The sequence below is a fragment of the Methylobacterium sp. WL1 genome, from assembly GCF_008000895.1.
Taxonomy (GTDB): domain Bacteria; phylum Pseudomonadota; class Alphaproteobacteria; order Rhizobiales; family Beijerinckiaceae; genus Methylobacterium.
Genome location: NZ_CP042823.1, coordinates 4897247 through 4950228, shown reverse-complemented (window position 1 = coordinate 4950228; position 52982 = coordinate 4897247). Strand labels below are relative to the sequence as shown.

The window sequence follows — 52982 nt, the reverse complement described above, 5'->3', positions numbered from 1 at the left end:
TCGACCGGATTGCTTCAGCAACCTTGCGACCCTGCGAGACCAGGACATCGACCTGCCGCAGCTTAGCGACGATCTCTTCAGCCGTATGCTTCTTCCGTCCCATAAAAACATCCTCCAAATGGCCCAAAGCCATACATCAGGGAGGACCACTTTTCAGGGGGCAGGCCAGATTCCGACAATTTATCTGAATTAATCTGCCTAAAATAAAATTTATTTTTGTTAATAGATCATGCGTTAGGACTCGACAACCGCTAAAGATTTTAAGGTTAATATCCACGCTTTCGTTTTTTATATGAGTAACTCGGTTTTCGAGCTGTCGAGGGCTTGTAGACGAGCGAGTGCTTGTTAGATGATGCCATAGAGGTGGTGCACTGCCCCTCGACGTCGATATCTAGTCCCGGCAGCCATCCTTTCCCGAGGACGGCCGCCGGCGCGGTTCCCGCCGCGCCAGCGACCTGACCATCAGCGTCACCCTGCTGTAACAGGAGACAGCCACATGGCTGAGACCATCTACGGCGCAGCTGCGTCTGTGTGCAACCTTGGCCGGCCCACACGTGCCGGCCGTGCGCGCCCCCATCCCGACTTCGTCGATCACCCCTTGATCACCCCAGACGTGCAGGTGCGTTTGCTCGCCGCCGTGGACGAGACCGGCGATGCCGCGCTCAGCGACCTCGCCTTCGCCATCCCGGATCACCCGCAGCCGATCTCGGCAGTGCTCGCGCTCGTCGACGCTGGCATTCTGGGCATCGACTTGGCAAGCGTCTTCGACGCCTCTTGCCGCGTCTGGCGCCTCTCCTCCCCCCAACTCTGAACCTCGCGCCGGTGCACGGTTTCTGACCGCCATCGGCCCGTCAGTGGTCCGCTGCGGTGGACCGCTGGGTCATGCGCGCGCTGTCGCCGGTCCGAGCCAGACATTCACGCCGCCCAGCCCCGTGGGCGGCAGCCGTCCCCCAAAAGCCCGCGATCGTCGCCAGACGCCTAGTCGTCGGCAGGCCGATCTCGGTGGAGGTTTCGCATGATGAACTTCGCGATGACTCACAGCGCCAAGAAAGACACCGCATCAAGTCGGGGCATTCCGGCTGCTCAACCTCAAGCCGCCGACGAGCTGATCCCGCTCGGATCGGCCTTCACATTTGCGCAGCGCCTGTCCAGGCGCTTCGACGGCGCCCGCCTGATCACGATGCTCGGTTCCGACCTCGTGGTCGGCGTTGCCCCGATCGATGAGGTCCACATTCTGTTCCAGGAAACGGCCTTGACGTCCTACGCCGCGTACATCGCCCTGTCCCGAGCGCAGGATGGCTATTGCATCGCGGTCCACGAGCCGGATGCCGAAGCGGAGCATGTGGTCGCGGGCGACGGCGATTGCGCGTCCGGCGAAGCCAAGGTCGGCGAGACCATCAAGGTACCCCGTCGCTGGCAAGAGCACCTGCGCCTGCCGCCGCTGCGGATCGAGCGGCTCTTCATCATCGGATCGACGCACAAAGCCCGCATCGGCAAGGATGCGATCCTCGCCTTGCAGGCCTTGCTCACCCGGCAGATCCAGAGGGCCGGGCACTGCAGCGTGGTCGGGGCATCTCCGCAGGAAGCGATGCTGGAGCAGACCGACCCCGGTCTCGGCGCCCGCTGGCTGGCAGATGCGCGCCAGCTCCTTGTCGGCGCAGGCTGCCTCGCTCTCGAACCTCGCGGGACCTGGCTACGGCCTGCGATCCAGATCGCTCCGCGTGAGCGAGCGGGTTCCGACCCGGATACCCCCATCGCGGTACCGCCGTTGACGGGACTGAAGCGAGGCTACCGGCTCGATGTCCCACTGCCAGTGTTCGGTCTGCCCGAAGTGCGGCGCTATACGCTCGCGTGGCGCGAGGTCCGGGCGACCGCGGTGAGCGTTCCGGGCTGTACGATCCTGGAAGCCGGGTCGACGCTCGCCGCCGAGGATGGCTCAAGTATTCAGCCGGGGGTCGCCAACAAGCGCAGGCAGCTCGTGGCGGCGGGGGCAGCCTACCTCGGGGAGGATGGTCTCCTGCATCTCAGGGTGCCGGTGGTGATCCCGTCGCTGACCAATGGCGGTCGGCTCGCCACCGCCACCAACGTACCCGGTCGCGTGTGGTCCGCCCGGTAGCGCGCAGGATCACGACCAAGGCCCCACGGGACGCGGGTTTTCCATCACCTCTTCAGTCAGCCCCTTTTCGGCACCGCACCCTCGCGTCGGTGGCCGTTGGATCGCGCCATGACCCGACTCATTTCGACGTCTCCACCGCGCGGACCGGACCATCGACCGTCGCAGCTCGCGGCGATCGGCGGCCTCGCAGCCGATGACTCGGATCCCTCGACTGCGACCGCAGCGGTGCCGGTCATGCGGCTTCAGCTCTTATCCGACCTGCATGTCGACCTCGCTGACACCGGCCGGCTGCAGCTTGTACCCGGCGCCGACCTCGTCGTAGTGGCCGGCGACACGTGCCAGGGGGCGGTCGCCGCCTTCGCCTACCTCCGCCAGCACATCCCGGCGCCGATCCCGATCGTCATGGTGATGGGCAATCACGAGTACTACGGCGCGGTCCTGCAAGACGAGCTTGCCCGCGCCCGCGCTGCCGCCCAGAGTTTCGATATCACCCTCTTGGAGAACGACGCCGTCGTGATCGGCGGCGTGCGTATTCTCGGGTGCACGCTCTGGACGAACTACCGCTTGTTCGGCGCAGGGCATCGCCCAGTCGCCATGGCGGCCGCGCGCAGGGTGATGAACGATCATCGCCGGATCGCCGGCGCACACCTGCCGGCATGGCAGCCCTTCCTGCCCGCCGATGCCGCCGACCTGCACGCGGGCTCGGTCCGGTTCATCGCCGATACCCTCGCCATGCCGCACGATGGCCCAAGCATCGTCGTGACGCACCACGCTCCGCATCCAGAAGGCATCGCACCGCGCTTCGGACGCGATCCGGTCAGCGCTGCCTTCGCCAGCGACCTCTCGGACCTCATCGCCGCGGGGGGCCCCGAGCTTTGGCTCAGCGGCCATACCCATCACCCCATCAATCTGATGATCGGGCGCACCCGCCTCGTCTCGAATCCACACGGGTACGGAGACGAGTGCAAGGCCTTCGACCCCGCCCTCGTCATCGAGATCCCGATCACCCGCAGCAAGGAGAACCGGCCATGAGCATGCATTCTGACATGGCGACGCACGCGTGTGTAGCGGCGACGATCCCGGCCTCGGGTGACGTCGACGAGATCGAGGCCACAACCCGGAGCTCGACAGCGGCCGAACGCGAAGTTGTCGCGATGACAATCGACATGCTCGTCCGCGATCTCCCGGACGAAACTGACGTCGAAGCCAAGGAGGCCGATGCTGAGGCGGACGAATCCGGCGCGGGTGACGGCGGCGTGGGCGGCCGACGCCCGGACAGGCGAGGTGTCCGCAGGTTCGAGGGCCTAGTCGACCCGACCAGCCTCTTGGCTCAGATGGCCGTCAACACCGTCTTGCCGCTGCGCGTCTTCCGGTCTTTGCGCGAAGCTAAGCCCGTGGTGGTGGTGGTTGCGGTGCCGAGCAGCAGCTGGGTCGGACCGGTCGAGGCGGTGATCGCCCGGGTCAGCGGCCATAAGGCCACCTGCATCGCCAAGGTGAACCGGCCGCGCGCCTCCCCCACGCCGGACCCCGACGTCGATGCCGCTGAGCGTATCGCCGGAGGCCGACCCGTCGTAGCGATCACGCCGGATCGCGAATGGGTCGCCCCGGTGCTACTTGCCGCGGCCGACGCGCACATCGACGTGCCGCCGCTCGATGCCGACCTCGTCAACCGAGCCATCGGCATGTGGTGTGGGCGGCGACCGCGCCGGGCGCTCGAGCCTAAGGATCTCGCCGGCCTCGACCTACCCGACGTCGCCGCCGCCCTACGGCCGGGCGCGGCTCCGGCCGATTGCGTCGCACGCATTCGCAGGGCGAGCGACGCGCGCGTTGGCCTGACTGACGGCGAGGCGGTGACGCCGCTCGACCGTCTGACTGGCTACGGCGAAGCCCACGTCTGGGCGATGCGGACTGCGGTTGACATCGCCCGGGTGCGCCGCGGCGAGATGAAGGCCCAGCTGCTGGAAGGGGCAGTACTTCACGGGCCGCCTGGGACGGGCAAGTCGACGCTTGCGCGCTCCCTCGCCCAGGAAGCGGGGGTCATCTTTGGAGAGACGAGTGTTGGCGAATGGTTCGCCAATGGCTCCGGCTTTCTGGACAGCGTGATCAAGCAGATCTCTACTTTCTGCGATCGACTCGAGATCGCGGCCAGGCAACAGGGATGTGCGGTCGGTTTCATCGACGAACTTGATGCACTACCAAATAGATCACGCCTGGATGATCGCGGATCGTCATGGTGGTTACCCGCGATCACCTTCTGTCTGCTCAGATTCGAGCAACTGCGCCGGGCGGGCGTGGTGCTGGTCGCGGCCACAAATGACATCACGCGCATCGATCCCGCCCTACTCAGACCGGGACGATTCGATCGGTCGTTCCTGATCGGTCCACCGGATGAGGCCGGCCGCCTCGGTATCCTACGCGTTCATCTCGAAACCGACCTGTTGGATGCCGATCTCTCGCCCGTCGCGCGCCTGAGCCATGGGATGACCGGCGCGATCCTGGCCGGCGCAGTGCGGGCCGCCCGGCGCCGGGCGCAGGTGGCCGGGCGCGCTATGAACCGGGACGACTTGATGGCCGAGATCGCCCCGGCCGATCCTCGCTCGGCGGAACAGCTTCGCGCCGTGGCGCTTCATGAGGCCGGTCACGCCGTCGTCGCGATCAGGCTGGGCTTTTCGGTGATCCAGGTCTCGATCGAGGCCGGGGGGCGGCACGGCGGCTCGACCGTCGTCAGCATTGCGGATCGCTCGCCAGATCGCGCCGCGATCGAGCGACAAGTGGTCGGCCTACTCGCCGGGCGTGCCGCTGATGGAATCATCGGCGACGGTGTCGATGCAGGGGCCGCCTTCGACCTTCGCGATGCGACCCGGCAGCTCTCGGCCCTGCATGGAAGTTTCGGCCTCGGTGAGACCCTGCGCGCTGTGGTCGGCCAGCAGGACGCGGCCCTGCTGTTGCGCGAGGATCCCGCGATGGCGGCGCGGGTTGAGGCCGACTTGCACCGGCTTCAACTCGCGGCAGAAGACCTCGTCCGAGCTGATCGTGTGGCGGTGCTGGCCCTCGTCGAGGTTCTGCTCGCCCGCCGGGTGATGACCGGCGCCGAGATCGCAGAGATCGCCGCCGCGCACAAGCCGCGCATCCGGGTCCGCGCCGGCCATCGCATCGTAGTGAAGTCTCAGCATCACGACGGCATCGGATCCTGACCTGCCGCACCGAATCCGTCACCACTGCGCCGTGAATTACCCGGCCGACCGTGCCGCGTCATCGACCCGATGAGGAACCCTGCAATGCCGAGAACTGACCTCGAACTTTACCTGACGCTGGAGGATGCCGTGTGCATCGAGAACGCGCTGGTCGACTTCGAACGCCTCACCGCCGGCGAGGCCCCCGACCGACATGCGCTCGCTGCCGCGCCACTGCTCACCCAGTGGCGGCGCACGATGGTCCCAGCGATCGAGCCGGCGCTGATCGGGCGGGTGAGCGATCACCCGAAGCTTGCCGGTGAACGGTATGCGGTGACCTCGCGATTGCTGTTGCTCGATCAGACCGCCGGCTGGGCCCGGACGCTGACCCGGACTTACCGGCTCGGGCATCCGGCAGACTGAGCCTTTCCTCGCCAGCCCGACCGTTCTGCCGCTCCCGTGCTGCACGGTCGCCGGCGAGCCATCACGATCATCCAATTCCGTCCGGCGCGCATCTCATAGCATCGCGATCCATGGCCAATGAAGGAGATGTTCATGTCTACAACCGTCGTGGTGTTCGATTTGGAAACGGCGCCCGATCTCGCCGCTGTCGCGCGGGTGCACGGCCTCGATCGCGGGGACGCGGACGCGGCTCGCGACAAGCTCGGCACCGGCTTCCCGAAGCTGATCTATCATTCCATCGTTTGCATCGGCGCGCTGATCGCCACTCGCGAGGATGGCGCCTACCGGGTGCGGGCACTGGGCGCTCCGCATGTCGGCGAACGATCAGAGGGCAGGCTCATCGCCGACTTCGCGGCCAAGCTCGATCAGCTGCGGCCGCAGCTCGTGTCCTTCAACGGCCACGGCTTTGACCTGCCGACGTTGCGCTACCGCGCGATGATCAACGGCGTCGCCGCACCGGGCCTGACCTGCCGCCCATATTACCGCCGCTACGACGAATCTGCTCTCGATCTTTGCGATCTTCTCGGCAATTTCGACGCCCGCGCTAAGGTAGGTCTCGACGTCCTGTGTCGCGCCCTCAACCTGCCGGGCAAGCCGGAGAGCATCGACGGTGGCCGCGTCGCCGACTTCGTCGCGGCCGGACGCCTGGCGGAGGTCGCCGCCTACTGGCCTGCCCCCTGAAAAGTGGTCCTCCCTGATGTATGGCTTTGGGCCATTTGGAGGATGTTTTTATGGGACGGAAGAAGCATACGGCTGAAGAGATCGTCGCTAAGCTGCGGCAGGTCGATGTCCTGGTCTCGCAGGGTCGCAAGGTTGCTGAAGCAATCCGGTCGATCGAGGTGACCGAGGTTACGTATTACCGTTGGCGTTCCGAGTACGGCGGTCTGAAGGGTGATCAGGTCAAGCGGCTGAAGTCCTTGGAGACGGAGAACCTGCGTCTGCGTCGGGCGATCTCGGACCTGACGCTGGAGAAGCTCATTTTGAAGGAGGCAGCTTCGGGAAACTTCTGAGCCCGGCTCGCCGCCGGGCTTGTGTCGACTACGTCGTTGCCGAGCACGGTGTGTCCGAACGCTTCGCTTGCCGTGTCCTGTCAGCATCGTTCGACGCAGCGCAAAGTCGCCGTGATGGTCGAGGACGAGGCTGCTTTGACGGCTGCTATCGTCGCCCTGGCTCTGCAGTATGGGCGCTACGGCTACCGTCGGATCACCGCGATGCTCCGGCGCGATGGCTGGACGGTGAACGTGAAGCGGGTCGAACGGATCTGGCGCCGCGAGGGCCTCAAGGTTCCCGCTCGCCAGCCGAAGCGGTCGCGCCTCTGGCTCAACGACGGCTCCTGCCTTCGCTTACGGCCCGAGCGTCCCGACCACGTCTGGTCCTACGACTTCGTCGAGCACCGCACGCACAATGGACGCAAGTACCGGATGCTGAACGTCATCGACGAGTTCACACGCGAGTGCCTGGCCATCCGCGTATCTCGTAAGCTGAAGGCATTGGACGTGATCGATGTACTCTCGGACCTGTTCAGCCTGCGCGGGGTGCCAGGGCATATCCGCTCGGACAACGGGCCGGAGTTCATCGCCAAGGCCGTTCAGGACTGGATCGCGGCGGTTGGATCAGCGACCGCCTACATCGAGCCGGGCAGTCCGTGGGAGAACGGCTATTGCGAGAGCTTCAACGCGAAGCTGCGGGATGAACTTCTCAACGGCGAGGTGTTCTACACCCTCAAAGAGGCCAGCGTCGTGATCGAGCAATGGCGGAGGCACTACAACAGCATCCGGCCACACTCCTCACTCGGCTACCAGCCACCTGCGCCCGAGGTCGTCATCTGGCCAACCGAACCGAGCGGCTCAGGGCCGCTCGCTCACCCCGCCATCGTCACGCGACCGACGATGCACTAACTTCGAACCTGGGCCACCGAATGGGGGCAGGCCAGATGACTGAATCAGCCTGTACCACAGAGCCTGCACAATCCGGAGATGATGCGCCGAAAAGACGTCGAACGGTTCTGATTGGCGCCGCCATTCCGCCGACCGGCATGTTCGAGCGGCCGATATCTTATCCATCAGCGCGACCAACGCAGCGGGATGCTCATCTGATTGGTCTTTGGCCGATGAAGGGACGCCGATGATGTGGCGACTCTCAATCCTGCTCACCGTCGCGCTGCCCATGCTGTGGGCTCGGCGTCGCCTATGGCCCTGGTGGCTGGAGGTGCTCACTCGCTGGGACCGCCGCGCTGCCGGTCATGCGGAGGCCCGTGCCGATAGGGACGCGGAGATCGCCCATCTGGAGCGCGCTGAATGCCGTCTCGGCCGAGCAATCTGCGCTGTTCGTGGATCCTGAATCAAATCGCCCATGCCGGTTCGGTTTGGGCGGCCGCCATATCGCATCATGGAGGTCGGACAGATGAGCGGCGTTCGCATCACCCGAAAGGTAGGAATTGCAGGTGAGCGTGATCACCGCGCAATCGTCAGCACCATGATGGTGAATGGCAGGCCTCAGGTCCGCCTCCGCCTCCGGGCAGGCGCCGGTGAGTCATCGAAGGCTACTGATCGGATTGAACTCACGGTGGCTGGCGCCGATGCGATGATGGCGGCGATCCGATCGGCCATTGAGGCGGCCGAGCTGGATTCAGCTTCCGACGACATCCGCCGTCCGATCACTCGTTCGCCTGGAGGCTGACGCCTGCGTCAAGCGATTCGGCAACTCTGCCCTCCTGACGCGGTTGCCCGGTGCCACCCTGAGGAAAACCGCATGTCCGAGAACAGCCACAACCAGTCGGCCAAGGCGCATAAGGCCGAAGAAGTGCAGGCGGCCGGAAGTGCAGAGGCCGGGGCCGGTCATTCCGAGGTGACCGAGGGCGGCAAGGCTGAATCGCCGACCAATAGCAAAGGGCATCCGAAGCAGGCGGCTTCCACCGCGGCTACCGACAACTCCCCGGAGGCCGGCACTTCGTCCGCCACCGCCGGCAAGGCCGAGAAGCTGGCGGCGGCTGAGGATGCGGCGATGACGAAGGAGCAGCACGGCCGCGGGCGGCGCAAGGCGGAAGAAGCCTGAGGCAGCTATCCAGGAGATGACGGCCATGGCCGATCTTGCCGCCCACGGGGCAACCTTCGCCAAGGCCGTCTCGAGTTTCGGATCGGGAGCTCCGGCGATCCTCTGCCATGACGATGCCGATGGCTTGTCCGCGGGCGCCATCCTGGTGAGAGCTTTTGAAAGGGCTGGCCGCGGCCCCACCCATGTCCGAGTGATCGGTCGTGGAGAGTCTGCTTGGTCGACGGCGATCCACGATGAGCTCGCACCGCTCGCCCCTGGTGGCATCGTGGTGACCGATCTCGGCGTGCAGGCCGGCGCCATCCTGCCCAGCGTGCCCACGATCCTGGTGGATCACCACGTGCCCCGCTCAATGCCCGGCGAAGCTGAGGCCGCGGTGATCAGCGGTCATGCGGATGCGCCGATCCCGACCTCAAGCCTGTTGGCCTATTCCTGCGCGTCCTCACTTGGGGAGGCGGACGATTTGGCTTGGCTGGCCGGGATTGGGCTCGTCGGCGATCTCGGGGAACGGGGAGCGAGTGCCGATTTCCCCGATGTGATGGCGCCTATCAAGAAGGCGCACACGGCCAAGGCCCTGCGAGAGGTGGTGAGCTTCGTCAACGCACCCCGACGCTCAGCCTCCGGCGATGCCGGTCCCGCCTTGCGGTTGCTCCTGCGGGCTGCCGGGCCCGCCGACATTTTGTCCGCCGCAGATCCGGACGCTGAGGCTCTGCATGCCGCCCGAGCCGAGGTGAAGGCCGCGCTTGATGCTGCCCGTGCGGTACCACCGCTTTTCGCCGGGCCGGTGGCGTTGATCCGAGCCGACTCGCCCTGCCAGATCCATCCGCTCGTCGCACAGTCCTGGACCCACCGCCTGCGCCGGCAGGTGGTGATCGGCGCAAACGCAGGCTTCCGATCTGGTTACGTCCATTTCGCCACGCGCAGCGCCACCGTCCCGGACCTGATCTCATTCCTGCAAGAGCGTGCACCTGAGCTCGGTGCTGATGATCAGTTCGCTCAGGGGCATCGCCGCGCCACCGGCGGCCAAGTCCGGGTGGAGACCTGGAATCGATTTGCGTCAGGCCTGGGCTTCGGCCCTGAGGCCTTGGTCTCATGAGCCAGCGCCGCGCGTTGATCGTCGGGGCGTCGCGTGGGCTTGGTCTCGGGCTCGTCAGACGGTTCCTCGAATGCGGATGGGACGTCACAGCGACGGTGCGGCGTCCATCCGAGGCGCTCGCTGAGCTCAGCGCTACCGGTCCTCTGCGGATCGAGGAAGACGTCGACATCGACGACGATGCAGCGGTGCTACGGCTTCGCACAGCGCTCGCCGAGGTGCCTGATTTCGACCTCGTGTTCGTGGTCGCCGGTGTGGCTACCCAAGCCGGCACCCCAGCCGCTTTGTTGCCCCGCGAGATCGCGACGGCAATCTTCCAGACGAACGCCCTGAGCCCGATCCGCTTTGCCGAGACGTTTCACCGGCGTGTCAGGCTTGGCGGGCTCATTGTGCTGATGACGTCGAAGCTCGGCTCGGTCTCCCTGAACCGTGGTGGCGGCTGGAGCAGCTATCGAGCGAGCAAGGCGGCGCTTAACACCCTCGCGCGCTCGTTCATGGGCCAGCACTCAGGAGCAGATTGGGGCGTGGTGTTGATGCACCCTGGCTGGGTGAAAACTGATCTCGGCGGACGGCGAGCGACGCTGGATGTCGAAACCAGCGCGCAGGGAATGGTGGAGGTACTGGAAGCCCAGCTTGGGCAGCGAGGCTGCACGTTCCTCGATTACGCAGGGCAAACTGTGCCCTGGTGACGTCTACACATGCGGAACCTATCTATCGATATCGTCGATGTGATATACGGCGTCTATCGATAGGAGCGATGCAGAAACCTTCACGGACTTGGACGCTGCCGCTGCCGTGCTCATCCGTCGCCTGACGGTAGCGGCCGGATCCTCCGCGGCATCTCAAAAGTCGCTGAGGGCACACCCTAGTCTTTGCGAAGGTTCCACAATATTGGAAACCCCAAAACGCGGCCGGTGAGATTGCGTCTGTAGGAGGTCATCGATCGGTAGGAACCAACTGGCACATAGACCACCTCGTCCAGTGCAACGCGTTGCATTTCCGCACAGACTGCCTTCCGAGCATCTACATCGGGAGCAGCAAACCAAGCGGTTCGAAGTTCCTCCAGTTTCGGAATCGACGGCCAGCCGAACCAAGCACCAACGCCGTTGGCCCTGAGCGGTTGAAGCGCGGCCGGATCAGCATTGTCGAAAGACGAGAACGTGGTCAGCAGCACGGACCAGCCCCCCTTATCAACGGGCTCGCGTGAGACGCGGCGTTGGATGACCGTACCCCAGTCGCTCAGGGCCAGATCCACATTGAAGCCGATACGGGGCAGCAGATCGGCCGCCACCTGGGTGATCGCCGAGGGCGCCAGGATGTCTGTCGGACCGATTAGCCGAACCTTCGCGCCGCTATAGCCCGCGGCTTTCAGCGCCGCCCGCGCCTTCTCGACGCTACGCGGCCCCGTGAGCACCTCCATGCCGGCATCCGTCGCCATCGGCGTTCCCGGCGTGAAGATCCCACACCGGTCGTCATAGTTGGCGGGATCATCACCGGCCACAGCTGCCATGAAGTCGCTCTGCATGATGGCCGGCAGCACCGCTCGGCGCACCTCGACATTGTCGAACGGGGGCTGCAGGTGGTTCATGCGCAGAATGGCTGGGTTGGTGAAGCGGTCGAGGCCTTCGACCACGATGTTCCGATTGCGTGCGAGCAGTTGCTGAAGCTCGGGCGGCGGTTGCTCGTACCAGTCGATCTCGCCGTTCTGCAGCGCGGCCGCCGCGGTGGCACCGTCAGCGATGATCTGCCACTCGACCCGGTCGAAGTGTGCGATTTTACCGCCGGCGGTCAGGCTCGGGGCACCGGGGGCGGGCACGTATCCGCTGTGCCGCTCGTAGACCATCAGACTGCCCGAGTTGAACTCGTCCGCCTTCCAGCGGAACGGCCCGGAGCCGGTGGCATCCGTGATCTGCTTGAACGGATCAGTCTGCGCGATCCGCTCCGGCATAATGAAGGCGGGTTGGCTGACGCTCGCTAGAGCATTCGGCAACAGCGGAAACGGCGCCTTGAGCCGAAACACGATGGTTGTATCGCCGTCGTGGCTGAGCTCGTCTGTTGCGGCCATCAAGGTCTGGCCGAAGCCGTTCCGCGCGGCCCAGCGCCTGATGCTGGCGACGCAATCGCGCGCGAGGACGGGGGTCCCGTCATGAAAGCGCAGCCCCTCGCGGAGGGCGATCGTCACTTTCCGCCCATCCTGCTCGACCCGGTAGCCGGCCGCCATCTGGGGCTGGGGCTGCAGGTCGGCATCGAGGCCGAAGAGCGTATCGTAGACGACGTAGGCGTGGTTGCGCGTCACGATCGCAGTCGTCCAGATCGGGTCGATCGACGTCACGTTCGCTTGGGGCACCATGCGGAGCACCCGCGAACCTTGGGCTCGACCGACGATCGGCGCTGCCAAGGTGGAGGCGCCCGCGGCGAGGAACGTGCGTCGCTTCATCGTCAGCCTCCGCGTGGGATGCGCAAGCTTTGCAACCATCGGACCAAAGCGAGAGGCTGGAGGCGATAAAGCTCTTCTGCGTGAGGATGCCCGACTCGGCCAGAGTCGTAAGCTTCAACAGCCGACACCGCATCAATTGGCGGAACCCGCTCCACCGATCCCGTGTGCTATCTATCGACCATGTCAATATGATATACGATGTATATCGATAGGAGCGATGCGAGATGCGTCTCCAACTGTTCAGCGACGGGGTGTTGATCGGCAGTGTGGTCCGCGGAGGGACACGCTGTGTGTACGCCTACGATTTCGAGGGCATCCCCATCGGGTCCTTCGTCGACATTGATGCTGCAGCTGCGGCGCTAGCGAATAGGCAGGTGGCAGCATGACGCCAAGACAGGCCGTCGACATCGAACGGATGCCACCTGGCGACCGTGGGCCGTTCTTGCGCAGTCTCGCAGTCCGCTACGGAGCCAGACGAGATGCCGCGCTCGCCTATGGGCCGGACTTAAGCGCAGGCCGAAAAGCTGCTCTGTCTCGCGCCGAGCGATCGCTGAGGAAAGTGCAAGCCCTCGCTCACCGGTACGGCGTCTTGCTCAATCGGGATGACATGGAGGTCGCACCGGGCGGCCTCACCGATGTCCAGAGGCGTGCCTTGGCTCACGCGCTGGCCGACCCGGTCTCGTGCGCCTTCCTCGCCAATGCCGCCCTAGCACAGGCCCAGCATGGAGGAGCCGTATGATGACGACGGTCGCCGTCCATCCGCCGTCGAATCATTTCCCAGAGAGCGGGATGGAGCGTCCGGTGATCCGGTCGGCCGATGGCTGGGGGCCGTTCGCGCCCGACCTCGAACCAGGGGAGCGCGTGGCTCGTCTGCGCATCCTACGAGCCATCGCCCACCTGTTGCTGGGCCCCCGCGGTCTCAATCTTCAGGGCTCCATCCGGGCCGCCGAGCAGCACCGCACGATGGGCCGCCTGTCCGATGTGCTCAGCGAGATCGACGCCCTGGCCGCCAAGGACCGGCGGAACGTCCTGACCAGCTATGCCGCGGTGACACGGCCGTAACCGGAGGAGCCCCATCCATGCCGGACCGGATTGTCGGCGAGATCCCGAAGAGCGCTCGCGAGAGCATCAGGGTGAGCCTGCGAGAGAAGGGCGGCACCCTTGGTTGCGATCTGCGCATGGCCACCACCATCGGCCACGGGCCAATGCGCGAGACGCCAAAGGGTATCAGGATACCGTTGGCTCGCCTCGCTGATGTGATCGAGGCACTGCAGGAAGTTCAGCGATTGGCAGGCTCGATCGATCAATAAGCCCACCGTCGCATTTAGGTTCAGATCTGGTCGCCACCCGGGAGAGGCGGGCCCGGTATCATGAGCGCCTACATCTCAACCTGGGTCCCGAGTTCGACGACCCGAGGCGGCGGAATCCGGTAGTAGTCCGGCGACCGCACAGCATTGCGGGCCATGAAGGCGTAGAGCGGCTCTTCCCATGAGCTCAGCTCTGGGCGCAGCGACGGGACTGGTTTCTCCCGCCCGATGAAGAACGAGGCGGTGTCCGGATCGACCCCGACCTCATTCCGATGCAGCCGCAGCGCCGCCATAACATCGGGTTTCTCGGCGAACCCAAAGGTCAGCCAGACCAAGCTGAAACCGGCCGGCAGCGGCTCGATCTTGACGCGCTCTGTCTCAGGGACGCGGGGAGCCCGTTCCGTCGTCACCTTCAGCATCACCACGCGCTCGTGCACCACCCCATTGTGTCGAACGTTCAGCGCAAGCGCCGCAGGGACGATCTCGGTCTGCTTCGTGAGATAGATGGCGGTGCCACGCATTCGGATCGGCGCGTCCGGCCGATCGAGGCCGGCGATGAAGTCCGTCATCGTGGCGGAGTCCTTATCCCGACGGTCGAAGGCGACAGCCCGGCCCTTTCTCCATGTGAGCATCAGCGTCAGCGCAATGCTCCCGACCAGGAGCGGAAACCAGCCCCCTGCCGGGATCTTATGGATGTTGGCTCCAACGAAGGTCAGGTCGAGCACTAGGAACAGACCGGCGACCGGGAAGACCAGGTAGGGCGGCCAGCGCCATAGACCGTAGGCGACGGTGGTGACGAGGAGCGTGGTCACCATCATGTCGCCTGCAACCGCAATGCCGTAGGCGTTGGCGAGCGCATCCGACGAGCGGAAGCCGAACACCAGGCCGAGCACCACCGCAGCGAGCAGCCAATTCAGCTGAGGCACGTACACCTGCCCAATCGACTCCTCCGACGTCTGCCGGATTTCAAGGCGAGGGATTGCGCCGAGTTGGATGGCCTGCTGCACGAGGGCGAAGGCACCCGACAGCACCGCCTGACTGGCGATTACAGTGGCCAATGTCGTGAGCCCGACGAAGGGAGCCAGCGACCAACTCGGAAACAGCAGGAAGAACGGATTGGCTGCCGCGGCGGGATCGGTGAGCACGAGTGCGCCCTGTCCGAGGTAGTTGAGCAGGAGGGCGGGCAGCACGAAGGCGAACCAGTTGATTCGAATGGCGCCGCGGCCGAAATGGCCCATGTCGGCGTAGAGCGCCTCACCGCCGGTGAGCGCTAGGAAGACCGATCCAAGAACCGCGAAGGTGACCCCCGCCCCCGCGTGACCGACGTAGGCCAGCGCGTATCGGGGATCGAAGGCGAGCAGAACACGTGGCTGCTGCAGCAGGTGGTACAGCCCGAACAGGGCCAGCGTCAGAAACCAGGCAGCCATCACTGGGCCGAACAGGAATCCGACGCTGCCGCTGCCTCGGCTCTGAATCGCGAATAGCCCGATCAGGACGACAGCGGCGATGGGCACGACATAAGGGGTGACGACCGGGGTCACGAGCTGGAGACCCTCGATTGCGCTGAGGACCGAGATCGCCGGGGTGATCATCGCGTCACCGAAGAACAGCGATGCGCCAGCCAGCCCGATGACGGCGAGGACGGGCCGCAGGTTTCCGGCGACCGGCAGCGCCAGCGACAGGAGCGCCATGGTGCCGCCCTCGCCCTGGTTGTCAGCCCGCATGACGAAGACGACGTACTTGAGGGCAACGATCAGGATGACTGCCCAGAACACCATCGAGAGTACGCCGAACACGGTCGCCTCGGTGGCGGTCTCGCCAGCAGCCTTGAGCGACTCCCGGAAGGCGTAGATCGGGCTCGTGCCGATGTCTCCGAAGACCACACCGAGTGCACCCAGGAGCAATGCGGGTCGGACGGGATGCTCAGCGGCAGCTGGTGTCGAGACAGCGCCAGCGGATGAGGTCATCGAGCTTCCTGTCAGGTGCCAGCTGCTGCGATGCCATCTCGGTCTCGATCGCCGGCGCGAGCACTATGCAGTGGGACAGCTCAATACGCGATCAGGAACGAGCAGATCCGGAGACAGCACGACAGGTCTGCGACCCGTGCGGCCGCGTCCTCTCAGCCTGGGCTGACCTGGATCCTCGTGAGCGGCGTTGCCGATGTTCAAAGGCAGCGCGAGATCGATCATGGAAGTCAGCGACATGAAGAACCCGCCGTTCTGCGTGTTCACCTACCGTGACGGCCAGCAGGTCCTTGCGGAGGATGTGGAGACCGACATCGCCGCGCGTACCCGCTTCGCTTCGGCGATCGACCTCTGCAAGACGCGGGACGATGCGCACGCCCACCGCGTCGAACTGCGTGCCGGTTCAGACCTATTGGACTCCTGGCCTCCGAGCTCGAAAGACGCCGCTTGATCCGAGACACGGTTTCACGATACGTTCTCGTGTCGCCATCGGCCTAAGCCGACGCTGCGACATGCCATAGGGCCACCCGAGACAGGGTTGGCCGCGGGCCCCTCGATCCGGATCAACCGGTGGAGCCCGCCCGCATGTCGCCCGAGACCGCAATCATACAGAAGCCCGGTCGCAAGAGCACCATCGCCACGCACCCGCAGCGTGAAGCGATCGAAGCCGCCTGTGCTGCCGGTATCAGCCTTCGCGGGGTGGCCATTCGATTCAACGTCGGAATCATGGCCATCCATCGGCATTGGAATAGCCTTGCCTCCGAATACCGAATGACGCTCTCCGCCGCGGTGTCCAATCTGGACGATACCCGATGGCGCGAAGTGGCGACCGGTCTCGAAGCCATCGCCCGTCGCCATCCCGATGCCCGAGCCGATCTCGACGCATTGGTTCAGCGCATCAGTATGCCAATTGCCGCCTCGGACATTGGAGGCCGCGCTCATGCCGCATGAAGCCATCGCCGATCGCCCGAATGCCGGAAGGGATAGGGGGCCTCGATTAAGGAATCCAATCGAGGGAGCGGCAACCGCATGGGAAGCCATTTCCCGAGACGCGATCGGAAAAAAATTCCGCGGTGAAATAGCCCTGGCCCGCGCCTTCAATCGCGATTCGATGATTCTGGTCGGAGGCTGCTGATGGCCGCGGTCGAACAGCACGTCGACGAATATGTCTTCCGCTATACGACGGAGGGCGTGGATCAGACGAAAGCGAAGGTCGATGCCCTCGGCACGTCGCTCGACAAGCTGACCACTTCGCAGGACCGGTCCGCGGCGAGCAACGACAAGGGCAGTGCTGCCAGCGACCGGGCTGCTCGGGCCACGGCCATGCGGGAGGCGGCGGCAGCAAAGGCGCAGCGGCAGCTGGACATGGAGGCCCGCGCCCTTTCGCAGGTGCAGATGGCGCAGGACGCCGCCACTGCATCAGCCGGTGGCCTTACGGCCGCGCAGGAGCGGGCGGCATCCTCGGCGGCGGCCGTGCAGAAGGCTGCCAACGATAATTCAGCCGCCCTCGGCAAACAGAGCTCCGTCTATGCTGAGGTCGGAAAGGCGGCCGCGGCACATCCGATCCTGGTGCTGGCCGCCAGCGTTGCGGCGGCGCGGGCGCTTGGAGGCCTCGCTACGTCGGCGGCCGGTTATCTCGGCACCGCGTCGGCGGCCACAGCGGCATTCGCGGAGGGCAGCACCGCGATGGGCGGCGCGGTGGCGGCTGGCGGCACGCTGGCAGCCCGTGGGCTCGCCGTAGCAGGCGAGGCGGCGACTGTCGTAGCCGGCGGCCTGGCCGCTTATGCCACGAAGGTGGAGGGCGCCACGAGCGTCGTTGGCCTCCTGGTCGGCGCGCTGAGGCTCATTCCGAACGCGCTCCTGCCGATCGCCGCTGCTTTCGCCGTTTTCCAGGTTGCCTCGGCGGTCATCGGGAAGGCCTATGACGACCTGCAGAAGCTCATTGACCTTGGTCAGAAGGCGCAGAGCCTCGACGTCGGAGCGCCTTTCCTAAAGAGCTTCGAGTCGCTCGGAAAGGTGATCGGCGCGACCACCGAGCAAATGGATCAGGCTCTGTCCAAAGCTTCAGGTTTCCTGAAAGACAGCTGGGGACAGGACAACAACAACCTGTCCAAGATGCTCAACAGCATCACCGCCACAGGGGCGGCCGGTCCCAACGGCCTGCAGTCCACCGCGCTTGCTGATACCGCCACGACCCTGGAGGAACGCCTGAAGGCCGGCCTCGCCGCGATGAAGGAGCTCGACGCCCTCGGCCTACATCTCGCCAGCATCCAGGTCGGCGAGAAGGTGCTCGGCCCCGAGACCGTCGAGCGGATGCGCATCACCGGCACTAGCGCGGAGCAGCTTTCCGCCGCGTTGCAGGCCGCTGCCGAGAAGGAGGTGTTGAAGCAGGAACAGGTCGATCGGGCGCTACAGCTCAACAAGAACATCTCCGACACCAAGCAAGCAATTGCCGACGCCTGGGCGGTCAACTTGGATTTCAGCGCGGCAGCTACGCTCCTTGACGGTATTTGGCTCAGGATCCTGCAGACTGTTTTGTCGATTGTGCAGGCGATCAACAGCGCGATTGATGGCGTGGTGGCGTTCGGTGCGACCATAACGTCGGCGGTCGGCGGCGCCTTCAGTGCGGTTGCTGGCCAGATTTCCGGTGTGCTGGCTCAGCTCGGCATCATCTCCAAGCAGGCAGAGCAGGTGAAGGAGGAAGTCGCAGGGCCGCCCGAGGCCGCTGGCCCTGCGCCTCAGAAGATCACCGGCCGCGATTTGGGCTACGTCAGCACCGTCGTCGACGGGCGCGCGCAGCAGGCGGCGAAGGGAGCCAAGCAGGCCCAACAGGCGGCTCAAGAGGCCATCTCCTCCTACGACAGCCTAATCCAGCGGACGAAAGACCGCATCGAAGAGCTCGACTTGGAGACGCGCAGCGTTGGCCTGAACAGCGACGCCGTGATCAATCTGAAGCTTGCACACGACCTGGAGCGGGCGGCGCAGAAATCCGGGACCGAAGTCACTGCTGATATGCGGGCCGAATGGGACAAGCTCGGTACGACGCTCGCAGCCAGCACGGATGCACTCGCGCACGCCAAACGGGGCATGGAGCTGACCCGAGATGCTCAGCGCGAGATGGCTGACGACTTCGCCAGCTTTGCAGATGACGTGATCCTTGGTGGCCAGAAGATCGGCGACGCCTTCGCCAGCCTGGCTAAGACCTTCGGCAGCAGCAGCCTCAAGGCGCTCCTGACCGGCCAGGGCGGGCTCTCGGGCCTGTTCGGGACTGCCGGTGAGAAAAGCGGTGATCTTGGCGGCCTGCTGGGCGGCAAGATCAGCCTCGGTGGCCTTTTTGACGGCGACAAGATCACCTCGGCCCTCGGGCTCGGGGCTGAATCCGGGATCGGCAAGGCACTCAGCGAGGCGCTCAAGCCGCAGAAGGCGGGCGGGGGCATCATGTCTTCGCAGCTCGGCCAGGGCTTTGCCGCAGTCGGTGCCGGTGCCTCGATCGGCTACTCGTCGCAGTCGCCGCTTATGGGGGCTGGCGGCGGTCTCCTGGCGGGTCTGGCCAGCGGCAACCCGATACTGGCGGTCGCTGGCGCAGGCGCCGGCGCGATCGGCAGCATTCCCTCCAGCAAGAAGGATCGGCGGCATGTCGCTCGTCAACGTCTTCGCGACCTCGCGTAGGGTCGTCGTCCTTACCGACACATCGCTGTACGATGGGACGGGCCGGATCCTCGGCTTCGAGCAGAAGACCTTTGGCATCTCGTCCTGGACTGGCGCGCTCACTTTCCGCGGCAACGCCTGGGGCATCTGTGCCGGGTTGGAATTGGCCGAGCGCTACGGCAGCTTCGACGAGTTCATGACACGCAGCCCCAGCGAGTTCGAACGTAACCACAAGGCTGCGCTCGCGGATGGGCTCCTGTCGGGGCAGACGTTGATCGAGATCCACGTCGCCGGCTGGTCGGAGCGAGAGGACCGCGCCCGCGCCTTTGTCCTACGCTCTCCCGGCGCCCCGGGGGACGAGTCCCCGCCCTATACCTGGGTCGAGATCGAAGGCGCGTGGCACGATGACTTCGACCTGATGGCGCTAAGCCGGCTGCACCGGCAGGGTGCCGAACCGGATGTCGACTGGACGCCCGAGACCTTCGAGGCGATCACGCACGGTATTCCCCTCGCGGAAGAGCAGCGCCGGAAGGGCGCCGCTGCCTGGACCGAGTTCGCTGGTATGCACGTGATCGGCGGCGAGCTGTGGCTGACGGTGGTGGACCGCGACGGCGCGCGCCTCGGCGCCATCCACGAATGGCCGGACGTTGCCGGTGAACCCATCCAGCCGGCCCCGTTCGACGAGGCCCGGTGGCCCGGGGCTGTCCCATGCGGGATCCCCTGGTCCTACGAGAAGTTCATCGCCGCGGTGAAGGCCGGCGTGATCGATGTCGAGACGTTCGAGGTCGATCACGGAAAGCTAGCGGCTTTGGAAGCTGCGCATGCCCCGTCGGCCGGCATGTCCCGGCAGCAGCGCCGCGCAGCCCAAGCGCAGGCCAAGAAGGTGCGCGCCCATGCCCGCTGAGCGCACGGTCTTGCTCGTGTTCGCCGACGCTGTCGAGCACGCCACCTTCAACCGCCTTCTGGCTGATCGACCCGAACTGCAGGCCTTCGTGCGGGGGCAGATCGAAGCCGTCATCGAGAGCTTCGTGCCGAGGCTGCACGCAGGTGCCTGGGGGCTGACGGGCGGAGAGATCGACCGGGCCATCGCGGTCACGTGCGCGGACGCGGACTGGCACAACGCCACCGCTCCGAAGGCGCAGCGCCTCGATGACGACGAGCGCCTCATGTGCCGGCTCGCCTACCAGGCCGCGTGCCGGAGCGCGCGTAACGAATTCCTCGCCGCGCTGGCCGAGCACGAGCCCGCAGCGAAGGCGCTCATCGCGCTGGCCGCCTACGGCAGAGCCGTCGCTGACGGGATGGACACCCTGCGCGCCGCCCTGCCGGTGCACGTCCTGGCGACTCCGCCAGCGCAACACCGCCGGCTTCGTCCGGAAGACTTCGGAGCGCTGCCACAAGGGCGTCGCTCTGCAAGCATGCCCTGGGCGGACCGGGTTCGGCGGGCTGCGGATCATCCGAGCCGCGGCGTCGGACGGATACACGGAACAGGCGAGCCGCCCGCAGCGGACGTCTAACGAGGCGCGCCGGCCGACGACGGCGCGTGTTAGCCCTGGTCGCTGCCCGACACGGCGGCCGGGGCTGCGTAGGAGGTGTCCGATGCTTCATGCCCTCGCTACAGCGGCGAGCATCGCCGCGGTGTTCACGCTGGGCGGCTTCGCGATCACCCGGGCGGGTCAATACGCGGGCCAGACCACCGTGATCCTGGTCGCGGTCGCTGCTGGGCTCGGGATGCTGGCATTGATCGGCGGGCTTACCCGGCTCGATGCCCAGAGGCCGGCGATCTCTCGTGCCGAGGCCCGCCCCGACTATGGGATGAGCTGGCGACCGGAAGCGCAAGCTCCGGTGGAGCGCTGAAGGCTCGGCATTGCCGCGGCGTAGCTCGGCGCGAGGTCGTAATCACCAGCGGGTAACTAGCGAGCCCAGCGCCCGAGACGCCGTTTCCACCGCTCGCCAGGTGCGAGGTTCGGCTCTGGCTTAATCTTGAGGGAGCGAAGCGCTGGCGCGAGAGCCGCCACAGCGTAATTTTCCACTGGCAGCGGCACAGCGGCTACCGAGGGCGGGGAAGCAGGCGCAGCGTCAGCCAGATCTTCGAATGACGCGCACGGGGCGGGGGCGGTCTTGCGAGGCCGGCCGCGGGGACGCTTCATTCGGATCTCATCAGCAACCGGCATCAGCTCGACTTCGATCTCGGCCGCGTCGGGTACGATGAGGCTGGGCAGGACGCGACGCTGCTCCGGGACCGATGCTGGCGGTTCGGGAGAGACGACCGTGCTGAACCACGGCGAGGCAACTGCGGGCGGGGCCGAGCGCCGAGGGATGATGGTCGCATGCCGACGATCGGTAGACTTGATCTCGACGGTGAACGAGCGCCGTGAATCTCTGCGCATATGGGTCCGAAACTGTCATGCCGATCCAAGTCGGCTGTAGCGGCCAGGCTGACCATACGACGCTTAACGAAGCGATACGGTCGCTCATGGAAGAGGCGGCGGATCGGATAGCTCGTTGAGTCCAGCTTGGGTTGGAGCGTGGGCAGCATTCGCTCGCCGCCCACGTTTGAGATCCGCCTACAGCCTGGATCGATAGGCTGTCGGCGCCGAGCACCCTCACTCGGCCGCGACGGCCGCTGAAGCTTTCTTGCGGCCCTTGGTGGGCTTCGCTGCCGGCTCCGCAGCCTTCTTCGATCGGCCGGCCTTCTTTGGCGTTTCGGTGATGGTCTCGTCGGTCTGGGCGGTCTTCGCCGCCGCCGTCCGCCGCTGCTGACCCAGCCCGAGGCTCTTGGCGAGCGCCGAGCGCTGCGCCGAGTAGCTCGCGGCCGTCGAGGGATAATCCCTCGGCAGGCCGAAGCGCTCGCGGTATTGCTCGATCGTCATGCCGTTGCCGCTGAGGTGACGCTTCAGCGTCTTATACGGCTTGCCGTCGATGAAGCTCACCAGCGCGTCGTCTCTTACGGACTTGCGGATCTGTGCAGGGGTGGGCTTCTCGACCGCAGACGCCTCCGGCGCGCCACCCTGGCCGAGCCCGGACAAAGCGGAGTAGACCCCAGAAAGCAGGGCCGGCAGTTCGACGACCGGAACGCTGTTGTTCGACACGTATGCCGCCACAATATCGGCGCTCAGTTCGATATGGTTATTTTGCGAAGTCGCTGTGTTCTCAGACATGTTGTGATCCTTTCTTGCTCAGCAACACGGACGATCCGAATCGCCCCAAAAGTCAAGCGATCGAAGCGCGGTATCTGATTGAAGGCCAGATTTGTGCAGGCATTTTCTCAATTGGCTTCCCGGAGATATGTTTTCCATTCCTAGGTTCGTTCGCTCTGCTGCGTCGGATGCTGCGTTTCTTTCAACCTTGGCGATTTACGGTTGCACGGCAGGTGCTACCGCCGATGGCTACGTCAATTCGTTTGCCAGCGCCGCTGCCTCTGCTTCGCGCCGGTCAGTTTCCCCGACGAAATTAGAATTGACATGAAGATGATCTTCGTCGGCACGCGCAGGGACTCCGCCTGATCTGCGTTTTTATCGCCAAAGCTTGTTGACGTCATAAGCATTCGCAAGTATTACATAGTCATCGTCAGCGAGGAACCAAGCAGATGACCAAGACCTTCCAGATCATCCACACCAAGCTCAACAAGATCGTCCTCACCAAGATCAGCAAGAACGAGGCTCACAAGCGGGTCGACCTTCTCAACTCCTGCGGGATCGTCCGGTACAAGGCCCGGGCGATCTGATCGGAGGGCCTTCGGGCCCTCCCCCTTCTCCGGGGGAGGGTAGCCAAGGTGATGTTAGTTCGGCAGCGACGAACGCGCGCGGCATTCAGATGTGACTGGGTCTGAGACCGTCGCTCGAGCCACGCCATCTCAGCTCGATTAGCAAACCACCCATCTTTGATTGATTGAAGCGCATCCTCACGCCCGCGGCTTCGGAGATATCTCGGGCAATGGCGATACCAAAGCCCGTACCCGGGCGGCTTTCGTCCCAGCGTTGGCCGCGACCGATGCCGGAGATCGCGGCTTCGCTCATGCCAGGGCCGTCGTCCTCGATCGTGAGCTGCAGGCCCCCACCATCTACTGCCCCAGCCACTCGGACGCGGCGGTGCGCCCATTTACGAGCATTGTCGAGCAGGTTGCCCAGCACCTCCATCAGCTCGCCCTCTTCGCCCGGATAGGCTAGCCCCTCTGGCACGGCGATGTCCCAAGCGAGCGAATCACCCTCCGGCAGCCGGCGCATGGTCGCAATCAGGCGCTCGGCCACCGGGGCGACCCGGCAAGTCCGGCGCCGCAGGTCGCCGGCTGCAGCGATCCGCGCTCGGGCGAGCGCGCGCTCGACCTGGCCAGCCATTGCCCGGGCCTGCTCGGCGATCTCCTCCGACAAGCCGGCATTGGTCGGGCCGGTCCGGCGCGCCAAGGCGTCCAGCACGGCGAGTGGCGTCTTCAGGCCGTGGGCCATGTCGGCGGCCGCGGCCCGGGCTCGGATCAGGGCGCGCTCCTGAGCGTCGAGCAGCCGGTTGAGGTCGGCTACCAGCGGCAGAACCTCGTCGGGAAAATGATCCGGCAACCGCGTCCGGGTCCCGGCATGGACCGCGCCGAGATCCTGCTGCAGCACGCGGAACGGCGCCAGCGCCCGGTGCACGAACAGCCACAGGGCGAGGGTGAGCACCCCAAATAGGGCCGCCAGCCCAGGGACCAGCAGGCGCAGGAATGTGGCCCGGCTCGCCGCCAGGTCGCGACGGTCCTCCGCCACGACCACCCGCAAGCCGGTCTCGGCACCGCGCGGGCCGATCTCCAGGGGACGGACGATGGCGATCAGCCGGCCGCCATCCGGCCCGGTGGCCTCCACGGTCGCTGGGGCGTCGCCGGTAGTGGGTCCCAGTTCCAGGCGCTTGTCCCAGAGCGAGCGCGAGCGCAGGACTTGGCTCCCAACCTCAACCTGCCAGTACAGTCCGCCATAGGGCGTGGCGAAGCGCGGGTCCGGCGGCTCCCGGGAGACGGTCGGACTCCCATCCGCGGCGAGGTTGACTCGGCCGGCGATGAGCTTGGCGGTCCGGTCGAGCTCGTCGGCGGTGCGGACGTCGAGCACCCGGTCGAGGATCACCGTTAGGCCGACGCCGGCGAGCAGTAGGGCGAGCCCGATCAGCGCCGCCGCCGCAAGCCCCAGCCGCAGTTGCAGGGAGTCGCGCCTCACGATGCGTCCGGGATGCGGTAGCCCTGGCCGCGGCGGGTCTCGATTACCCCGGACCCGAGCTTGCGACGCAGGCGGGTCAGAAGCGCTTCTAGTGCGTTGGCCTCGCGCTCGGTGCCGACGCCGTGGAGGTGGTCCAGGAGCTCGCCTGCCGGGACGACCTGTCCCTGCCGGTGCAGCAGGAAGGCTAGGAGCCGGTATTCGAGGGCCGTCAGTTCGGTCGGTCGGCCCGCGACGCTCACCGCTCGGGTGCGGGTGTCGAGTTCTACGTCTCCGGCCCGGAGCACTGGCGAGGCGTGGCCAGCCGTGCGCCGGAGGATCGCCCGTAGGCGTGCGTTCAGCTCCTCCATGCGGAACGGCTTGACCAGATAGTCGTCGGCGCCGGCGTCGATGCCCTCGACCCGTTCGCGCCAGCCATCCCGGGCCGTGAGGATCAGCACGGGCAGCGCCACCTCGGCCGCCCGCAGCCGCCGCAGCACGCCGAGCCCGTCGAGGCGCGGCAGGCCAAGATCGAGCACCATCGCATCGTAGGGCTCGGTCTCGGCGCGGAACCACGCCGCCTCGCCGTCCGCGACCACGTCGACCACGTAGCCGGCATGCTCGAGCCCGTGCTTCACGTCCGCGGCGATGCGCGGTTCGTCCTCGACCACTAGGACGCGCACGGCCTGCTCCCGCGCTCAATCATCGTCGTCTTCGTCCAGGATCTTGAGCGAGCCAGCATCGACCTTTACGGAGCGGCGCTTTCCGTCGGTGCCGAGGATGCGCAGCTTGTACAGCCACTGCCCATCGTCGCGCTTGAGATCGACCGCCACCACGTCTCCCGGCACCGCCTCGCGGGCGGCGCGCAGGATCTCGTCGAGCGGGCGGATCTCGCCCTTCTCCAGGGCGCGACGGGCGCGATCGGCATCCTCGGAGGCGTGCGCCGGCCAAGCCACGCAAGCGAACAGCATGAGCGCGGCGCGTCGGGACGGGAGCTGGATCATACGGGCTCGGGCTCGGCCATGACGGGGAGAGGTGGGGTCCGGTCGCCCGAAATCATCCCGTGACCGCACAGGCATAGCTCCGGTTGCCTGACGACAGGCTGACAAGGGCCGTCAGGGTTGCGAGGCGGCTCTCAAGCAGAAGGGGACCAGACCTCTTCCGGAGACAACCCATGTCGCTGATCCTCGGTGCCCTCCTCGCCTGCGCCGCCGGCCTCGCCGGTACCATCCTGTGCCCCGATGAGACCGGCCGCCGCTCGCGGCTGCCTTTGCTGGCGGCGTTACTCGCGGGCGGGCTCGCATGGCATACCCCCGCCCAAGCAGGCGAGACTCTACGCGGCCCAGCCAGGGTGCTCGACGGCGAGACCGTTGTGGTCGGCGTCAGCCGCATCAGCCTCTACGGCATCGTGGCGCCGGATGCCGACCAAACCTGCTCGGACACGCAGGATCGGCCCTATGCATGCGGTCGAACGGTGGCCCGAGCGCTCAAGGACCATATCGGCGGCGCTGTCATCGCCTGCGAAACACGTAGCGGTACGGCCGGGGGTACGGTCGAAGCGATTTGCCGGGTCGGTGACGAGGATCTTGGCGCCTGGATGGTCGGGCGTGGCTACGCCGTGCCAGATCGGACCCATGGGCTGGACTACACGAAGGCCGCCGAGCGGGCGTGGGGGCAGCATCTGGGTCTGTGGTCCGGGGTGTTCCAGGACCCAGCTGAGAGGCGGATCAGACCGGTCGATGTCGTCCCTGCCACATAACCCTCGTCGCCTGACGTAGTGCACTACGAGTGTTCCTGTTGCGCTGCAGCACTACAATTGCCTCTGGCGCCCGTCTCAACAGCTGGCGCCATCAGAGCCTCGGGCACCGCGGTGACACCTTTGTCCGAGGCTGAAAGCCCGCCCGATCCAGCATCGTGGCGGGCTTTCCTATGACGGTATTTGGGGTATGGTCCGCGCGATTTCCGACTCCCCCGAGTTCGAGGTCACAACCTTCGCCCGCCCGGTTCGCCGGCGCGGGCTTTTTCATGGCCGGTCACTCTTGGCCGCACGCTGAAGGCTCTCGCTCAGCAGCTCAGCTTCCGGCCTTCCGCCATTCCGACCTTCCGGTAGTGTTCCAGCCCGGACTTGATTGCTCGCCCAATGACCGCGCGGCGCACATCCGGATTGCAGCGCAGATACTCCGCCTCGTTGAAAGCGTAGTCGCCACGACCGCCTCGCGAGCCTCGGTCATTGTCCCGATCGTAATCGCGGCGATCACGGTCGCCGTAGCCTCGATCGCCATAGCCGCGATCTCCGTAGCCCCGGTCGCGGGAGCCATAGTCACCGCGATCGTAGTCGCGCCCACCATAGGGTTGTGCAAAGGCCGGAGCCACGCCGCTCAGCAGCGCCAGACCCAAGACAGTCGCTGAAATCACCTTCATTCGGTTCTCCTCCCCGTTGCGAGGCAAGAACGCTTTTCGGCGAACGGTGGTTCGATGACGCTGTCGCATGCGGGATTGCCCTCAACGTGGCCCGCCCCATGAGCAGACCGCGGTGGGGCTGAGAGGCCGAGTGCGGAGGTGCAATCTGGCAGCCGGGCGAGGCCCACTCAACTTCGCGCCGCTCGCCAGCCCGCGACCTTCGCTTCTTCCTCGCTGCAGAACATCCGCTCGCCGGAGCCGGCGTTGATCACGGTGCGCTCGTAGTCCCGGGTCCCGGGCAGGTGATAGATCTTATCGCCCTTCCGCGAGATGTTGCCCTTGATCGCGCAGGTGACCGGCGCTGGCGCCGGCGCGGCTGCCGGGGGCTTCTCCATCTCCGGCCTGGTCTCGACGCCACCCGCACGCTTGGCGCGCCGCCAGTCCGACGGTGGGTCGAAGGTGCCAGCCCAGAGCCCGCGCTTCGCAGCTCTCGCAGTCGTCTCGGCCGGGACGTAATCGCGGGAATACCGCTGGTAGGCTGTGGCGAGGCCCTGCTGGACCATCCAGGCGTTCAGATCCTCCGTGCCCTTCCTGCACACCGCAACGGTGCGCCCGTAGCGGTCCGTGTCGCGCGGCTCGCAGGAGATGGGAGCCTCGCCGATCCGGTCGGCCAGCGCCAGCGCCGCCCGCTGGCCGCAGCGATAGTCCTTGCCCGCCGAGTCCTGGCAGAGTTGAGCGCTCTCCGGCGCGTCAATGCCGAACAAGCGAATGCGGGTTCCGTGGATCACCACGGTGTCGCCGTCCGTGACAGAGGCGCGACCGGTGATGGGCTCGGCAGCCAGAGCGGGGCCGCTCAGCAGCAGGAGAGCGAGGAGGGTGTGGCGCATCCCGAAGCGATAGCCGATCCGCGGCTTCCGGCAACCGGTTCGAGAGCGCGATGCCGAGCCAAGGACGGGCGATCGAATGGCGGTGCGGATACTATGCTTCCGCAACGGGTTGCTCGTTATCGGCTGAATCGGAGAACCGTTTTGAAGAAGCTCCTTCTTGGCGCATGCGCCCTAGCCTTGTCATCTTTCGTACTCTCACAGACGACAGCGCCGGCTGATGCGCGCTCACGTCACATGAAGTCGGCCAAGCGGACGGGCATCCCCATCACGAACAACACCGGCGGGCGTGGCTCGTCGAGCTCGGCCGCTGGTGGCAATGCAGGTCAGCCTTCTCGCGGGTCACGTTCGACGGGTGGCAGCGGCGGTGGTGCCGGCAACGGTGGCGGCGGTTGAACGGCACAGGCTGCACAGTTTAGCCACCGCAGGCTTCCATCGTGGTGGCCCGCCACATGGTACGTGAACGCCAGCCTCGAACTCCGCGGTGACACCTTCGTCCGAGGCTGAGAGCCCGCCCGATCTGTCATCGCAGCGGGCTCTCCTGCGCCTGCAATGCTGATACGGTCGACTCGTTGCCTGGCGTAACGCACCGGGGGACTCCTTGACCTTCGCCGGCGCGGGCTTTTTCGTGCCGTGCCGTTCGATCAGTGTCGGGCCTTTGGGCGATCGCCGACGAAGTACCTTATGCCCACGGCCTCGATCATCGTGAGGAAAGCGGCGTGCGCTTCTGCTTCGGTCGCAAACGTGGTCTCCCACCGAACGCAGCCGGAGAGATGGACCACCTCCAGGCGCCACCGGCCTGTCTCCCCTTCGAACCGGTAGATCTCGACCTCGACCGTCTCGCCGTCGCGGGCGAACGCGCCCGACAGCGAGGAATGCTCGAATTCGCGATCGTCGTCGTCCATGCGGCCCGATCCTGTTCCCTGACCCGCCGCTAACGCAGGGTATCGTCGTGGGACAACAACATATTGGCTGGCGACGAGAGCTGGTAACCACCCGGCGCCATCCTGTCTCACGAGCCGCGTTGCGTATCGGCTCACTGAGGTGAGGCAATCGAGACCCATGCCGCCACATAGCAAGCCGCTAGCTCCCACCGCTCGAGGCGAAAAAGCTGGCCGGCTTGCAGCGAGCGAGATGATCAAGACGCTGAGCCCGGAGACAGGCAGCGTCGAGGGCGTCGTGCGCCGGCTTGAGCAGGTCGGGGTCATCGTGGCCCAGGGGCATCAGGAAGCCGGCATGCTAACTTCCGAAGTCCGGGCGTGGCACATCGGCTTCGAAGCGGGGATGCGCCTCGAACTCGGAGAGCACATGCGCCGCTTTTGATCGGCCGAGTTCCGCCCCGCCCCATGAGCAGATCGGGGCAGGGCCGAGCGTACAGGCCCATGGCCCGGTGACGTGGAAAGAAGCGGGGTTCAGCTGAGGACCTGAATCACTCAGCAGTCGGCGGCGGATACGCAGGGCCGTAGCGTTCCGCCAATTCAGCTCGCCCAGCGTCGGTGATTTGATACTCGATGCTGCCTAGGGCCATGTCGGTTCGTCCAGTCGCGTCGATCAGCTGGAGCACCTCCAGCCGCCGCAGGTAGGCGGTCACTTTGTAGAAGCGCGGCCCGTCTGCGGACAGTAGGCGGAGCTGGTACAAGCTCATGGGCGGAAGCTTGTGCATCGGCCCCTGAATGCCTGCGAATTGCCAGCCGACGGCACGGCTGGCGAACAAGCTGAACTGCCCCCTTAGAGCGTCGTTCCCAGACCGCACTCGGTTAGGGTCGAGAGAGCGGACCTATCCGCGGGACTCGGCTCAATTCAGGTTGCCGGCAATGGCGCTGAACTTCGCGCCGAGCCGCGAACCCACGAGCCTGAGCGAGCCGATGATGACGACGGCGATCAGGGCGGCGATCATGCCGTACTCGATAGCGGTGGCGCCGGTCTCGTCGCGGGCGAACCGCTGCAGCAGCCGAGGCATCACGGGGATCCTACGCCGGTCAGGGCTCACAACCCCGTGATACCGATGGCGCGTTTACGGCTTGTGAAGAACCACTATTTGGTCCCCCCCCAATCCGCTTATGAGTGCGCTTCACCATCACCGACGAAGAAGGCGACGGGTTTTCGTGGCCTGGGCGACCGAAGCGCCTGATAGCGATGGCGTTCTCCGAAGCGATCCACAGCCCTCCACCGGCATGAAGAGAGCTCAAGCCTCGCCCCGCTGAACCGCGCGGCAGGATCTGGCATGTTCCGCCTTCGTTCCAGAATGGAGGCGATGGCTTTGGGGTCTCTACGGGATGTTCTGCCGGGCCGGGTCTACGTGGACTGCTCGTCCTGCAAGCGGTCCGGTCGGTACTCGGTCGCCAGCCTCCGGGAGCGGTTCGGGCCGGATGTGTCAACGCTTGATATCCTGCGCACCCTGACGGCCTCGTGCCGCTACCAGCGCCCGCCCGGGTCACCGCCGGCTCGGAAATACGAGCACCTGTGCCTGGCCGCGATCACGCTGCCGCCGCCGGTCCGCCCCACGACCCCGGTCCCGCCGGGCGTGCCGTTCACGATCGAGGTGTGGAAGGAGACGGGCGGCTGCGTCGAGGCGCAGCTCGCGGTGATCTATCCCATCGCCATGGCGCAGGCCGCGTTCGAGGCTGCCTGCGAGCTATGGCCGAAGCACGAGGTCACGCTTCGGGATCGGTGCCGGATCGTGGCACGGCGAGAGCGGCCGGAAACGTATGACGTCGTGCAGCGAAGCGGCGCTCAGATGCGGCGGGCGGATTGAGCCTCGCTCCCGGATCTCTCCGAAGGATCCGCCACAGCTGGCCCACGGCTTGCTATGCATCCCGCGGTCCTCCCAGACCGATCCTCAGCCCCGCCGGCAGCCGCCGCGCGGGGCTTTTTCGTTTAGGGCGTGTTCTTGAGTCCGGCGAGCATCTTGGCGCCGGTTGCCAGGAAGTACTCTTTGATTGCCGGATCCTTGACCCGCAGAGCGCAGTGGCGCTCGATGACATCCGTAGACCGATTCCCTAGGTGCTGCAGGAGATCGGTCAGATAGTCGTTTGCATCGGCTTGGTCGTCGATGGTGTATGGCTGCGGGTCCATGAAGATCATCTCGTTCAACTCATCCGGTTCGCTGACGTTGGCTTTTTCATGCTTGGGCGCCCCGGCCGAAGCTGAGGCGCCCATCTCGAACTTAGGGCGTGCCGTTCTCAGCTTTCCCCGCAGCGTGGTCTAACGTTGACGTCGGCGGGACCCAGGCTGGCATCTTGTCCGCCGCCTTCGGTACCGCCGCGGTGATGAAGGCCAAAGTGACCATCCAACCCCAGCCTTCGCGAGAACGTAGCGCGAGCACCGTCGCGCAGACGATGCAGATGATTGGCAGCGCGTTGGCGGCCAAAAGAGAGATGTTCATTGTCTTCACCTAGAGACGTTGTGGGAGCGGCCGCCGGAATCCTTCCGACGGCCAGGACCACTCAGTGATCAGGTGCCACTCACAGACCGCATCGCGCTCGCCTGCGTGCAGCTATGCTGCGCCTATTGCGGCAGCGAGCGGAAATGGCCGCAGACGTGTTCGAGAGACCCGAACCGCCGGCGGACGTAGGCATTCACCCACACCACGGCCGTAACCTTTCCATCGAAAAGGCTTGCAGGGTGAACAGCCGACGTGCGACTCTAGGAACTGTAGGAGCACCTAGAACTCGGGCCGACCGCCCGGTTGCTGGTCCTCTAGAAGGCCGGTTTCCCGTTGGCGCGGGGCCGGCCTTCGTCGTTTTAGCCCCATCGCGCCGAGGACTGTTGCGCTAGGGGCCGTTCGGGTGTCGGCATCGCGCCTCCTACCGCCCATCATACGGCCCGTTTCGCTTCCGTCAATATTTCTCCGTGGCTTCTCCCGAATTTCTCTTGCTCAGTTCACCGCGTCGCCGTAGCGTGGCGGAGAAGCGACGGAGAAAATCGATGGCAGTCGGAGGACCAGAGCGTTACCCCTACATTCCCCTGCGAAAGGCGATTGAGAGAGCAAGGCAACTATGGAACAGCGCGAACGATCATGCGGTAGTAGCATCTGATGCAGTGCAAGTTTGGTCGTTTAGCCCTAAGGCTAGTGGCGGATCTCAGACTATTGCCGCGCTTAAATATTACGGATTGCTGCAAGACATTGGCGCGAATGAGTCAAGGAAGGTTAAGCTGACGGAAGAGGCTCGACGTTATTTTTTGGATGAGAGGCCAGAAAAACACGCGGAGTCTCATAAATACTTTGCATTGAAGCCCCGTGCTTTTGCCTCTTTGTGGGAGGCTTGGCACGCAAAGCCACCCAGCGAAATGATTGCTCGCAGCAATCTTAAAGTCGACTTCGGCTATTCAGAGAATGCGGCCAGGGAAGTGTTGGCGATCTATGCGGACAATCTTGTGTTTGCGAACCTCGCTAGCTCTGATACCGTTTCTGCAGTCGGGCATGACCTCGAAGACGACGATACCGAATGGGAGCAGGCTGGTCCCCGCCGTAGCGGGCACGAGCCGAAGGAGATTGCCATGCAAGAGCCGCAGCAGACCGCCCCTGCAAGCAGGCCGGCACTGAATGAAGTGCCAGCCGGATCACGCTCTGATATTTGCAATATTCCGGAAGGGGCAGTGATTCTGAGCTTCCCCGAAAGCTTCAGCGAAGAAAGCTTAAAAGACCTGGAGGATTGGCTCGATTTCCAGAAAAACCGACTCAAGCGCTGGGTGATAAAGCACTAGTCTTTGAGCTGCGTAGACTGCTCGATACGTGAGGCGCTTGCCGGCGACGCTGATGAAGATGACGCTGGCGGCTTCAATCGAAATTAGAGCTCCAGGGCAGCTCGCACAGCAGCGATAGTCGCGATCCGCACCTCGCCGTGATGCATCATGCCGCCTGGAGTGCAGGACGGGACGAACAGAGACTGACCGAGCTGGCTTCCCTTGTCATCCTGGCCGCGACTGAGGCCCCACAGACGGGCGGAGCGGAGGCACACCACCACGCGCTCCCCGGCCTCGGCTTGCGGAAACAGTACTCGCTGGGCGTGGTCCAAGGCGACCCGGCTGGACTGTAGGGCCGTCAGCAGGTGCCAGTCGTGGAACTTGCGGGAGTGGTAGGCGCCGATGTTGAGGATGGCGATCCGGTCCGCCAATGCTTCTGGCTTGGCATCGAACTGGCGGACGACCCGAGTCCACCAGAGGTGAGCGCCCTCGTGATCAGTCACGCTGGGCAGATCGCGAAGGCCGGCCCGCTGCTCGCGATAGTAGGCGCGGCCCTCAGGCGTCTGGGCATGCCTCGTGTCGAACGGATCATACCCAGGGGACAGGAATAGCAGCACAACCTTCGCGGTGCGCAGCGGGCCAAAGAAGCCGATCGGCAGACAGTCGAGATTGAAGTTGTGATTCGGGCGCTCGCCAAGCCGCTCCTCCTCTTTCGGCCAGCCAGGCTGCCGCTCGAAAACCGCTGCGTCATCCGGATGTACGAATGCATCGTCGGCGATGCGGCTCCAGAACTCGAAGATGTCTACCGTCATGGCCTCAGGCTTTCTTGAGCCGCACTCCCGGCCCCTCGCCGTTCTCCTCGATGAAGATGACGCCGGCAGCGATCAGAATCGCCGAGATGGCGCGGTTGATCGCTGTGGCATCGCGGCGCTGGCCCATGGTTCCAGTGTGCATACTTAACCACCACCCCGGTTATTCATCTGAACGAGCCGGGTCAGGATTTCTTCAAAGCTCGGATCTCGTTTGACGCCATCCACTACGGCGGCCGTTGCGATTAAATCGCGTTGCAGATCGGAATCTAATAACGGCCACGCCAGGATCACGGCCGCTCCCAATTGGGCCAAAGCTATGTTGTCTTGTTCGCCGTGTGTGTCGATGAGTGCACGATCTTGATCTGCCATGGGAGCCTCCTGTTTATCGCCAAGCATACGGCAGCGGGAGGGGACGTGCGAACGTACGAGACGGGGTCGAGGAACGCGCAGAACCAGTCTCAGACTTCAAACTAAGACACTGCCGGACTTCAAGTCGGCGCAGCTCTGCATAGCTATTTCGTCTATGATAGCCCTATCGATTGCCTCGATTTCGGCCTGCACCTTCTGGATACTCTCCTGCTGATCCACCGATCTGCGGCGATCCATCACCATTTCTTCGCGCAGCTTTCGCAGGGCTTCAACCGGACTCAGCATAAATTGCTCCTGTCGGGACGCGCCGCCTCGGCTCTTCGCCGTTCTTCTCGATGATGACAACACCGGTGGTTCCGCGGGCGGCCTGTCAGGGCCGCCCCATATTCCGCCAATCAACCGCTGACTTTTGCTGCGGGTGTCACGAGCGGAGGCGTTTGCTGATGCTGCACGACGCGCCAAACCTCGTGCTCCAGACGGCGGTACGTCGATGTGCAGTGTGCCTCGTATGTTTCGCCGTCGCGGCTCGCCACTGCATGATAGGCGATCACGATGAGACCTTCCTGCGGACGGCTGATCCGCTTGTCCGAGATCTCGATCTCGGCCCACCGCGGCGTGGAGGCGACCGCCTCGATCGCCTGGGTCCCACCGAGAACGAATGGCGGTTGTGGAAGGACCATGAGACATTCTTCGTCGACGAGCTCGCGGTAGTGATCTGCGTCGCAGATCCACAGGCTCTTCTCAAACGACCACACGCGATCATCGTCCACGGCGCTCTCCCTGGTTCTTCGAATTGTCGAGGAAAGCGGACCGCCGACACGTTCGTTCCGCCTGCGACCTGGAGCAGACGCGCTGGACACTGGGCCGAACCGGAATGGCGTGATCTGGCGCCGGCCGGACCTACGCGGCAAAGCTGAACGATGCCGACCGCCTACTACCTCTCCAGTTGCACGCTCGCCGCCGAGCTCATGATCAGCGAGCGGCGTTGACGAGCTCGTTTGCAGCGGTCTCGCGCTGCCCGGGATGACGTGATGCTTTTCGCAGGCAGGTAGCTGCAGCCCCCCTTCGCCAGGACGGCGGCAATGATCGAATCCAGCTGGAAAGGGCCTGAGAAATGGTGACGGACTGATCGGGACTACCCTCCGGACCCATCAAAACCCAGGCCGGACCGATCTCGTGTAAGCTCCGCCTTGCCGCAAACCCAAGGTAGGCCACGATGGATGACGATCAGGACCGGGTCGTTGACCCAAACGGACCGCCGCCTTGGATTCACCTGCTCTCGCCGCAGCAACGCGACTGGCGGGCAAGGCAGCACATGATGGGCCGCAATCCCGACTCATACATTCTGGAACAGTTGGATGATGTCGGCGCTTGGCCGCCGAGAACAAAGCATCGCACCCGGCGCAAGCCTGCGGCCCCCGGCCGTTCTGTTGGATGAAGATGACGCCGGCGGCTTCGCTGATCAGTCCTGCCCGGGATTGGGATCCGGCCGGCGGACGGTGACCTTCCCCTCGTGCTCGCTGCCCAGAACCGTCTCCCACCCGTGCTGTGCCGCCGCCTGAGCCTGCTCGGGCGTCACAGTCATCTCACCGTGCACGAGACGATCCCCGAAAGCATCAAGCCACAAGTCGCCGGACCGGTCGGCGACTTCGCCCGGCTCGGTGAAGGGCATCGGGATGTGTGACGATCCGCCGAGATCGAAGGTCGAAGGCGGATCGAAGATCGTGAAGTCCGGCCCCGGGATAACGTCCTTGCTCATGGTTGGCGTCCGATGCTTCCTGCCTACCCAGTTCGCCCCCTTGGGATCCTCGCGGTGCCGCACGCGGCCCTGGCCGGTGAACCGATCAGGAGCCGGCGTTGTCCCGCGCCAGCCGCATCGCCCGGAGCTTTGCGGTCCGCTCCTCGACGCCTCGACGCTCCGCCTCAACCTCGGCCCACACCGCATTGGCTTGATCGTGCCGCTCAGCGGCCCTTGCGGCCTTGGTTTCGCGGTATCCCTGGACGTGGCTGGGGTTCTCGGACATCAGCGCTCCTCGCAACCTTTGGGCGAGGAAAGTAGGGCGTCCATCTATCCCGTCACAGGTGGGCCGACCTACGCTTTCCTCAGCCGCACGCCCGGCCCCTCGCCGTTTTCCTCGATGAAGATGACGCCGGCGGCTTCGTGCGCCTCGACTGTCGCGCGCAACCGCATCGCCCGGGGCCGTCCTACTCTGCGGCCAGGCGCGCATCAGCCTCGCGCTCGACGAACCCACGAGCGGCAAGCAAGAGGCTCTGCCGATTTTCATGGTCACGGATCGCTTTCCATAGGCGGAGCAGTTCGGCCGCTTCAGCCGCGTCGGACTTGAATGGTACTTCCCCGAGGAAGGCCTCAAGTGATTCATCGAGCACCTGAGCTAACCGCTGCAGGTGTTGTGCGGAGCGCTCGGCAAAAGCCGTCGGCCGAGGGTCGTTCGGCATTTGCATGCTCTCCATCAACCACACAACCGGTTAGGTCTAATGCACGCCTGAATTGCAGACCATGAGATAGCGCGCAACCCGGCTATGCAATCTTCAACCGCATAGCACCCCCGTAAAACCACCGGTTGTACGATTTAGGCCAGACCGCGATAGCCGTCTAATCGACGTATCTGTGACGGAAACGATGACCGAGGATTCAGGCCCCGAGGCGATGCTTGACGCCTGTATCGCTGCCTATGAGGCGGTGAAAAAGCACGGCACAAGCGAGATGCAGCTGGCCGCTCGCGTCCTTCTCCACTTGGTCGGCGAGCAGATTGCTCGTGAGGTCACGCCGCTAGCCACTGATGGGTGCAACGAGAACGTCGGTGAGCGGTTACAGCGATCCTGATCGTTCTCGCCTACCTCAGGAAGGCGATCACGCCGCTGGCAAACAGGCCTGCTGCAAGAACCATGAACTGAGGATGTTCATAGCCGAAGCCGTTGAGGATGTTCACTGCTCCCGCCGAAAGGCCCACGACACCCAGGATTATCGCAGCCCGGGGTGACATCACTTCAGATAGCCCTTCGCCTTCCGGTGCTCGGTGAGGCGCATAAGTTCATGCTCTCAGGATCCGACACTCTCGCGCGCCAGCCTCATCGCTTTAAGGCGCGCTGTCCGCTCCTCAAAGACCTGACGCTTCTCCGCGATTTCAACCCAGACCTCGGCGGAGTTCGTCTCGCGGGTCTCAGCCTTCAGGTGCAGGCTTATGTGGTCGTTGGAGCGTATGCTCGGGAAATGAGACATTAGCCCTCCGCGATGACTGGGAGTGGTTGAGAAGCAAGCACTGTGTGTCAGAGCTTCTTCAGCTCGCCCGCGGAGCTATCTCGTTCCAAACGCGCAGCCTTCAGCCGGGCCGTGTTCTGATCCGCATCGCTGATACCCGGCGCGACGGAGGTTTTGTCGCCAGGATGATCTTGTATCTTGGCGAACGCGGCCTCGGCCTGCTTCCGCTCTTTGCTATGATTTTCAGGCAAACTGGATTCCTTAGTTTGCGCCCTCAGGATCCTCGCGGTGCCGCACGTAGCCCTGACCGGTGAGCCAGTCTGTGAGCACGTAGCGGTCGGTCTACCACAGGCGCAGCAGGTACCCACCTGCCAGCACGACGACGATGAGGGTCACGGCTGAGATCCCGATTTTCTTTGCCGCTTCGGACCCCTGAAAAACGCCGCGCCGTCGGTTCCGGGGCCGAAAGGCTACGATCTTCGGATCCGACAGGTGCTGGGTCAGGCTGTCGGGCAGCCTACGCTTCGATCGTCCCATGCGCATGTTCGCTTTCCTACGGCCGCCGCATCGCATGGAGAACTTGCGTTAGGTGCCCCACGACGTCGTCACCCTTCGTCGCAGCCGGGCCAGCCTGGGGAGCCACCTCAGCTGGCTCGGCACGCTTGGCCACTTCCATTAGCACGTGCTCCACGGAAGGCGGCCACGGGGCGCCGTTGTCTTGGAGCATTCTAGCGGCCCGGACGAGCATGATGAACTGCTCTGGCGGGATCGTCGTGCCCGCCTCGTTCTGTTCGAGGATGCGGTTAGCGATTGCCGTCGCGAGCCTAGCGACCTCGACCAGCTTGTCGGGCTCAGCGTGAGAGCCCTTCATTTGACGTAGCCCTTCACCTTCAGATGCTCCGAAACTGCTTCTCGAATGGCTTCGGGCCGGCTCGGCTTGGGCTCTGGATGGTCCGCGATCCATGCATCGAGGCTGTCGAGCTGACTGGGAGGTACCCGCACGGTGATTGGGGTGGCATCGATACGAGGGCGGCCGCCTTTGTTTTTGCCGGTTTCTGACATTGACAACCTCTCGTGGGTTGATAATGTCAGAAACTGCCGGGCCGAACAAGAGGTGGTGCTCTTGCTCGGCCCTGACCCTGCAACGCCGTCCGGAAAGACCGTCACATGGCTACCCGTAACCCTACAGCACCGGCTCGCGCCGGTGAACGCCCGCGCTTGCCTGCTCGGCCTTTCGCCGACATCCCGGACTTCAGCCAGCCCGTCCCAATTCGCCGGCCAATCGTGATCGGCACAGTCCGCGAGCTTCCGAGCGAACGCCGCTCCCACATCCTGCCGAACGAGCCGATGCCTGGCGCCATCGAGCCGTGGGAGGCTGTGGCTCCTGTTCGCCCCGACACGGCGCACATCCGGGCCCGGCGTTTCCTGGATCTCGCTGGCGAGGCGCTGGCCGCGACCCTCATCATCGCCGGGGGCGTGCTCGCCTACAGCTACCTTCCTCTCGCGTGAGGGAGGGGGCCATGAGCAAATCCCCCTCCAGGAATGCACCGGCTGGCCCGCGCACGTCCCTGCGCGAACGGGCTGCTGACGTAGGAGCATCGGCCGCCCGCGTTCTGAGACGGAAAGCCGAGGAGCCGGCTGCGTCTAAATCCATGCCGTTGGCTAAGATGCAGGCTGACGCGGTGGAACTGAGCGGCCTCAACATCTCTCAGCTCAGCAACCTCTTCGACGTGTTCGAGGCAATCCACCACCAGTGGCTCGCGGTAGGCTGTCAGCCGTTCGCAGAGAGCCATGACCCAATCGTCGGCGTGCGTCCGAATGCAGCTGGCGATCTTGCTGAGCAGGAAGCCTCGCGTGCGGCCCTGATCCGTGACCGCATCGCCGATGAGGTGCGTCTGCGAAGGCCGCAGGACGACTGGCAGCGCGACGAAGCCCTAAGCCTGCGCATCAAGGACGAGATCTTATGCGAGGGGGCGATCCGGGATCGCGATCTCCTCATGGAAGCCGTGAAGGCCTGGGGCTGATCATGAGCAATGTCGTTCCATTTCCCACCAGCCGTCGGGTGATGGCCAAAGCCATTCCGCGAGAGGAGTTCGAGCAGCTCGCGGAGCTCGCGCTCGATGTCGTAGAGCGGATCGTCGCGCTGTTAGATGATCAAGATCGAGGGCCTGCCGCCCAAGCCGGCGACTGGGGTTTCCAGCCCGACAATCTCCACAGCATGCAAATCCAGGACGGTTATCTTGGCATTGAGATGGAGTGATAAGCCGGACACCGACGACCTTTAGATGTTTCAATCCGGCTGAAGGGGGCAAAACGCTCTCCGATTGATGTGATGCAAGGGAAGAACATGACGGACTCGGTGCGCAACAACGTCGACCAAAGCCGTTTTGAGCTGGGGGCCGGCGATGCAGTTGTGTTCGCAGATTATCGGCGCGAAGCAGGCTGCCTCATCATCAGCTACGTCTACTCACCACCTGCCTTGCGAGGCACCGGAGCTGCTGGACGGCTCATGGAAGGCGTGGTGGCACAGGCCCGGGCAAGCGGCGAGCGGATTGTACCCTTGTGCGGCTACGCCAGGACTTGGCTGCACAGGCACCGCGCGCACCGCGATCTGATCGCGTGAGGCAGCCAAGACAGGCTATTCAGATCAATTGGGATCGTAGGCCTTGGCATAGCAAGGTGCGTGGCCGATCCTTTGAGTCCAGAGGCTTCTTAGAAGCGGCAGGTCTATTAGGCCGCGGCACCACCGGCCACGTAGCTGCGCCAGCCGCCGAACTGCGTGATGTCGTCCGCACCAGCGACGCCAGCCGCCTCGACGAGAAAGCCCTTCGGCGCCGTCCCGTCGGCCAGCTGCAGGGTGCCGATACCGAGGGGCGTCGGGATGGCTGCCACGAACTCGCCGAAGGCGGCGGGTGGCAACGCCCAGACCTCCGTCTCGATGCGACCGCCTTCGCCATTAGCCACCCGGAGCAGGCCCGGGCGCTGCGGCGGCCCGCTCGGCAGGGCGTAGAGGCGGTAATCCGGCCCAGTCGTCACCGCGCGCAAGTAGCGGGCGCCGCGCTCAATCAACTCGCGGTTCAGGGGCAGGCCGGAGAGATGCGCGCCGACGACCGCCAGCTCGATCTCGCCCGGGCCGGCCCGGACCAAGCCCGGCTCCACCGCCGGAACAGCCATCATGCTGGCGCCGATCCGCTCAGCGGAGGCCGCGTGCAGGCGTGAGCCGAGAGCGGCGAGGAGGCCGTCCGACCCGCGCGGCGCGAGCAGAGTGATCCCTGCGGGAAAGCCGTCTTCCCGTTTCCGCCCCGGGACCGCGAGGGCGCACCAGTCGAGCAGGTTGACGAAGTTGGTGTAGGTCCCAAGCTCGCTGTTGGGGCCGATCGGGTCCGCCGCGACGGCCGCGCAGGTCTGTGGGCGCGGATAGGTCGGCACCGCCAGCACGTCGACGTGCTCCCAGACTGCATCTGCATCCCGACGCAGATCTGCCAGGCGGTAGAGGCCCGCGAAAGCGTCTGCGGCGCTGTAGCGTTCGGCGGCGCCGATCACCGCCCGCGTGGTCGGGTGCAGGATCCCAGAACGCGTCTCCATCACCGGGCGGATCGCCGCGTAACGCTCTGCGACCCACGGTCCGTCGTAGAGCAGCGCCGCCACGGCGAACATCGGGCTCAGGTCAACCCGCGCCGCTGCGCCGGCAAGCGTTTCAAGGTGGGCGATGGAAGCAGCGAAGGCCGCCTCCGAAAGGCTGTCGCCACCGAAGCGCAGGCTTGCCGCATCCGGGAGCCCGAGGCGCAGGCCCGGCGGGAGCCCCGCGGGGACGGGAGCCACGGGCAGCACCCGCGACCAGGGATCCATCGCGTCTGGACCCAGCATGGCGCGGAAGGCCGCATCGGCGTCGGCGACGGTACCAGCGAAGACCGAGAGCGTGTCGAGGGTGCGGCAGGCCGGGAGCATCCCGCGGCTGGAGATCGCGCCGAGGGACGGCTTCAGCCCGACGACGTTGTTGAGCCCTGCCGGCACCCGGCCCGACCCCGCCGTGTCGGTCCCGAGCGCGAACGACACGATCCCGTGGGCGACCGCGACTGCTGAACCACTGCTAGAGCCCCCGGGCACATAGGCTGGGTCGATGGCATTGCGCGGGGCAGGATGGGGGGTGCGCAGGCCGACGAGCCCGGTGGCGAACTGGTCGAGATTGGTCTTGCCGATCAGGATCGCCCCGGCCGCGCGGAGCCGTGCAACAGCGTGCGCGGTCTCGGTGGGGGTGTAGGCGAAATCCGGGCAGGCCGCAGTGGTCGGCAGGCCGGCCACGTCGATGTTGTCCTTCACGGCGAAGGGCACGCCCCAGAGCGGCATCGCCGCGGGGTCGAAAGGCGGGAGCGCAGCCGCTTCGGCTTGAGCCTCCGCCTCCGGCACCAGCGCGAGGAAGATTCCGGGATCATCGACTGTCACGAGTCGCCGGTAGCACTCGGACACTACTTCGCGCGGGTCCAGGCCCGCCGCATAAGCTGCGTGCAGGTGCGGGATCATCGGGAAGGGGGGCACTGCGGCTCTCCTCGTCTTTGGCCGGCTCGGGGGTTCAGGATTCGTCACCAGATCCGAGATACCAGTCGAGGATCTCGGTCCCCTGCATGAAAACCGTGTCGCTGCGCGCGACCAGGGCGTCCAGCAGCCGTTCCAACAGGCCGATCCGGTGTGGAACGCCGGTGATGTAGGGATGGATCGCGAAGCTCATCACCTTGGCGCCGCCGAGCGGACCGGGACCTGCGGCCTCGGTTGCGAGGCGGTCGAGGTTGGCCAGCGCCCGATCTACGAACTCGTCGGCCCGGTGGTGCTGGATGGCTAGCAGCGGAATGTCGTTCAACTCGACGGAGTAGGGCAGCGCTACGAGGGACCCGGTGCGCGTCGCCACGCGACAGGGGCGATCGTCGACCACGAAATCGCCGACGTATTCGATGCCGGCCGCGTGCAGATGATCGGGCGTATCGAGGGTCTCGGTGAGGCCCGGGCCGAGCCAGCCGCGCGGCGGACGCCGGTGACCTCCGCGATCGCCGCGACCGTGCGCGCAATCATCTCGGGCTGGTCCTCGACCCGGTGGGTCGGGACCTGATGGAAGCCGTGGGCCATGAACTCCCAGCCCGCCGCATGGGCGGCTTCGGCGATGCGGGGATAGGCTCTGCAGACCGAACCGTTGATCGACAGGGTCGGGCGGATGCCACGGCTGGAAAAAGCCTCGAGGAAGCGCCAGATGCCGACCCGCATCCCGTACTCGTGCCACGCCCAGTTCGGCAGGTCGGGCAGCAGGCTCGCGGCGGTCGGCGGCACCAGGATCTGGCGCGGCATCGGATGGTCGATCAGCCAGTGCTCGACATTGACCACCGGCCACACGGCGACGTGCTTGCCTTCGGGCAAGGTGAGCCGAGGGCGGTCGACGGCGGCGCGGTAGGCCAGACGGTTCTCGGGCCTGCGAGGGTCGTCGAACGTGATGTCCATCAGGCAGCCGCCCGCGGCGCGTGGTGACTATGAAGCTGCGCGGCCAGCATTCGGCGCAGGTCGTTGAAGGCCGGGCTCGACACATCGCGCCGCCGCTTCAGGTCGATCGCGTGCACCGCCTCGATCCGGCCGGGACCGGGCGACATCATCACGATGCGGTCGGCCAGGAAGATGGCCTCCTCGATGGCATGGGTGACGAACAGGATCGTCAGCCCGGTGCGCGACCAGAGGTCGAGCAGCTCGTCCTGCAACCGCTCGCGGGTCATGGCGTCCAGCGCCCCGAAGGGCTCGTCCATCAGCACGACCTCGGCCTCGTTGGCGAGCACCCGGGCGATGGCGACCCGCTGCTTCATCCCACCCGAGAGCTGGTGCGGATAGGCGTCGGCGAAGGCCTGGAGACCAACGAGCGAGATGTACCGCTCAGCGACGTCGCGCACTTCGGCTGCGGGCCGCCCGCGCGCCTTCGGGCCGAAGCCGATGTTGTCGCGCACGGTGAGCCACGGAAACAGGCCATAATCCTGGAAGACCATGCCGCGGCTCGGCCCCGGCCCCGCGATCGGCTTGCCCCACATTAGGGCCTGCCCGGAACTCGGCGCCTCGAAGCCGGCGGCGACCCGCAGCAGCGTCGACTTCCCACAGCCCGAAGCGCCGAGCAGGCAGACGAACTCGCCCCGAGCGACGGTGAGGTTCGCCTCGCGCAGGGCCTCGGTCCGGCGACCGCCCGCCGTGTAAGTCTTCGATACCGCGCGCAGGTCGAGGATCGGGATCGAGGGATCAGCCATGGTTGGGGCTCCATGCGAGCAGCCGACGGCCGAGCTGCATGACCATCCAATCGGAGACGAAGCCCGCGACCCCGATCACCGCCATGCCGCAGATTACGATCTCGGTGCGCGACAGCTGGCGCGCCTCCATGATGATCGCGCCGAGGCCGGTCTGAACGCCGGTCATCTCGCCAACCACGATCACCACCCAGGCGAAGCCCAGGCCCAGCCGGAGACCGGTGAAGATCGACGGCAGGGCGGCCGGCAGAACCACCCGGGCGAACTGCGCCGGCCCGGTGCAGCCCAGCATTGCGGCCGCCTCGAACAGGCGCGGCTCCACCGAGCGCACCCCGAACACGGTGTTGACCAGGATCGGATAGAACGCTCCGAGGAAGACGAGAAAGAAGGCCGAGCGCGGACCAAGGCCAAACAGGATCATCGCCAGCGGCAGCCACGCGGTGACCGGGACGGGCCGCAGGACTTGCAGGACTGGATCGAGGAGCGCCCGGACAAGCGGGACGCGCCCGATCAGCAGGCCGAGCGGTAGGGCTGCGGCGGCGGCCAGCGCGAAGCCGCCGTAGACGCGGCCGAGCGACGCCGCGAGGTGCGTCCACAGTGTGCCGCTGAAGGCGTCGTCGTTGACGCCGCCGATCGCGAGATCCTGCATCTCCGCCCAGACATCGGCGGGCGGCGGGATCAGGCTATAGGGCCGGCCTGCGGTGGCCACCTGCCAGACGGCGACGAGCAAAGCCGGCACCACGCTGGCCAGTCCCAACCGGCGCAGGCGTGCGAGCCCGGCCCCGGTCCTGGCCGCGGGCCTGGATGTCGATCCGACCCGCGACGCCGGCAGGGCGCCGGCCTCGATCCCGGTGCTCACGCTCGCCCCATCGCGTCAACGAAGCGGGTGTCGATGAAGCCGGGCTCCGGCAGGCGCTTGATCTGCTTGAGCGCCAGCATGTGCTGGGCGTAGGCCCCGGCCTGTCGGACTTCGTCCGGACCGAGGCGCCAGGTCAGCTCCACGTTCGGGGCTGAGAGCTCCAGCGCCTCGCGCTTCTGCCCGAGCTTGGCCACGGCCATGGCGATCATCGCGTTGCGGTCGCCGGCGGCGAAATCCGTGGCCTTGCGGTGGATCTCCAGCATGGTCCGGACGAGGTCCGGGCGCTCGGCCAATGTGTCGCGGTGGGCGCCGAACACCATGTTCAGCGCCCCCATCTCGGTGCCGTAAGGATACTCGACGAGCTGGCCGATGCCCGAGGCGAGGCTGACGCCGGGACCTGGCTCGGCGCCAACATAGGCGTCGATGTCGCCGCGGGCCAACGCGATGTGCATCTCCGAGAACGAGATCCGCACGGGGGTGATGTCCTTCACGGACAGTCCCTCCATGCGCATCCGTTCGAGGACGAAGACCTCCTGGGTGCTGCCGGGCCAGATCGCGACCCGCTTGCCCCGCAGGTCCTTGATGGCGCGGATGTCCGAATCCTTCTTAGCGATCACCGCCATCCCGCGGTTGCAGGTGGAGGCGATCACCACGAGCGGCTCGCCCGCGGCGGCTCCCAGCGTCGCGGCTGCGATGCCGAAGGTGCCGAAATCCACCGACTTGGTGACGACGGCGTTCTTGCATTCCGTCGGGCTCTCGAAGGGCACCACCTCCACCGTCACGCCCGCGGGAGTGAAGCGCTCGTAGAAACTCGGCGCGATCGAGTGGATCAGCTTGAGCGATCCCATCCGGATCGTGACGGGCGTGCCCTGGGCGCGCGCGCCAGCCAGGGGGCCAAGAGCGAGGCCGGCCCCGAGACCGGCCATAAGGGTGCGGCGGCAGATCATCGAACGGCTCCTTCAGAGTCCCGATGCCGCGAACGCTATGAGTCTCCCCTGTTGCAAGGAAGTGCTATTTGATGATCGTGCCGTTGCTTCGCAGGCAACGGCAAGCATGATGGAGGCATGAAATACCTGCGCACGGTAACCTATGTCGCCGAAGTCGCCCGGGCCGGCTCGATCCGACGCGCGGCGGAACGTCTGAATCTCACGCCCTCGGCCCTGACGCGGCAGATACAGGACCTTGAATACGAGCTCGGCACGCCGATCTTCGAGCGCCTGCCACAGGGAATGCGGCTCAACGCGGCCGGCGAGCTCTTCGTCCGCCACATCCGCGACCAGGCCGCGGATCTTGAGCGGGTGCGCTCGCAGATCGCCGACCTGTCAGGGGTGCGGCGAGGGCACGTGGCCCTAGCCTGCAGCCAGGCCTTCGTCACGCAGGTGGTGCCGGAAGAGGTGGAGGCCTATCGTGCTCGCTTCCCGCAGGTCGGCTTCACGGTGCAGGTCCGCGACCACGCGCAGGGAGTGAGCGCCCTGGCGGCCTTTGAGGCAGATCTCGCCCTGATCCTGCAGCCGCCACCTTCGGCGGAGCTACATCCGCTCTATTCCGGCCAGCAGACGCTCTGCGCATTGATGCGCAAGGGCCACGCGCTGGCGGCGGAGACCGGGCCGGTGCGGCTGCGTGATTGCCTGGCTCACGCTCTGGCACTGCCCGACCATTCGTTGGCCATCCGCCACCACATAGAGCACGCGCTGGCTCGGCGCGGCGTCGAACTGCGGCCGGCGGTCGAGTCAGGATCGCTGGAATTCTTGCGCAATCTGACGCTACGCGAGGACGTGATCAGCCTTCAGATCCCCAGTGGCATCCCCCAGGATCCGCGTCTGCGCAGTCGTCCTATCGACACGCGCGATCTGACGCCGATGACGCTGGTTCTCGCGCAGCTGCGCGGGCGATCCCTATCGGTAGCCGCAGCGAAATTTGCCGATCAGCTTGTTCTTCGGCTCAATCGGGAAGCAGTCTGACCAATCGTTCGGTTGGGTATTACTAGCAGCGCTGGCTAACGTACCTTTTATTTTATAATAATATTTTCAAACTCGTCAGACGATCGCATGCATTAAAACGGATATTGATTCATTGCATTTTATGTTACAGACATAAATTGCTAATCAATTATCTTAGAATGCTACCAGTTATAAATTAAAATTGCCAAATCAGATGTCTGCGTCCTGATCTAGTTTCTAAGTTACGAATTAGTACGTATTCAAAGAGACAATTGACTGATTTTAAGTCTTTCGACATCGGTGGGCAGAACATGCCGTCTGCTCCACCGTCCGTCACTCCTGCCTTAGACAAGAACCTAGATTTCAGATCGGTAGGGAGTGTATATGAAAGACACCATTCGATTCACGCGCTACTTCGCAGCTGTGATCACGGCCTCGATCAACACTTTAGGACCGAGCTCAGCAACGCCGATGGTCGATCGGCTTGGCAGAATTTCTGGAGCCAACCATGCGGTCCAGGCCTCGTTCATCTCGTCCTTCAGATTCATGTCGGTGATGTAGAGCGTGGCTGTCAGGATCTTGCTCTTGTCGCTCCCCGTCTCGCTGAGCAACGCATCGACGCGAGCCAGAACCTGCTCTGTCTGCCCCTTCATCGAGGCCGAACGGTCTTCAGCGACGATGCCGCCCAAATATAGCACCCCACTATGCTCGACGACGCGATGCATGATGGGCGTGCGGATATGACGTTGGATCACAGGTAAGGTCCTCTCTACGGATGGTGAACTCAGCCTGCCGGCTGCGGCAGGGCGGGCCGGAGGCTTGAGCTGAGGGGGACGCGGCCGAAGCGGTCAGCCGCGAAGGGCTCAATGGGGAAGCGGGTTCGTCCATCGAGGAGGAGGTCGGCGACGATGTCGCCGATCACCGGTGCAAGGGCAAAGCCGTGGCCGGAGAAGCCGAAAGCATGCACGAGCCCGTCTGCGATCGCCGAGGGGCCGATCACCGGCAATTCGTCCGGCGTGACGCCCTCGATGCCGGCCCAGGCGTGCACGATGCGCGCGTCGCGAAGGATCGGGAACAGGTCGAGAGCCGTGCGGGCTGAATAGGCGAGACGCGGGACGTCGAGGCGCACCTGACCCGTGTCGAGATCCGCCAGGCCCTTGTGGCCGCCGCCGATCATAACGTGCCCGCTCTCGGATTGCTTGAAGGAGAGCGGCCGCCCGGTTGCGCCAACCACGGGTGTTAGGAACGGCGGCAGACTGTCGGTGAGGAGCATCTGGAACGCGTTGAAGCCAAGCGGGATCGCTTCGCCCACCGCCCGGGCAAGGCGCCCGCCCCAGGCACCGGCCGCATTGACGAGATACGGGGCCGCATAGGTGTTCGCGTCCCGGCTCTTCAGGATCCAGCGTCCGTCCCGCCGCTCGGCGTCGGAGATGCGCACGCCCTCCAGGATCTCCGCGCCGGCGGCTGTCGCTGCGCGGCCGAAGGCCTGCGTGGTCCGGAGCGGGACTGCGTAGCCATCGCGCCGCGCGATCAGGCCGCCGACCACGTGGCCGGCGACGGCCGGCAGCAGGCCGCGCAGGGTGTCGGCATCCACGACCTCTTCGTGTCGGAAGCCCAGCGCGCGCATCTGCGCCGCGCGTTCCGCGAGGCGGGCAAGTTCGGCCTCGGTCTCGGCCACCCGCACCTGCCCGACGCTGCGGAAGCCGCAGGTCTCGCCCACCAGGGTGGCGATGCGATGCCATCGGTCGAGGGCTTCCAGCGCGAGCGGCACCTCGGCGACGTGGCGGCCCAAGGTGCGCACGCCGCCGGCCGAGTAGCCCGACGCGTGCGCGCCGACCTGCTGCGCCTCCAGTACGCGGACCCTGATGCCGCGCCGGGCGAGATGCAGGGCGGCCGATAGGCCGTGAAGCCCACCGCCGACCACGAGGACGTCGGACTCCCTCATGCGAACTCTCCACCGTCCAGCTGCGGCGGATACGGCTCCGGCGCCTCCGCGACGAAATTCGCAAGCGCCGCGAGGCTGACGGGCCGGGCCGGCCGGACCGGACCCGCGAGGATGCCATGCGCGCGCAACTGAGCATCGCGGGCCGGATCGGCGGGACGCTCCAGAAGCGCCGCGAGGTCGAACGGATCCAGCCACGCCGTCCCGATAGACTCCGGAAGCGACGCCGGGACCGGGGCTGCGGCAGGCCCCGCCATCAGCGCCTCGGCGGCGGCAGCCCCCTGCCTAACCGCGGCGTCCACCGAGTCCGCGCCGGCCACCCGGCCGGCCACCGATATGCCCGGAACGGTGGTGCGTCCCGCCTCGTCGATAACGAGGTGGCCTTCCGTGAAAGCGCAGCCGAGGCTTGCCAGCAGCAGGGGCTCGTTGGCGCAGACCAGCAGGCGGTCGAAGGGCTCCGGTCGGACGTGGCCCGCGCTCTCGATCCAGAGGATCCCGGGCTCGGCATGCCAGCCAGTCGCCTGCGGGCGCCCGATAAGCACGGCCCCAGGCAGCCGGACCAGGGCTGACTTCCCAGCCGGACCGCCGCCTAGCACGCAGATCCGGAGCGCCACGGGCGCGCTCACGCGGCCGCGTCCTGCGGTTCCCGCGCCAGCTCGCCGACGGTCATCGGCTTGAACGGCGCCCGCGGCCGGAGCGCGCCGACCTCTTCCATCGAGGCCCCGCGGATTTCGGCGATCAGGGCGGCGACCACGGTCCCGCACATGCGGCCCTGGCAGGGGCCCATGCCGGCGCGCAGGAACGCCTTGACCTGGTTCGGCCCGGTGGCACCGAGCCGCGCGGCCTCTCTGATCTGGCCGCCGGTGATCTCCTCGCAGCGGCACACGATGGTGTCGTCCGCGGGCGCCAGCACAGTCGGTGCGGGGGCGTAAAGCCGGTCGAGGAAGGGTCGCAGCGACAGCGCGGAACGCAGGGAGATGCGTGGGGCCGCCGCGCGCGCATCACGGGCCGCGGCATCGAGCTTCCCCAGGCGGTGGGCCGCGTCGATAGCCGCCAGCCGGCCGCTGGCAACCGCCGCCTCCCAGCCACCGATGCCGCCGCCATCGCCCGCGACTGCCACGTTCGGGTGGCTAGTGGCGCCCCACGCGTCGAGGCGGGGCCGCCAGCACAGCTGCCGCGCGTCCCAATCGTGTTCGAGGCCGAGGGCCCGGGTGATGTGCGTCGACGGGATCACGCCCTCGTGCAGGAGCAGCGTGTCGCAAGGCAGCGAACCTCCATGCCAGTGCACCGCCTGGACGTGCACGTCGCCCTCCGCCCTCAGGTCGCGTACGCCCCGCACGACCTGCAGGCCGCGTCGCTTAGCCTCCCGGACGAGCGCAACGCCCTTTCCGAGGAGCCGGCGGCCGGTCCAAAGGCCGCCGGCGCGGAACGCATCCCAAAGCGCGCCGCCGGCACCGGTCTCAAGCAACGTCAGCGGCCCGACCCCGGCACGCAGAAGCTGGACCGCCAGCAGCCAGCACAAAGGTCCCTGGCCGGCGATCACCACAGCTCCCTGCGGAACGGCGCCGGCGGTTTTCAGCAGGATCTGGGCCGCGCCGGCGCTCATCACGCCGGGGAGGGTCCAGCCGGGGATCGGCACCGGTCGTTCCTGAGCGCCGGTGGCCAGCAGCACGCGCCGGGCCGCGAGCTCCAACGACGCCCCACCGGCTTTCACCGAGAGCGCTCCCGTGTCGGGCGCGAGATGCCACAGCGTCGAGGAAGGCCGATAGGCGATCGTCGTGACGCCCCGGAACGACGCGGTGAGCGCACCGCCGGCGTCCAGGAACTCGCCCGCGAGGGCCGGGTCGCCGGAGGCGGATTCAACCGCGCGGAACACCTGCCCGCCCGGGGCAGCCTGCTCGTCGAGCACGGTGACCGAGAGCCCCAGCGCGGTGGCCTCTATGGCAGCGGCCATGCCGGCCGGGCCGGCGCCCACGATGGCGAGATCGTAGCTCATGCGGCCTCCGGGGCATTATGGTGGGGCCGGGCCGCGCGCGGTCCCTGCTGCGGCTCGATGCGCATGCCCGGCGCCACCGGGACCAGGCAGGCCTGGCGGTTGGCGACGCCGTCGATCTCAGCGAGGCAATCGAAGCAGATGCCGATCATGCAATAGGGCAGGCGCGGAGCTCCGCTTACCGGCGTCGTGCGGATCGCCGGTGCGCCGGAGAGCAGCACCGCGGCGGCGGCGGAAGCACCCTCGGGGACGCGGACCACCGCGCCGGCTACGTACACGTCCACCAGCCGGTCCCCCGTGGCGGGGCGGGCTTCAGGCCGCCTTCTGAACATCGAACCGTCTCGCGCTGAAGGGGGACATCTCCGGCGCCAGCGCGCCGGCCGCGATCATCGGGGCGAGCAGGTGCGCATGCGCCCCCGCCAGGGTCACGCCCGAATGGCAATTGGCCAGGAACGCCCCGGGGCAGCGCTCGGACTCGTCGTAGATCGGCTTCCCATCGGGCGACATAACCCGCAGGGCCGCCCAGGCCCGGACGATGTTCAGTTCAGCGATCCACGGGAAGGTCTGCACCGCCCGTTGGGCGATGGCCCGCATGATCGTGGGGGTCTGGCTCAGGGTGTCGAAGCCCATGTCCTCCTTGCTGTCTCCCAGGAGGAGCGAGCCCTCGTCGGTCTGGCGGACGACGTGGGTCGGCAGAGCGAGCACCTCGCGGGTGCGTTCCGTGACGAGGATCTGGCCGCGCTCGGGGCGCAGCGGAGCGGCGAGGCCGACGAGCGGTGCAAGGTCGGCGTTGCCCAACCCTGAGGCCAGCACGAGCCGGGGCGCACGCACGATCGCCGTGCCGAGGCTGACGGAAAAATCGTGGGGCGCCGCCGTGACGGCCTCGACCCGGGCATTCGGCCGGTAATGGCCGCCCGCCCGCTGGAACGCCGCATGGAGCGCGCGCAGGAGATGCAGCGGGCTCGCATGCCCATCGTAGGGGGTCCAGGAGGCGCCCACGACCTTGGGCCCGAGGCCCGGGACCATGTCGCGCAGGTCCGCGACACTCAGCATGCGGTATTCGTAACCGGCATTGCCGGCCTCTCTGCGGAGCTGCCCCATCAGCGCGTCGCGCTGCGCCATCTCCGCGTCCGAGAAACAGAAATGCAGGCCGCCCGGCTGGTGCAGGCCGACGCCGATGCCAGTAGCCTCGGACAGATCCTCGGCGAGCCCCGGCCAAGCCTGCGCCGAGCCATGGGTCCAGTGCTGGTAATGGGGTGCGCCCAGGCCCTTCGACTGGACCCAGATCAACCCGAAATTGCCCCGGCTGGCCCGGTGGGCGATGTCGCCCTCGTCCAGCATCAGCGTGGACAGGCCTTGCCGCTGCAGCCCGTACGCGATCGCCGCGCCCACGAGTCCGCCGCCAACTACGATGGCGTCGCGCGTCTCGTCCTGCAGCGTCTGTGTTGCCGAAATCATGCGCGGCGCTCCCCGGTGAGGAGGCGGTCGATCGGGTAGAAGCGATCGAGCACCAGGAGGACCAGGGCGGTGCCGAGGATCAGGGCAGCCGACACGGACGCGACCAGCGGGTCGGTCATCTGGTCGATGTAGTTGAACAGCTGCACGGGCAGCGGGTTGGCGGACGGGGAAGCCAGGAACAGGCTAACCGTCAGCTCGTCGAAGCTCGTGACGAAGGCCAGGATCCAGCCCCCCGCGACGCCCGGGGCGATCAGCGGCAGGGTCACCCGACGAAACACGGTCAGGCGCGAGGCCCCGAGGCTCTCTGCGGCGCGCTCGATCCGCGGATCGAGCCCCGACAGGCCGGCCCCGACGAGGCGCAGCATGTAGGGGGTAATCACGATGACATGCGCGGTGACCAAGCCTGAGAAGCTGCCCGAGAGGCCAAAGCCGGAGAAGAAGCGCAGCAGCGCAACGCCCAGCACCACGTGCGGAATCATCAGCGGCGAGGCTAGGATCGCCACCAGAGCCCCGCGGCCGGGGAAGCGCCACCGGGCGATCGCCAGAGCTGCCGGCACCGCGATCAGCGCGGATAGCGTGGCGGCCGTCACGCCGAGGCGCAAGCTGAACCAGAAGCTTTCCAGGAAGCGCGGGTTGTCGCCGATCGCGCGCCACCAGCGCAGGGAGAGCCCGTTGAGCGGCAGGGCGAGGTAACCCTCCCCGGTGAAAGATACGCCGATCACCACGAGCAGCGGTGCCAGGATGAAGGTGAGGAACAGCGCGTGGAAGGCCAGCGCCAGGGGACCGTTGCGGCTCATGCCCTGCTTCCTCCCTTGCCACCTTCCGCGACTTCGCCCAGGCGGCGCATGGCCCGCGTCTCAACGAAGCGTGTCCAGATCAGCGTGGCGGTGAGGATCGCCACCATCAGCAGCGTCGCGAGCGCAGCGCCGAGCGGCCAGTTCAGCGTGTTCAGGAACTCGTTGTAGGTCATGCTCGACACGACCTTGAGGCGCTTTCCCCCGAGCATGGCCGGGGTCGCGAACGCCGAGGCCGACAGGCAGAACACCATCAAGGCACCGGCCATGATGCCCGGCATGACGTTCGGGAGGACGACGCGGCGGAACACCGTCAGACGGCTCGCCCCAAGGCTGAAGGCCGCGCGCTCCAGCACCGGATCGAGCCGACCGAGACTCGCCCACACGGACAGGACCACCAAGGGCACCATCACGTGCACCAGGCCGATCACCACGGCGAGCTCGGTGAACATCAGGCGGAAAGGCGCGCCTGGCACACCGAGGATCGTCAGTACCTGGTTCACGAGCCCGGTCGTGCCGAGCAGCACCATCCAGCCGAAATTGCGCACGACCACCGACACGAGCAGTGGCCCGACCACGATCAGCAGCATCGCACCGCGCCAGCGCGGAGCCATGCGGTAGATGATCCAGGCTTCGGGCACGCCAACCAGCAGGCAGATCGCCGTGGTCCAGAGTGCGATACGCAGGGTCCGCAGCAGCGATTCCGCGAACAGGCTATCGGTCAGCAGGTCGCGGTAATTCTCCAGGCCCCAGCCGGGCAGGATGCCCTTCTCGAAGTCGAACCCGTGCAGGCTGAGGAGCAGCACGCCACCGAGCGGCAGCAGCAGCGCGCCGGCATAGACGACGAGGGAGGGCGCCGCGAGAAGCGCAGGGGTCAGGTTACTCCGGCCGTTCATGCGCGTTCGAGCCGGCGCAGGCTGTGGGCATCCCAGTCCAGCGTCACCGGGGCACCCTCGTC

General features: G+C 65.9%; 68 protein-coding genes and 1 pseudogene (2 of these 69 running past the window's edge). 30 read left to right on the top strand and 39 right to left on the bottom strand.

Annotated features, from left to right (window positions below; all coding sequences use genetic code 11):
- Window positions 1-103, bottom strand: a protein-coding gene (locus FVA80_RS24180; protein WP_147911033.1) for an IS3 family transposase; it reaches 1066 nt to the left of the window's first position. Within the gene, window positions 1-103 belong to an annotated coding region that runs on past the window's edge; the region does not span the whole gene.
- 393 nt (window positions 104-496) lie between these two features.
- On the opposite strand from FVA80_RS24180, the gene FVA80_RS24175 reads away from it, so the two are divergent.
- From FVA80_RS24175 to FVA80_RS24125, 11 genes and pseudogenes are all read left to right on the top strand, one after another.
- Entirely contained in the window at window positions 497-811 is a 315-nt protein-coding gene (locus tag FVA80_RS24175; RefSeq protein WP_147910756.1) for a hypothetical protein, read from the top strand.
- A gap of 204 nt (window positions 812-1015) precedes the next feature.
- Window positions 1016-2116 (top strand): hypothetical protein, encoded by a 1101-nt coding sequence (locus FVA80_RS24170; RefSeq protein ID WP_147910755.1) that lies wholly within the window; start codon window positions 1016-1018, stop codon window positions 2114-2116.
- Window positions 2117-2212: 96 nt separating this feature from the next.
- Entirely contained in the window at window positions 2213-3148 is a 936-nt protein-coding gene (locus tag FVA80_RS24165; protein ID WP_246692121.1) for a metallophosphoesterase, read from the top strand.
- Entirely contained in the window at window positions 3145-5310 is a 2166-nt protein-coding gene (locus tag FVA80_RS24160) for an AAA family ATPase (protein WP_147910754.1), read from the top strand. Before FVA80_RS24165 ends, FVA80_RS24160 begins: the two co-directional genes overlap by 4 nt.
- Before the next feature lie 84 nt (window positions 5311-5394).
- Window positions 5395-5712, top strand: coding sequence for a DUF6634 family protein (locus FVA80_RS24155; RefSeq protein ID WP_147910753.1), 318 nt, complete (start codon window positions 5395-5397; stop codon window positions 5710-5712).
- 117 nt (window positions 5713-5829) lie between these two features.
- Entirely contained in the window at window positions 5830-6432 is a 603-nt protein-coding gene (locus FVA80_RS24150) for a ribonuclease H-like domain-containing protein (RefSeq protein WP_147910752.1), read from the top strand.
- Window positions 6433-6482: 50 nt separating this feature from the next.
- Window positions 6483-7649: pseudogene (locus tag FVA80_RS24145) on the top strand (IS3 family transposase).
- Window positions 7650-8154: 505 nt separating this feature from the next.
- Window positions 8155-8430, top strand: coding sequence for a hypothetical protein (locus FVA80_RS24140; RefSeq protein ID WP_147907869.1), 276 nt, complete (start codon window positions 8155-8157; stop codon window positions 8428-8430).
- Window positions 8431-8502: 72 nt separating this feature from the next.
- Window positions 8503-8805, top strand: a complete 303-nt coding sequence (locus FVA80_RS24135; RefSeq protein ID WP_147907870.1) for a hypothetical protein — start codon at window positions 8503-8505, stop codon at window positions 8803-8805.
- Window positions 8806-8830: 25 nt separating this feature from the next.
- Entirely contained in the window at window positions 8831-9898 is a 1068-nt protein-coding gene (locus tag FVA80_RS24130) for a DHH family phosphoesterase (RefSeq protein WP_147907871.1), read from the top strand.
- Complete coding sequence (locus FVA80_RS24125; protein ID WP_147907872.1) at window positions 9895-10584, top strand: SDR family NAD(P)-dependent oxidoreductase; 690 nt, start codon at window positions 9895-9897, stop codon at window positions 10582-10584. Before FVA80_RS24130 ends, FVA80_RS24125 begins: the two co-directional genes overlap by 4 nt.
- A 176-nt stretch (window positions 10585-10760) precedes the next feature.
- Here the strand turns inward: FVA80_RS24125 and FVA80_RS24120 are convergent, their stop codons facing one another.
- Window positions 10761-12332, bottom strand: a complete 1572-nt coding sequence (locus FVA80_RS24120; protein ID WP_147907873.1) for an ABC transporter substrate-binding protein — start codon at window positions 12330-12332, stop codon at window positions 10761-10763.
- Window positions 12333-13067: 735 nt separating this feature from the next.
- On the opposite strand from FVA80_RS24120, the gene FVA80_RS24115 reads away from it, so the two are divergent.
- Together FVA80_RS24115 and FVA80_RS24110 are read left to right on the top strand one after the other, a co-directional pair.
- Window positions 13068-13394, top strand: coding sequence for a hypothetical protein (locus FVA80_RS24115; protein ID WP_246692120.1), 327 nt, complete (start codon window positions 13068-13070; stop codon window positions 13392-13394).
- Window positions 13395-13411: 17 nt separating this feature from the next.
- A complete protein-coding gene (locus FVA80_RS24110) occupies window positions 13412-13642 on the top strand; it encodes a hypothetical protein (RefSeq protein WP_147907874.1) in 231 nt (76 codons plus the stop codon).
- Window positions 13643-13710: 68 nt separating this feature from the next.
- Here the strand turns inward: FVA80_RS24110 and FVA80_RS24105 are convergent, their stop codons facing one another.
- On the bottom strand, window positions 13711-15606 hold the full coding sequence (locus FVA80_RS24105) for a potassium transporter Kup (RefSeq protein ID WP_147907875.1): 1896 nt from the start codon (window positions 15604-15606) through the stop codon (window positions 13711-13713).
- Between the two features lie 220 nt (window positions 15607-15826).
- On the opposite strand from FVA80_RS24105, the gene FVA80_RS24100 reads away from it, so the two are divergent.
- The 6 genes from FVA80_RS24100 (at window position 15827) to FVA80_RS24075 (ending at window position 21105) form a co-directional block, all read left to right on the top strand.
- The gene (locus FVA80_RS24100) at window positions 15827-16054 is read left to right on the top strand and encodes a hypothetical protein (protein WP_147907876.1); all 228 of its coding nucleotides are present in this window, start codon (window positions 15827-15829) and stop codon (window positions 16052-16054) included.
- Between the two features lie 134 nt (window positions 16055-16188).
- Complete coding sequence (locus FVA80_RS24095; protein ID WP_147907877.1) at window positions 16189-16554, top strand: hypothetical protein; 366 nt, start codon at window positions 16189-16191, stop codon at window positions 16552-16554.
- 183 nt (window positions 16555-16737) lie between these two features.
- Window positions 16738-19272 (top strand): hypothetical protein, encoded by a 2535-nt coding sequence (locus FVA80_RS24090; protein WP_147907878.1) that lies wholly within the window; start codon window positions 16738-16740, stop codon window positions 19270-19272.
- Window positions 19238-20155, top strand: a complete 918-nt coding sequence (locus tag FVA80_RS24085; protein WP_147907879.1) for a hypothetical protein — start codon at window positions 19238-19240, stop codon at window positions 20153-20155. Before FVA80_RS24090 ends, FVA80_RS24085 begins: the two co-directional genes overlap by 35 nt.
- Window positions 20145-20765 (top strand): hypothetical protein, encoded by a 621-nt coding sequence (locus FVA80_RS24080; RefSeq protein ID WP_147907880.1) that lies wholly within the window; start codon window positions 20145-20147, stop codon window positions 20763-20765. The genes FVA80_RS24085 and FVA80_RS24080 overlap by 11 nt, the downstream gene beginning before the upstream one ends.
- Before the next feature lie 82 nt (window positions 20766-20847).
- A complete protein-coding gene (locus FVA80_RS24075) occupies window positions 20848-21105 on the top strand; it encodes a hypothetical protein (RefSeq protein WP_147907881.1) in 258 nt (85 codons plus the stop codon).
- A gap of 749 nt (window positions 21106-21854) precedes the next feature.
- On the opposite strand, the gene FVA80_RS24070 is transcribed toward FVA80_RS24075, so the two are convergent.
- Window positions 21855-22409: a MucR family transcriptional regulator gene (locus tag FVA80_RS24070; RefSeq protein WP_147907882.1), complete on the bottom strand. Its 555-nt coding sequence runs from the start codon at window positions 22407-22409 to the stop codon at window positions 21855-21857.
- Window positions 22410-22837: 428 nt separating this feature from the next.
- Between FVA80_RS24070 and FVA80_RS30740 the strand changes: the two genes are divergently transcribed.
- A complete protein-coding gene (locus FVA80_RS30740) occupies window positions 22838-22975 on the top strand; it encodes a hypothetical protein (protein WP_187193491.1) in 138 nt (45 codons plus the stop codon).
- Window positions 22976-23060: 85 nt separating this feature from the next.
- Here the strand turns inward: FVA80_RS30740 and FVA80_RS24065 are convergent, their stop codons facing one another.
- Genes FVA80_RS24065 through FVA80_RS24055 form a run of 3 tightly spaced genes read right to left on the bottom strand, consistent with a single transcriptional unit; the run spans window position 23061 to window position 25408 of the window.
- Window positions 23061-24428, bottom strand: coding sequence for an ATP-binding protein (locus tag FVA80_RS24065; protein ID WP_147907883.1), 1368 nt, complete (start codon window positions 24426-24428; stop codon window positions 23061-23063).
- Window positions 24425-25087 (bottom strand): response regulator transcription factor, encoded by a 663-nt coding sequence (locus FVA80_RS24060; protein ID WP_147907884.1) that lies wholly within the window; start codon window positions 25085-25087, stop codon window positions 24425-24427. Before FVA80_RS24060 ends, FVA80_RS24065 begins: the two co-directional genes overlap by 4 nt.
- 15 nt (window positions 25088-25102) lie before the next feature.
- Window positions 25103-25408, bottom strand: a complete 306-nt coding sequence (locus FVA80_RS24055; protein WP_147907885.1) for a PepSY domain-containing protein — start codon at window positions 25406-25408, stop codon at window positions 25103-25105.
- A gap of 170 nt (window positions 25409-25578) precedes the next feature.
- Here FVA80_RS24055 and FVA80_RS24050 point away from each other — a divergent pair, with 170 nt between their 5' ends.
- Window positions 25579-26163 (top strand): thermonuclease family protein, encoded by a 585-nt coding sequence (locus FVA80_RS24050; RefSeq protein ID WP_147907886.1) that lies wholly within the window; start codon window positions 25579-25581, stop codon window positions 26161-26163.
- Between the two features lie 305 nt (window positions 26164-26468).
- On the opposite strand, the gene FVA80_RS24045 is transcribed toward FVA80_RS24050, so the two are convergent.
- The 3 genes from FVA80_RS24045 to FVA80_RS24030 form a co-directional block, all read right to left on the bottom strand.
- Window positions 26469-26825, bottom strand: coding sequence for a hypothetical protein (locus tag FVA80_RS24045; RefSeq protein WP_147907887.1), 357 nt, complete (start codon window positions 26823-26825; stop codon window positions 26469-26471).
- A gap of 167 nt (window positions 26826-26992) precedes the next feature.
- Window positions 26993-27691, bottom strand: a complete 699-nt coding sequence (locus FVA80_RS24040) for a thermonuclease family protein (protein ID WP_147907888.1) — start codon at window positions 27689-27691, stop codon at window positions 26993-26995.
- 641 nt (window positions 27692-28332) lie between these two features.
- Window positions 28333-28593: a hypothetical protein gene (locus FVA80_RS24030; RefSeq protein ID WP_147907890.1), complete on the bottom strand. Its 261-nt coding sequence runs from the start codon at window positions 28591-28593 to the stop codon at window positions 28333-28335.
- A gap of 229 nt (window positions 28594-28822) precedes the next feature.
- On the opposite strand from FVA80_RS24030, the gene FVA80_RS24025 reads away from it, so the two are divergent.
- Entirely contained in the window at window positions 28823-29011 is a 189-nt protein-coding gene (locus FVA80_RS24025; protein WP_147907891.1) for a hypothetical protein, read from the top strand.
- A gap of 106 nt (window positions 29012-29117) precedes the next feature.
- Here FVA80_RS24025 and FVA80_RS24020 read toward each other — a convergent pair whose 3' ends face one another.
- Both FVA80_RS24020 and FVA80_RS24015 read right to left on the bottom strand, forming a co-directional pair.
- Window positions 29118-29402 carry a hypothetical protein gene (locus tag FVA80_RS24020; protein WP_246692119.1) on the bottom strand — a complete coding sequence of 95 codons (285 nt, stop codon included), beginning with the start codon at window positions 29400-29402 and terminating at the stop codon, window positions 29118-29120.
- An 81-nt stretch (window positions 29403-29483) separates the two neighbouring features.
- Window positions 29484-29648 (bottom strand): Flp family type IVb pilin, encoded by a 165-nt coding sequence (locus FVA80_RS24015; protein WP_147907892.1) that lies wholly within the window; start codon window positions 29646-29648, stop codon window positions 29484-29486.
- 294 nt (window positions 29649-29942) lie between these two features.
- On the opposite strand from FVA80_RS24015, the gene FVA80_RS24010 reads away from it, so the two are divergent.
- Window positions 29943-30443 (top strand): hypothetical protein, encoded by a 501-nt coding sequence (locus tag FVA80_RS24010; protein WP_187193490.1) that lies wholly within the window; start codon window positions 29943-29945, stop codon window positions 30441-30443.
- Between the two features lie 122 nt (window positions 30444-30565).
- On the opposite strand, the gene FVA80_RS24005 is transcribed toward FVA80_RS24010, so the two are convergent.
- Window positions 30566-30847: a hypothetical protein gene (locus FVA80_RS24005; RefSeq protein ID WP_246692118.1), complete on the bottom strand. Its 282-nt coding sequence runs from the start codon at window positions 30845-30847 to the stop codon at window positions 30566-30568.
- Between the two features lie 7 nt (window positions 30848-30854).
- Window positions 30855-31073, bottom strand: coding sequence for a hypothetical protein (locus FVA80_RS24000; RefSeq protein ID WP_147907893.1), 219 nt, complete (start codon window positions 31071-31073; stop codon window positions 30855-30857).
- A 542-nt stretch (window positions 31074-31615) separates the two neighbouring features.
- Between FVA80_RS24000 and FVA80_RS23995 the strand changes: the two genes are divergently transcribed.
- Window positions 31616-32395: a hypothetical protein gene (locus FVA80_RS23995; protein WP_147907894.1), complete on the top strand. Its 780-nt coding sequence runs from the start codon at window positions 31616-31618 to the stop codon at window positions 32393-32395.
- 83 nt (window positions 32396-32478) lie between these two features.
- On the opposite strand, the gene FVA80_RS23990 is transcribed toward FVA80_RS23995, so the two are convergent.
- The 8 genes from FVA80_RS23990 to FVA80_RS23950 form a co-directional block, all read right to left on the bottom strand.
- Window positions 32479-33186: a hypothetical protein gene (locus FVA80_RS23990; RefSeq protein ID WP_147907895.1), complete on the bottom strand. Its 708-nt coding sequence runs from the start codon at window positions 33184-33186 to the stop codon at window positions 32479-32481.
- Window positions 33187-33190: 4 nt separating this feature from the next.
- A complete protein-coding gene (locus FVA80_RS32045; protein WP_281408673.1) occupies window positions 33191-33313 on the bottom strand; it encodes a hypothetical protein in 123 nt (40 codons plus the stop codon).
- 17 nt (window positions 33314-33330) lie between these two features.
- Window positions 33331-33555, bottom strand: a complete 225-nt coding sequence (locus tag FVA80_RS23980; protein ID WP_147907896.1) for a DUF3684 domain-containing protein — start codon at window positions 33553-33555, stop codon at window positions 33331-33333.
- A gap of 96 nt (window positions 33556-33651) precedes the next feature.
- A complete protein-coding gene (locus FVA80_RS23975; protein ID WP_147907897.1) occupies window positions 33652-33840 on the bottom strand; it encodes a hypothetical protein in 189 nt (62 codons plus the stop codon).
- Window positions 33841-33950: 110 nt separating this feature from the next.
- Window positions 33951-34325, bottom strand: a complete 375-nt coding sequence (locus FVA80_RS23970; protein WP_147907898.1) for a DUF4440 domain-containing protein — start codon at window positions 34323-34325, stop codon at window positions 33951-33953.
- A gap of 692 nt (window positions 34326-35017) precedes the next feature.
- Entirely contained in the window at window positions 35018-35314 is a 297-nt protein-coding gene (locus tag FVA80_RS23965) for a hypothetical protein (protein ID WP_147907899.1), read from the bottom strand.
- Window positions 35315-35399: 85 nt separating this feature from the next.
- The gene (locus FVA80_RS23960) at window positions 35400-35579 is read right to left on the bottom strand and encodes a hypothetical protein (protein WP_147907900.1); all 180 of its coding nucleotides are present in this window, start codon (window positions 35577-35579) and stop codon (window positions 35400-35402) included.
- 181 nt (window positions 35580-35760) lie between these two features.
- Window positions 35761-36012 carry a hypothetical protein gene (locus tag FVA80_RS23950; RefSeq protein WP_147907901.1) on the bottom strand — a complete coding sequence of 84 codons (252 nt, stop codon included), beginning with the start codon at window positions 36010-36012 and terminating at the stop codon, window positions 35761-35763.
- 184 nt (window positions 36013-36196) lie between these two features.
- On the opposite strand from FVA80_RS23950, the gene FVA80_RS23945 reads away from it, so the two are divergent.
- Window positions 36197-36400, top strand: a complete 204-nt coding sequence (locus tag FVA80_RS23945; protein ID WP_147907902.1) for a hypothetical protein — start codon at window positions 36197-36199, stop codon at window positions 36398-36400.
- A 443-nt stretch (window positions 36401-36843) separates the two neighbouring features.
- Here FVA80_RS23945 and FVA80_RS23940 read toward each other — a convergent pair whose 3' ends face one another.
- Together FVA80_RS23940 and FVA80_RS23930 are read right to left on the bottom strand one after the other, a co-directional pair.
- A complete protein-coding gene (locus FVA80_RS23940; protein ID WP_147907903.1) occupies window positions 36844-37026 on the bottom strand; it encodes a hypothetical protein in 183 nt (60 codons plus the stop codon).
- A 616-nt stretch (window positions 37027-37642) separates the two neighbouring features.
- Window positions 37643-37837: a ribbon-helix-helix domain-containing protein gene (locus FVA80_RS23930; protein WP_147907905.1), complete on the bottom strand. Its 195-nt coding sequence runs from the start codon at window positions 37835-37837 to the stop codon at window positions 37643-37645.
- 156 nt (window positions 37838-37993) lie between these two features.
- Between FVA80_RS23930 and FVA80_RS23925 the strand changes: the two genes are divergently transcribed.
- From FVA80_RS23925 to FVA80_RS23910, 4 genes are all read left to right on the top strand, one after another.
- Complete coding sequence (locus FVA80_RS23925) at window positions 37994-38284, top strand: hypothetical protein (protein ID WP_246692117.1); 291 nt, start codon at window positions 37994-37996, stop codon at window positions 38282-38284.
- An 11-nt stretch (window positions 38285-38295) separates the two neighbouring features.
- Window positions 38296-38799 (top strand): hypothetical protein, encoded by a 504-nt coding sequence (locus tag FVA80_RS23920; protein ID WP_147907907.1) that lies wholly within the window; start codon window positions 38296-38298, stop codon window positions 38797-38799.
- A gap of 2 nt (window positions 38800-38801) precedes the next feature.
- A complete protein-coding gene (locus FVA80_RS23915) occupies window positions 38802-39035 on the top strand; it encodes a hypothetical protein (RefSeq protein WP_147907908.1) in 234 nt (77 codons plus the stop codon).
- A gap of 72 nt (window positions 39036-39107) precedes the next feature.
- Entirely contained in the window at window positions 39108-39398 is a 291-nt protein-coding gene (locus FVA80_RS23910) for a GNAT family N-acetyltransferase (protein ID WP_246692116.1), read from the top strand.
- 107 nt (window positions 39399-39505) lie between these two features.
- On the opposite strand, the gene atzF is transcribed toward FVA80_RS23910, so the two are convergent.
- Genes atzF through FVA80_RS23885 form a run of 6 tightly spaced genes read right to left on the bottom strand, consistent with a single transcriptional unit; the run spans window position 39506 to window position 44844 of the window.
- Complete coding sequence (gene atzF, locus FVA80_RS23905; RefSeq protein WP_147907941.1) at window positions 39506-41296, bottom strand: allophanate hydrolase; 1791 nt, start codon at window positions 41294-41296, stop codon at window positions 39506-39508.
- Between the two features lie 49 nt (window positions 41297-41345).
- Window positions 41346-41678: a hypothetical protein gene (locus FVA80_RS31605; RefSeq protein WP_246692115.1), complete on the bottom strand. Its 333-nt coding sequence runs from the start codon at window positions 41676-41678 to the stop codon at window positions 41346-41348.
- Entirely contained in the window at window positions 41651-42259 is a 609-nt protein-coding gene (locus tag FVA80_RS23900; RefSeq protein WP_246692114.1) for a hypothetical protein, read from the bottom strand. Before FVA80_RS23900 ends, FVA80_RS31605 begins: the two co-directional genes overlap by 28 nt.
- Entirely contained in the window at window positions 42259-43041 is a 783-nt protein-coding gene (locus FVA80_RS23895; protein WP_147907909.1) for an ABC transporter ATP-binding protein, read from the bottom strand. Before FVA80_RS23895 ends, FVA80_RS23900 begins: the two co-directional genes overlap by 1 nt.
- Window positions 43034-43870: an ABC transporter permease gene (locus tag FVA80_RS23890; RefSeq protein ID WP_246692457.1), complete on the bottom strand. Its 837-nt coding sequence runs from the start codon at window positions 43868-43870 to the stop codon at window positions 43034-43036. Before FVA80_RS23890 ends, FVA80_RS23895 begins: the two co-directional genes overlap by 8 nt.
- Window positions 43871-43893: 23 nt before the next feature.
- A complete protein-coding gene (locus tag FVA80_RS23885) occupies window positions 43894-44844 on the bottom strand; it encodes an NrtA/SsuA/CpmA family ABC transporter substrate-binding protein (protein ID WP_147907911.1) in 951 nt (316 codons plus the stop codon).
- Window positions 44845-44961: 117 nt separating this feature from the next.
- Between FVA80_RS23885 and FVA80_RS23880 the strand changes: the two genes are divergently transcribed.
- Window positions 44962-45858, top strand: coding sequence for a LysR family transcriptional regulator (locus FVA80_RS23880; protein WP_147907912.1), 897 nt, complete (start codon window positions 44962-44964; stop codon window positions 45856-45858).
- A 389-nt stretch (window positions 45859-46247) separates the two neighbouring features.
- Here FVA80_RS23880 and FVA80_RS23875 read toward each other — a convergent pair whose 3' ends face one another.
- The 9 genes in view from FVA80_RS23875 to FVA80_RS23835 are tightly spaced (at most 29 nt apart) and all read right to left on the bottom strand, a layout consistent with a single transcriptional unit that may run on beyond the window.
- Window positions 46248-46592: a RidA family protein gene (locus FVA80_RS23875; RefSeq protein ID WP_147907913.1), complete on the bottom strand. Its 345-nt coding sequence runs from the start codon at window positions 46590-46592 to the stop codon at window positions 46248-46250.
- A gap of 29 nt (window positions 46593-46621) precedes the next feature.
- The gene (locus FVA80_RS23870) at window positions 46622-47782 is read right to left on the bottom strand and encodes an FAD-dependent oxidoreductase (RefSeq protein ID WP_147907914.1); all 1161 of its coding nucleotides are present in this window, start codon (window positions 47780-47782) and stop codon (window positions 46622-46624) included.
- Window positions 47779-48405: a hypothetical protein gene (locus FVA80_RS23865; RefSeq protein WP_147907915.1), complete on the bottom strand. Its 627-nt coding sequence runs from the start codon at window positions 48403-48405 to the stop codon at window positions 47779-47781. The genes FVA80_RS23870 and FVA80_RS23865 overlap by 4 nt, the downstream gene beginning before the upstream one ends.
- Complete coding sequence (locus FVA80_RS23860; RefSeq protein ID WP_147907916.1) at window positions 48402-49775, bottom strand: NAD(P)/FAD-dependent oxidoreductase; 1374 nt, start codon at window positions 49773-49775, stop codon at window positions 48402-48404. Before FVA80_RS23860 ends, FVA80_RS23865 begins: the two co-directional genes overlap by 4 nt.
- Window positions 49772-50104 (bottom strand): (2Fe-2S)-binding protein, encoded by a 333-nt coding sequence (locus tag FVA80_RS23855; RefSeq protein WP_147907917.1) that lies wholly within the window; start codon window positions 50102-50104, stop codon window positions 49772-49774. The genes FVA80_RS23860 and FVA80_RS23855 overlap by 4 nt, the downstream gene beginning before the upstream one ends.
- Complete coding sequence (locus tag FVA80_RS23850) at window positions 50085-51230, bottom strand: FAD-dependent oxidoreductase (protein WP_147907918.1); 1146 nt, start codon at window positions 51228-51230, stop codon at window positions 50085-50087. Before FVA80_RS23850 ends, FVA80_RS23855 begins: the two co-directional genes overlap by 20 nt.
- Window positions 51227-52027, bottom strand: coding sequence for an ABC transporter permease (locus FVA80_RS23845; RefSeq protein WP_147907919.1), 801 nt, complete (start codon window positions 52025-52027; stop codon window positions 51227-51229). The genes FVA80_RS23850 and FVA80_RS23845 overlap by 4 nt, the downstream gene beginning before the upstream one ends.
- Window positions 52024-52920, bottom strand: coding sequence for an ABC transporter permease (locus tag FVA80_RS23840; protein ID WP_147907920.1), 897 nt, complete (start codon window positions 52918-52920; stop codon window positions 52024-52026). Before FVA80_RS23840 ends, FVA80_RS23845 begins: the two co-directional genes overlap by 4 nt.
- Window positions 52917-52982, bottom strand: the final stretch of a protein-coding gene (locus FVA80_RS23835) for an ABC transporter ATP-binding protein (RefSeq protein ID WP_147907921.1). The gene runs 984 nt beyond the window's last position; only the last 66 of its 1050 coding nucleotides appear in the window; its start codon lies beyond the right edge, outside the window; the stop codon is at window positions 52917-52919. Before FVA80_RS23835 ends, FVA80_RS23840 begins: the two co-directional genes overlap by 4 nt.

Bases quoted from the DNA above. Each gene is read 5' to 3' on its own strand.
- FVA80_RS23870 (WP_147907914.1), bottom strand. From the start codon at position 47,782: ATGAGGGAGTCCGACGTCCTCGTGGTCGGCGGTGGGCTTCACGGCCTA.
- FVA80_RS23885 (WP_147907911.1), bottom strand. From the start codon at position 44,844: ATGATCTGCCGCCGCACCCTTATGGCCGGTCTCGGGGCCGGCCTCGCT.
- FVA80_RS32045 (WP_281408673.1), bottom strand. From the start codon at position 33,313: ATGGGCCAGCGCCGCGATGCCACAGCGATCAACCGCGCCATCTCGGCG.
- FVA80_RS24110 (WP_147907874.1), top strand. From the start codon at position 13,412: ATGCCGGACCGGATTGTCGGCGAGATCCCGAAGAGCGCTCGCGAGAGC.
- FVA80_RS23910 (WP_246692116.1), top strand. From the start codon at position 39,108: ATGCAAGGGAAGAACATGACGGACTCGGTGCGCAACAACGTCGACCAA.
- atzF (WP_147907941.1), bottom strand. From the start codon at position 41,296: ATGATCCCGCACCTGCACGCAGCTTATGCGGCGGGCCTGGACCCGCGC.
- FVA80_RS24130 (WP_147907871.1), top strand. From the start codon at position 8,831: ATGGCCGATCTTGCCGCCCACGGGGCAACCTTCGCCAAGGCCGTCTCG.
- FVA80_RS24000 (WP_147907893.1), bottom strand. From the start codon at position 31,073: ATGAACATCTCTCTTTTGGCCGCCAACGCGCTGCCAATCATCTGCATC.
- FVA80_RS24155 (WP_147910753.1), top strand. From the start codon at position 5,395: ATGCCGAGAACTGACCTCGAACTTTACCTGACGCTGGAGGATGCCGTG.
- FVA80_RS23920 (WP_147907907.1), top strand. From the start codon at position 38,296: ATGAGCAAATCCCCCTCCAGGAATGCACCGGCTGGCCCGCGCACGTCC.
- FVA80_RS23845 (WP_147907919.1), bottom strand. From the start codon at position 52,027: ATGAGCCGCAACGGTCCCCTGGCGCTGGCCTTCCACGCGCTGTTCCTC.
- FVA80_RS24095 (WP_147907877.1), top strand. From the start codon at position 16,189: ATGTCGCCCGAGACCGCAATCATACAGAAGCCCGGTCGCAAGAGCACC.
- FVA80_RS23960 (WP_147907900.1), bottom strand. From the start codon at position 35,579: ATGTCCGAGAACCCCAGCCACGTCCAGGGATACCGCGAAACCAAGGCC.
- FVA80_RS23840 (WP_147907920.1), bottom strand. From the start codon at position 52,920: ATGAACGGCCGGAGTAACCTGACCCCTGCGCTTCTCGCGGCGCCCTCC.
- FVA80_RS24175 (WP_147910756.1), top strand. From the start codon at position 497: ATGGCTGAGACCATCTACGGCGCAGCTGCGTCTGTGTGCAACCTTGGC.
- FVA80_RS23880 (WP_147907912.1), top strand. From the start codon at position 44,962: ATGAAATACCTGCGCACGGTAACCTATGTCGCCGAAGTCGCCCGGGCC.
- FVA80_RS24140 (WP_147907869.1), top strand. From the start codon at position 8,155: ATGAGCGGCGTTCGCATCACCCGAAAGGTAGGAATTGCAGGTGAGCGT.
- FVA80_RS24090 (WP_147907878.1), top strand. From the start codon at position 16,738: ATGGCCGCGGTCGAACAGCACGTCGACGAATATGTCTTCCGCTATACG.
- FVA80_RS24170 (WP_147910755.1), top strand. From the start codon at position 1,016: ATGATGAACTTCGCGATGACTCACAGCGCCAAGAAAGACACCGCATCA.
- FVA80_RS24105 (WP_147907875.1), bottom strand. From the start codon at position 15,606: ATGACCTCATCCGCTGGCGCTGTCTCGACACCAGCTGCCGCTGAGCAT.
- FVA80_RS23855 (WP_147907917.1), bottom strand. From the start codon at position 50,104: ATGTTCAGAAGGCGGCCTGAAGCCCGCCCCGCCACGGGGGACCGGCTG.
- FVA80_RS24010 (WP_187193490.1), top strand. From the start codon at position 29,943: ATGGCTTTGGGGTCTCTACGGGATGTTCTGCCGGGCCGGGTCTACGTG.
- FVA80_RS24025 (WP_147907891.1), top strand. From the start codon at position 28,823: ATGATCAAGACGCTGAGCCCGGAGACAGGCAGCGTCGAGGGCGTCGTG.
- FVA80_RS24050 (WP_147907886.1), top strand. From the start codon at position 25,579: ATGTCGCTGATCCTCGGTGCCCTCCTCGCCTGCGCCGCCGGCCTCGCC.
- FVA80_RS23980 (WP_147907896.1), bottom strand. From the start codon at position 33,555: ATGGCAGATCAAGATCGTGCACTCATCGACACACACGGCGAACAAGAC.
- FVA80_RS23975 (WP_147907897.1), bottom strand. From the start codon at position 33,840: ATGCTGAGTCCGGTTGAAGCCCTGCGAAAGCTGCGCGAAGAAATGGTG.
- FVA80_RS24085 (WP_147907879.1), top strand. From the start codon at position 19,238: ATGTCGCTCGTCAACGTCTTCGCGACCTCGCGTAGGGTCGTCGTCCTT.
- FVA80_RS24055 (WP_147907885.1), bottom strand. From the start codon at position 25,408: ATGATCCAGCTCCCGTCCCGACGCGCCGCGCTCATGCTGTTCGCTTGC.
- FVA80_RS24150 (WP_147910752.1), top strand. From the start codon at position 5,830: ATGAAGGAGATGTTCATGTCTACAACCGTCGTGGTGTTCGATTTGGAA.
- FVA80_RS23965 (WP_147907899.1), bottom strand. From the start codon at position 35,314: ATGAGCAAGGACGTTATCCCGGGGCCGGACTTCACGATCTTCGATCCG.
- FVA80_RS23850 (WP_147907918.1), bottom strand. From the start codon at position 51,230: ATGATTTCGGCAACACAGACGCTGCAGGACGAGACGCGCGACGCCATC.
- FVA80_RS24040 (WP_147907888.1), bottom strand. From the start codon at position 27,691: ATGCGCCACACCCTCCTCGCTCTCCTGCTGCTGAGCGGCCCCGCTCTG.
- FVA80_RS24005 (WP_246692118.1), bottom strand. From the start codon at position 30,847: ATGGGCGCCTCAGCTTCGGCCGGGGCGCCCAAGCATGAAAAAGCCAAC.
- FVA80_RS24070 (WP_147907882.1), bottom strand. From the start codon at position 22,409: ATGTCTGAGAACACAGCGACTTCGCAAAATAACCATATCGAACTGAGC.
- FVA80_RS24015 (WP_147907892.1), bottom strand. From the start codon at position 29,648: ATGCCTCGGCTGCTGCAGCGGTTCGCCCGCGACGAGACCGGCGCCACC.
- FVA80_RS23895 (WP_147907909.1), bottom strand. From the start codon at position 43,041: ATGGCTGATCCCTCGATCCCGATCCTCGACCTGCGCGCGGTATCGAAG.
- FVA80_RS24030 (WP_147907890.1), bottom strand. From the start codon at position 28,593: ATGGACGACGACGATCGCGAATTCGAGCATTCCTCGCTGTCGGGCGCG.
- FVA80_RS23915 (WP_147907908.1), top strand. From the start codon at position 38,802: ATGAGCAATGTCGTTCCATTTCCCACCAGCCGTCGGGTGATGGCCAAA.
- FVA80_RS23990 (WP_147907895.1), bottom strand. From the start codon at position 33,186: ATGACGGTAGACATCTTCGAGTTCTGGAGCCGCATCGCCGACGATGCA.
- FVA80_RS24045 (WP_147907887.1), bottom strand. From the start codon at position 26,825: ATGAAGGTGATTTCAGCGACTGTCTTGGGTCTGGCGCTGCTGAGCGGC.
- FVA80_RS24115 (WP_246692120.1), top strand. From the start codon at position 13,068: ATGATGACGACGGTCGCCGTCCATCCGCCGTCGAATCATTTCCCAGAG.
- FVA80_RS30740 (WP_187193491.1), top strand. From the start codon at position 22,838: ATGACCAAGACCTTCCAGATCATCCACACCAAGCTCAACAAGATCGTC.
- FVA80_RS23900 (WP_246692114.1), bottom strand. From the start codon at position 42,259: ATGGACATCACGTTCGACGACCCTCGCAGGCCCGAGAACCGTCTGGCC.
- FVA80_RS24075 (WP_147907881.1), top strand. From the start codon at position 20,848: ATGCTTCATGCCCTCGCTACAGCGGCGAGCATCGCCGCGGTGTTCACG.
- FVA80_RS24080 (WP_147907880.1), top strand. From the start codon at position 20,145: ATGCCCGCTGAGCGCACGGTCTTGCTCGTGTTCGCCGACGCTGTCGAG.
- FVA80_RS23945 (WP_147907902.1), top strand. From the start codon at position 36,197: ATGACCGAGGATTCAGGCCCCGAGGCGATGCTTGACGCCTGTATCGCT.
- FVA80_RS23995 (WP_147907894.1), top strand. From the start codon at position 31,616: ATGGCAGTCGGAGGACCAGAGCGTTACCCCTACATTCCCCTGCGAAAG.
- FVA80_RS23950 (WP_147907901.1), bottom strand. From the start codon at position 36,012: ATGCCGAACGACCCTCGGCCGACGGCTTTTGCCGAGCGCTCCGCACAA.
- FVA80_RS24120 (WP_147907873.1), bottom strand. From the start codon at position 12,332: ATGAAGCGACGCACGTTCCTCGCCGCGGGCGCCTCCACCTTGGCAGCG.
- FVA80_RS24100 (WP_147907876.1), top strand. From the start codon at position 15,827: ATGGAAGTCAGCGACATGAAGAACCCGCCGTTCTGCGTGTTCACCTAC.
- FVA80_RS24125 (WP_147907872.1), top strand. From the start codon at position 9,895: ATGAGCCAGCGCCGCGCGTTGATCGTCGGGGCGTCGCGTGGGCTTGGT.
- FVA80_RS24135 (WP_147907870.1), top strand. From the start codon at position 8,503: ATGTCCGAGAACAGCCACAACCAGTCGGCCAAGGCGCATAAGGCCGAA.
- FVA80_RS23860 (WP_147907916.1), bottom strand. From the start codon at position 49,775: ATGAGCTACGATCTCGCCATCGTGGGCGCCGGCCCGGCCGGCATGGCC.
- FVA80_RS24160 (WP_147910754.1), top strand. From the start codon at position 3,145: ATGAGCATGCATTCTGACATGGCGACGCACGCGTGTGTAGCGGCGACG.
- FVA80_RS23930 (WP_147907905.1), bottom strand. From the start codon at position 37,837: ATGTCAGAAACCGGCAAAAACAAAGGCGGCCGCCCTCGTATCGATGCC.